At 67.2% G+C, this 55990-nt stretch carries 57 protein-coding genes; 25 read left to right on the top strand and 32 right to left on the bottom strand.

The genetic code is table 11. From position 1 onward, the window contains the following. Positions 1-209: 209 nt before the first annotated feature. From AC07NC_RS04030 to AC07NC_RS04015, 4 genes are all read left to right on the top strand, one after another. The gene (locus AC07NC_RS04030; RefSeq protein WP_008259579.1) at positions 210-1478 is read left to right on the top strand and encodes a cation:proton antiporter domain-containing protein; all 1269 of its coding nucleotides are present in this window, start codon (positions 210-212) and stop codon (positions 1476-1478) included. 43 nt (positions 1479-1521) lie between these two features. Continuing rightward, positions 1522-1719: a DUF2093 domain-containing protein gene (locus tag AC07NC_RS04025; RefSeq protein WP_008261088.1), complete on the top strand. Its 198-nt coding sequence runs from the start codon at positions 1522-1524 to the stop codon at positions 1717-1719. Continuing rightward, the gene (locus tag AC07NC_RS04020) at positions 1716-2591 is read left to right on the top strand and encodes a M23 family metallopeptidase (protein WP_494568656.1); all 876 of its coding nucleotides are present in this window, start codon (positions 1716-1718) and stop codon (positions 2589-2591) included. The genes AC07NC_RS04025 and AC07NC_RS04020 overlap by 4 nt, the downstream gene beginning before the upstream one ends. 67 nt (positions 2592-2658) lie before the next feature. After that, positions 2659-3168, top strand: coding sequence for a response regulator (locus AC07NC_RS04015; protein WP_035305571.1), 510 nt, complete (start codon positions 2659-2661; stop codon positions 3166-3168). Here AC07NC_RS04015 and AC07NC_RS04010 read toward each other — a convergent pair. Together AC07NC_RS04010 and AC07NC_RS04005 are read right to left on the bottom strand one after the other, a co-directional pair. Next, complete coding sequence (locus AC07NC_RS04010) at positions 3111-4040, bottom strand: lysophospholipid acyltransferase family protein (RefSeq protein WP_492071229.1); 930 nt, start codon at positions 4038-4040, stop codon at positions 3111-3113. The two genes, AC07NC_RS04015 and AC07NC_RS04010, sit on opposite strands and share 58 nt — an antisense overlap. Before the next feature lie 79 nt (positions 4041-4119). After that, the gene (locus AC07NC_RS04005) at positions 4120-4890 is read right to left on the bottom strand and encodes an SDR family NAD(P)-dependent oxidoreductase (protein ID WP_008260395.1); all 771 of its coding nucleotides are present in this window, start codon (positions 4888-4890) and stop codon (positions 4120-4122) included. 108 nt (positions 4891-4998) lie between these two features. On the opposite strand from AC07NC_RS04005, the gene tipF reads away from it, so the two are divergent. The 4 genes from tipF to AC07NC_RS03985 all read left to right on the top strand — a co-directional run bounded on the left by tipF (position 4999) and on the right by AC07NC_RS03985 (position 8649). Next, entirely contained in the window at positions 4999-6273 is a 1275-nt protein-coding gene (gene tipF / locus AC07NC_RS04000) for a flagella assembly cyclic-di-GMP phosphodiesterase TipF (protein ID WP_008258738.1), read from the top strand. A gap of 76 nt (positions 6274-6349) precedes the next feature. Continuing rightward, positions 6350-7219 (top strand): TIGR01459 family HAD-type hydrolase, encoded by an 870-nt coding sequence (locus AC07NC_RS03995; RefSeq protein WP_494568655.1) that lies wholly within the window; start codon positions 6350-6352, stop codon positions 7217-7219. Positions 7220-7258: 39 nt separating this feature from the next. Beyond that, on the top strand, positions 7259-7720 hold the full coding sequence (locus AC07NC_RS03990; protein WP_008263736.1) for a MaoC family dehydratase: 462 nt from the start codon (positions 7259-7261) through the stop codon (positions 7718-7720). After that, positions 7720-8649, top strand: coding sequence for a bifunctional riboflavin kinase/FAD synthetase (locus tag AC07NC_RS03985; RefSeq protein WP_494568654.1), 930 nt, complete (start codon positions 7720-7722; stop codon positions 8647-8649). The genes AC07NC_RS03990 and AC07NC_RS03985 overlap by 1 nt, the downstream gene beginning before the upstream one ends. A 37-nt stretch (positions 8650-8686) precedes the next feature. Here the strand turns inward: AC07NC_RS03985 and AC07NC_RS03980 are convergent, their stop codons facing one another. Beyond that, the gene (locus AC07NC_RS03980; protein ID WP_292147739.1) at positions 8687-9214 is read right to left on the bottom strand and encodes a gamma carbonic anhydrase family protein; all 528 of its coding nucleotides are present in this window, start codon (positions 9212-9214) and stop codon (positions 8687-8689) included. A gap of 311 nt (positions 9215-9525) precedes the next feature. Here AC07NC_RS03980 and AC07NC_RS03975 point away from each other — a divergent pair, with 311 nt between their 5' ends. From AC07NC_RS03975 to AC07NC_RS03940, 8 genes are all read left to right on the top strand, one after another. After that, positions 9526-10317 carry a PhoH family protein gene (locus AC07NC_RS03975; protein WP_154725752.1) on the top strand — a complete coding sequence of 264 codons (792 nt, stop codon included), beginning with the start codon at positions 9526-9528 and terminating at the stop codon, positions 10315-10317. 448 nt (positions 10318-10765) lie between these two features. Next, a complete protein-coding gene (locus tag AC07NC_RS03970; protein WP_494568653.1) occupies positions 10766-13054 on the top strand; it encodes a beta-glucosidase in 2289 nt (762 codons plus the stop codon). 49 nt (positions 13055-13103) lie between these two features. After that, positions 13104-16235: a TonB-dependent receptor gene (locus AC07NC_RS03965; RefSeq protein ID WP_494568652.1), complete on the top strand. Its 3132-nt coding sequence runs from the start codon at positions 13104-13106 to the stop codon at positions 16233-16235. Positions 16236-16307: 72 nt separating this feature from the next. Beyond that, positions 16308-17852, top strand: a complete 1545-nt coding sequence (locus AC07NC_RS03960) for a tryptophan halogenase family protein (RefSeq protein ID WP_494568651.1) — start codon at positions 16308-16310, stop codon at positions 17850-17852. A gap of 8 nt (positions 17853-17860) precedes the next feature. Next, positions 17861-19405: a tryptophan halogenase family protein gene (locus AC07NC_RS03955; protein WP_494568650.1), complete on the top strand. Its 1545-nt coding sequence runs from the start codon at positions 17861-17863 to the stop codon at positions 19403-19405. A gap of 66 nt (positions 19406-19471) precedes the next feature. Continuing rightward, on the top strand, positions 19472-20512 hold the full coding sequence (locus AC07NC_RS03950; RefSeq protein ID WP_494568649.1) for a LacI family DNA-binding transcriptional regulator: 1041 nt from the start codon (positions 19472-19474) through the stop codon (positions 20510-20512). Between the two features lie 191 nt (positions 20513-20703). Then, the gene (locus AC07NC_RS03945; protein WP_494568648.1) at positions 20704-23253 is read left to right on the top strand and encodes a TonB-dependent receptor; all 2550 of its coding nucleotides are present in this window, start codon (positions 20704-20706) and stop codon (positions 23251-23253) included. Between the two features lie 10 nt (positions 23254-23263). Continuing rightward, positions 23264-24958 carry an alkaline phosphatase D family protein gene (locus AC07NC_RS03940; RefSeq protein WP_494568647.1) on the top strand — a complete coding sequence of 565 codons (1695 nt, stop codon included), beginning with the start codon at positions 23264-23266 and terminating at the stop codon, positions 24956-24958. On the opposite strand, the gene AC07NC_RS03935 is transcribed toward AC07NC_RS03940, so the two are convergent. From AC07NC_RS03935 to AC07NC_RS03910, 6 genes are read right to left on the bottom strand one after another with little or no spacing between them, the layout of a single operon-like run. Further along, entirely contained in the window at positions 24942-26186 is a 1245-nt protein-coding gene (locus AC07NC_RS03935) for an MFS transporter (protein WP_494568646.1), read from the bottom strand. The two genes, AC07NC_RS03940 and AC07NC_RS03935, sit on opposite strands and share 17 nt — an antisense overlap. A gap of 10 nt (positions 26187-26196) precedes the next feature. Further along, positions 26197-28110, bottom strand: coding sequence for a 1-deoxy-D-xylulose-5-phosphate synthase (dxs, locus tag AC07NC_RS03930; RefSeq protein ID WP_494568662.1), 1914 nt, complete (start codon positions 28108-28110; stop codon positions 26197-26199). 57 nt (positions 28111-28167) lie between these two features. Then, positions 28168-29073 carry a polyprenyl synthetase family protein gene (locus tag AC07NC_RS03925; protein WP_494568661.1) on the bottom strand — a complete coding sequence of 302 codons (906 nt, stop codon included), beginning with the start codon at positions 29071-29073 and terminating at the stop codon, positions 28168-28170. A gap of 5 nt (positions 29074-29078) precedes the next feature. Further along, positions 29079-29420 carry a tRNA-binding protein gene (locus tag AC07NC_RS03920; protein ID WP_494568645.1) on the bottom strand — a complete coding sequence of 114 codons (342 nt, stop codon included), beginning with the start codon at positions 29418-29420 and terminating at the stop codon, positions 29079-29081. Continuing rightward, complete coding sequence (locus tag AC07NC_RS03915; protein ID WP_035305608.1) at positions 29417-29668, bottom strand: exodeoxyribonuclease VII small subunit; 252 nt, start codon at positions 29666-29668, stop codon at positions 29417-29419. The genes AC07NC_RS03920 and AC07NC_RS03915 overlap by 4 nt, the downstream gene beginning before the upstream one ends. A 48-nt stretch (positions 29669-29716) precedes the next feature. Beyond that, positions 29717-30379: a histidine phosphatase family protein gene (locus AC07NC_RS03910; protein WP_494568644.1), complete on the bottom strand. Its 663-nt coding sequence runs from the start codon at positions 30377-30379 to the stop codon at positions 29717-29719. A gap of 197 nt (positions 30380-30576) precedes the next feature. On the opposite strand from AC07NC_RS03910, the gene AC07NC_RS03905 reads away from it, so the two are divergent. Genes AC07NC_RS03905 through AC07NC_RS03885 form a run of 5 tightly spaced genes read left to right on the top strand, consistent with a single transcriptional unit; the run spans position 30577 to position 33459 of the window. Beyond that, positions 30577-31104 (top strand): GNAT family N-acetyltransferase, encoded by a 528-nt coding sequence (locus AC07NC_RS03905; RefSeq protein ID WP_494568643.1) that lies wholly within the window; start codon positions 30577-30579, stop codon positions 31102-31104. A gap of 14 nt (positions 31105-31118) precedes the next feature. Beyond that, positions 31119-31403 (top strand): nucleotidyltransferase family protein, encoded by a 285-nt coding sequence (locus AC07NC_RS03900; RefSeq protein ID WP_154725757.1) that lies wholly within the window; start codon positions 31119-31121, stop codon positions 31401-31403. Beyond that, complete coding sequence (locus AC07NC_RS03895) at positions 31396-31734, top strand: HepT-like ribonuclease domain-containing protein (RefSeq protein ID WP_494568642.1); 339 nt, start codon at positions 31396-31398, stop codon at positions 31732-31734. The genes AC07NC_RS03900 and AC07NC_RS03895 overlap by 8 nt, the downstream gene beginning before the upstream one ends. Beyond that, the gene (locus AC07NC_RS03890) at positions 31734-32912 is read left to right on the top strand and encodes a vWA domain-containing protein (protein ID WP_494568641.1); all 1179 of its coding nucleotides are present in this window, start codon (positions 31734-31736) and stop codon (positions 32910-32912) included. The genes AC07NC_RS03895 and AC07NC_RS03890 overlap by 1 nt, the downstream gene beginning before the upstream one ends. 46 nt (positions 32913-32958) lie before the next feature. Then, positions 32959-33459, top strand: coding sequence for a hypothetical protein (locus tag AC07NC_RS03885; RefSeq protein WP_292147760.1), 501 nt, complete (start codon positions 32959-32961; stop codon positions 33457-33459). A gap of 76 nt (positions 33460-33535) precedes the next feature. Here the strand turns inward: AC07NC_RS03885 and AC07NC_RS03880 are convergent, their stop codons facing one another. The 5 genes from AC07NC_RS03880 to AC07NC_RS03860 form a co-directional block, all read right to left on the bottom strand. After that, entirely contained in the window at positions 33536-33715 is a 180-nt protein-coding gene (locus tag AC07NC_RS03880; RefSeq protein WP_035305613.1) for a CsbD family protein, read from the bottom strand. An 85-nt stretch (positions 33716-33800) separates the two neighbouring features. Next, positions 33801-34244 (bottom strand): NUDIX domain-containing protein, encoded by a 444-nt coding sequence (locus AC07NC_RS03875; protein ID WP_008262403.1) that lies wholly within the window; start codon positions 34242-34244, stop codon positions 33801-33803. 13 nt (positions 34245-34257) lie between these two features. Beyond that, positions 34258-35298 (bottom strand): sensor histidine kinase, encoded by a 1041-nt coding sequence (locus tag AC07NC_RS03870; RefSeq protein ID WP_494568640.1) that lies wholly within the window; start codon positions 35296-35298, stop codon positions 34258-34260. Beyond that, the gene (locus tag AC07NC_RS03865; RefSeq protein ID WP_231492442.1) at positions 35295-35720 is read right to left on the bottom strand and encodes a response regulator; all 426 of its coding nucleotides are present in this window, start codon (positions 35718-35720) and stop codon (positions 35295-35297) included. The genes AC07NC_RS03870 and AC07NC_RS03865 overlap by 4 nt, the downstream gene beginning before the upstream one ends. Continuing rightward, positions 35717-37243, bottom strand: coding sequence for a sensor histidine kinase (locus AC07NC_RS03860; RefSeq protein WP_008263096.1), 1527 nt, complete (start codon positions 37241-37243; stop codon positions 35717-35719). Before AC07NC_RS03860 ends, AC07NC_RS03865 begins: the two co-directional genes overlap by 4 nt. A 131-nt stretch (positions 37244-37374) precedes the next feature. Between AC07NC_RS03860 and AC07NC_RS03855 the strand changes: the two genes are divergently transcribed. Further along, positions 37375-38091 carry a hypothetical protein gene (locus AC07NC_RS03855; protein ID WP_494568639.1) on the top strand — a complete coding sequence of 239 codons (717 nt, stop codon included), beginning with the start codon at positions 37375-37377 and terminating at the stop codon, positions 38089-38091. 18 nt (positions 38092-38109) lie between these two features. Here the strand turns inward: AC07NC_RS03855 and flhA are convergent, their stop codons facing one another. The 10 genes from flhA to AC07NC_RS03805 form a co-directional block, all read right to left on the bottom strand. Continuing rightward, complete coding sequence (gene flhA, locus AC07NC_RS03850; protein ID WP_426025421.1) at positions 38110-40206, bottom strand: flagellar biosynthesis protein FlhA; 2097 nt, start codon at positions 40204-40206, stop codon at positions 38110-38112. 7 nt (positions 40207-40213) lie between these two features. Beyond that, entirely contained in the window at positions 40214-41098 is an 885-nt protein-coding gene (gene bla, locus AC07NC_RS03845) for a class A beta-lactamase (RefSeq protein ID WP_494568638.1), read from the bottom strand. Between the two features lie 14 nt (positions 41099-41112). Further along, complete coding sequence (flbD, locus tag AC07NC_RS03840) at positions 41113-42531, bottom strand: sigma-54-dependent transcriptional regulator FlbD (RefSeq protein ID WP_035305627.1); 1419 nt, start codon at positions 42529-42531, stop codon at positions 41113-41115. Between the two features lie 69 nt (positions 42532-42600). Beyond that, positions 42601-42933 (bottom strand): flagellar motor switch protein FliN, encoded by a 333-nt coding sequence (fliN, locus tag AC07NC_RS03835; RefSeq protein ID WP_008258919.1) that lies wholly within the window; start codon positions 42931-42933, stop codon positions 42601-42603. Next, positions 42933-43580 (bottom strand): FliH/SctL family protein, encoded by a 648-nt coding sequence (locus tag AC07NC_RS03830; protein ID WP_494568637.1) that lies wholly within the window; start codon positions 43578-43580, stop codon positions 42933-42935. The genes fliN and AC07NC_RS03830 overlap by 1 nt, the downstream gene beginning before the upstream one ends. A 1-nt stretch (position 43581) precedes the next feature. Beyond that, entirely contained in the window at positions 43582-44616 is a 1035-nt protein-coding gene (gene fliG, locus AC07NC_RS03825) for a flagellar motor switch protein FliG (protein ID WP_008262778.1), read from the bottom strand. Then, positions 44616-46253: a flagellar basal-body MS-ring/collar protein FliF gene (gene fliF / locus AC07NC_RS03820; RefSeq protein WP_008259645.1), complete on the bottom strand. Its 1638-nt coding sequence runs from the start codon at positions 46251-46253 to the stop codon at positions 44616-44618. The genes fliG and fliF overlap by 1 nt, the downstream gene beginning before the upstream one ends. A gap of 96 nt (positions 46254-46349) precedes the next feature. Next, on the bottom strand, positions 46350-47393 hold the full coding sequence (locus tag AC07NC_RS03815; protein WP_494568636.1) for an alpha/beta fold hydrolase: 1044 nt from the start codon (positions 47391-47393) through the stop codon (positions 46350-46352). Beyond that, the gene (locus AC07NC_RS03810; protein WP_494568635.1) at positions 47390-47998 is read right to left on the bottom strand and encodes a uracil-DNA glycosylase family protein; all 609 of its coding nucleotides are present in this window, start codon (positions 47996-47998) and stop codon (positions 47390-47392) included. The genes AC07NC_RS03815 and AC07NC_RS03810 overlap by 4 nt, the downstream gene beginning before the upstream one ends. After that, positions 47988-48290 carry a DUF3253 domain-containing protein gene (locus AC07NC_RS03805; protein ID WP_035305639.1) on the bottom strand — a complete coding sequence of 101 codons (303 nt, stop codon included), beginning with the start codon at positions 48288-48290 and terminating at the stop codon, positions 47988-47990. The genes AC07NC_RS03810 and AC07NC_RS03805 overlap by 11 nt, the downstream gene beginning before the upstream one ends. A gap of 47 nt (positions 48291-48337) precedes the next feature. On the opposite strand from AC07NC_RS03805, the gene AC07NC_RS03800 reads away from it, so the two are divergent. Next, positions 48338-48772, top strand: a complete 435-nt coding sequence (locus AC07NC_RS03800) for a PaaI family thioesterase (protein ID WP_008262173.1) — start codon at positions 48338-48340, stop codon at positions 48770-48772. On the opposite strand, the gene AC07NC_RS03795 is transcribed toward AC07NC_RS03800, so the two are convergent. The 7 genes from AC07NC_RS03795 to AC07NC_RS03765 all read right to left on the bottom strand — a co-directional run bounded on the left by AC07NC_RS03795 (position 48756) and on the right by AC07NC_RS03765 (position 53733). Continuing rightward, positions 48756-49388, bottom strand: a complete 633-nt coding sequence (locus AC07NC_RS03795; RefSeq protein WP_008258710.1) for a YoaK family protein — start codon at positions 49386-49388, stop codon at positions 48756-48758. The two genes, AC07NC_RS03800 and AC07NC_RS03795, sit on opposite strands and share 17 nt — an antisense overlap. A 12-nt stretch (positions 49389-49400) precedes the next feature. Beyond that, complete coding sequence (locus AC07NC_RS03790; RefSeq protein ID WP_494568634.1) at positions 49401-50021, bottom strand: glutathione S-transferase family protein; 621 nt, start codon at positions 50019-50021, stop codon at positions 49401-49403. Between the two features lie 26 nt (positions 50022-50047). Next, positions 50048-51322 carry a NupC/NupG family nucleoside CNT transporter gene (locus tag AC07NC_RS03785; protein ID WP_035305644.1) on the bottom strand — a complete coding sequence of 425 codons (1275 nt, stop codon included), beginning with the start codon at positions 51320-51322 and terminating at the stop codon, positions 50048-50050. Positions 51323-51405: 83 nt separating this feature from the next. Beyond that, a complete protein-coding gene (locus tag AC07NC_RS03780; protein ID WP_494568633.1) occupies positions 51406-51834 on the bottom strand; it encodes a DoxX family protein in 429 nt (142 codons plus the stop codon). Beyond that, a complete protein-coding gene (locus tag AC07NC_RS03775) occupies positions 51831-52595 on the bottom strand; it encodes an HvfC/BufC family peptide modification chaperone (protein WP_494568632.1) in 765 nt (254 codons plus the stop codon). The genes AC07NC_RS03780 and AC07NC_RS03775 overlap by 4 nt, the downstream gene beginning before the upstream one ends. Beyond that, entirely contained in the window at positions 52592-53440 is an 849-nt protein-coding gene (gene bufB / locus AC07NC_RS03770; protein WP_494568631.1) for an MNIO family bufferin maturase, read from the bottom strand. The genes AC07NC_RS03775 and bufB overlap by 4 nt, the downstream gene beginning before the upstream one ends. Further along, complete coding sequence (locus AC07NC_RS03765) at positions 53440-53733, bottom strand: BufA1 family periplasmic bufferin-type metallophore (protein WP_183198133.1); 294 nt, start codon at positions 53731-53733, stop codon at positions 53440-53442. Before AC07NC_RS03765 ends, bufB begins: the two co-directional genes overlap by 1 nt. A gap of 152 nt (positions 53734-53885) precedes the next feature. Here AC07NC_RS03765 and AC07NC_RS03760 point away from each other — a divergent pair, with 152 nt between their 5' ends. After that, positions 53886-54428 carry a sigma-70 family RNA polymerase sigma factor gene (locus AC07NC_RS03760; protein ID WP_035305656.1) on the top strand — a complete coding sequence of 181 codons (543 nt, stop codon included), beginning with the start codon at positions 53886-53888 and terminating at the stop codon, positions 54426-54428. Next, positions 54418-55053 (top strand): NrsF family protein, encoded by a 636-nt coding sequence (locus tag AC07NC_RS03755; protein WP_494568630.1) that lies wholly within the window; start codon positions 54418-54420, stop codon positions 55051-55053. Before AC07NC_RS03760 ends, AC07NC_RS03755 begins: the two co-directional genes overlap by 11 nt. 7 nt (positions 55054-55060) lie before the next feature. Here the strand turns inward: AC07NC_RS03755 and AC07NC_RS03750 are convergent, their stop codons facing one another. Then, positions 55061-55939 (bottom strand): branched-chain amino acid aminotransferase, encoded by an 879-nt coding sequence (locus tag AC07NC_RS03750; RefSeq protein WP_008262906.1) that lies wholly within the window; start codon positions 55937-55939, stop codon positions 55061-55063. Positions 55940-55990: the final 51 nt, after the last annotated feature.

The raw sequence follows: 55990 nt of genomic DNA, 5'->3' as shown, positions 1-55990 counted from the left end.
GGGCGTCAAACCTTCGTCGAAACGGTATTTCTAGATCAAACTCCGGGCGAAGGCCCGGCGCCCCGCCCAGCCCTCCGAACTTCGCAGCAAAAGCGCGAAGACGACGCCAATTCAACCCGACGCGACACTGCGTCATCTTGTCAGACGGGGCAAAGCGCCCCACCTGAACCTATCCAAAAATCACCCCTTCGCCCGCGACAGGAGCCTTGATGCCGCATGCCGACAGCCTGATTCTCACCCTGGTCGGAGGATTCGTCCTCGCCTTCGTGTTCGGCATGTTGGCCAATCGGCTGAAGCTGTCGCCCCTGGTCGGCTATCTGGTCGCGGGCGTCGCCGTCGGCCCCTATACGGGCGGTTTCGTCGCCGACACCGAACTGGCGCCGCAACTGGCCGAGATCGGCGTCATCCTGCTGATGTTCGGGGTCGGGCTGCACTTCTCGCCCCGGGATCTGATGCAAGTGCGCCAGGTCGCCGTGCCCGGCGCCCTGGTCCAGATCGCCGTCGCCACCGTCCTGGGCTGGGCCCTGGGCCGGGTGGTGCTGGGCCTGGGGGATGTCGAGGCCCTGCTGATGGGCTTCGCCCTGTCGGTCGCCTCCACCGTGGTCCTGCTGCGCGCCCTGGAAGAGCGCAAACAGGTCAAGGGCGAGGTCGGCCGCATCGCCGTGGGCTGGCTGATCGTCGAGGACATGGTCATCGTCATCGCCCTGGTCATGCTGCCCATGATCATCGTGCCCGCCGGAACCCAGACCGACCTCGCCGCCCTGGGCATGGGCATCGGCTGGACCCTGCTGAAGGTCGGCCTGTTCGTCGCCGGCATGCTGGTCGTCGGCGGCAAACTGATCCCCTGGCTGCTGGTCCGCATCGCCCACACCCGGTCGCGCGAGCTCTTCACCCTGGGCGTCCTGGCCATCGCCCTCGGCATCGCCTGGCTGGCCTATTATCTGTTCCATTCGTTCGCGCTCGGCGCCTTCCTGGCCGGCCTGGTGATGAACGCCTCGCCGCTGGGCCACAACGCCGCCGAACGGTCCCTGCCCCTGCGCGACGCCTTCGCCGTGCTGTTCTTCGTCTCGGTCGGCATGTTGTTCGACCCCATGATCCTGGTGCGCCAGCCCTGGGCCGTTCTGGGCGTCCTCGGCATCGTCATCATCGGCAAGTCGCTGGCCGCCCTGGCCATCGCCCGCGTCTTCAGGCTGGACCGCTCCACCGGCCTGACCGTCGCCGCCTCCCTGGCCCAGATCGGCGAGTTCTCCTTCATCCTGGCCGCCCTGGGCGTCAGCCTGGGCGCCATGAGCCGCGAGACCCACGACCTGATCCTGGCCGCCGCCCTGCTGTCGATCTCGCTGAACCCCTTCGTCTTCCTGTTCACCGACCGGATGGGCGGCCGGCCCCGCCCGCCGGTCTCGGGTTCGCCCGAGGCCAAACAGGCCGCCATCGATCACAAGGCCGAAATGGCCGGCCCCAACCCGGCGACGGCGTGAAACTGTCCTTGGCCTCGAACCCCGATCATCGTTAACTGACCCCATGGACGCGACGAACACGACACAGGCCGCCCTCCACTATGGCGACGGCGAATTCGCGGTGTTGAAGCCGGGACGGTTCGTGCGCTGCGCCGTCACGGAAAAGCCGATCCCGCTGGAGGTGCTGCGCTACTGGAGCCCGACCCGGCAGGAGGCCTATTTCGGCCCGGCCGAATTCATCGCCCGGATGACCGCCCCTTGATCGGCCGCCGCCCGCTGCTGCTCGGCTTCGGCGCGGCCCTGGCGACTCCGCGGATGCTGGGCGCCTCGGCCCTGCCCCAGGGCGCGGCTCAGGGCGCGGTCGATCTGGTCCTGAACGGCGCCTGGCGTCAGGGCGGCTACGCCCTGGGCCGCACCGAGCCGCGCGCCCTGATCCTCGTGGACGGCGAGGCCCTGTCCACCGCCTCGACCGACGGCCTCTTCATCGTCGGCTTCGACCGCGACGCCCCCGCCCTGGCCGAGATCGAGGCCCGATCCGGCGCCCGATCCACCCGCCGCGTCCTGGACGTCGCGCCCTACGCCTTCCCCTCGACCCGCGTGGACGGCCTACCCCCCGCCACGGTCGAACCCAGCGATCCGGCGCTTCTGGACCGCATCCGCCAGGAGGTCGCCCTCAAGACCGAGGCCTTCGCCAGCCGGGCCGACGCCGACGACTTCCGCGACGGCTTCATCTGGCCGCTCGAGACCTACCGCATCTCCAGCGAATGGGGCGCCCAGCGTATCCTGAACGGCACCCCGGCGCGGCCCCACTACGGCGTCGATCTGGCCGCCCCGGCCGGGACCGTGATCCGCGCCCCGGCCGACGGCCGCATCGTCTTCACCCGCCCGAACATGCATTTCGAGGGCGGTCTGACCCTGATCGACCACGGCCAGGGCCTGATCAGCGCCTATCTGCACCAGTCGCAACTGGACGTGACCCCGAACCAGCCCGTCCGGCGCGGCGATCCCCTGGGCCGCGTCGGCATGACGGGCCGCGCCACCGGCCCCCATCTGTGCTGGCGCCTGAAATGGCGCGACCGCAATCTGGACCCGTCCCTGCTGGTCGGCGCCCGCGCGCCCCGGCGTCTGGCCTGATTTTATGGCTCAGCTTGCGAGAGTAAGGATAAACACGTAGTTTCCCCGCCTCGCTTCGGGGGCTCCGATGTCATCGCTTCAATCGCTGGCCGTTCTGCTGGTGGACGACAATCAGCATATGCGCGCCATCACCTCGGCCGTGCTGAATTCCGCCGGCATCCACAAGGTTCACGAAGCGCCCGACGGCGCCGTGGCCCTGGACATTCTCAGCCACCAGCCCGTCGATCTGGCCATCGTCGATTACAACATGTTCCCGCTGGACGGCGTCGAGTTCACGCGGCTGGTCCGCACCGGCCCGGACAGCGCCAACATCTACCTGCCCATCATCATGATGAGCGGCCATGCCGAAAAGAGCCGCATCTATGCGGCCCGCGACGCCGGCGTCACCGAATTCCTGGTCAAGCCGATCACCGCCAAGGCCATCCTCGACCGGATAAACGCGGTCATCCTCAAGCCCCGCGCCTTCATCAAGACGAGCGCCTACTGCGGTCCCTGCCGCCGACGTCGCGACGTCGAGGCCTATGCCGGGCCGTTCCGCCGCGCGGCCGATTCCAGGCGATCGCCCAGGGCCGCATAGACCCTGTCCGGCCAGCGCCGGTGAACCCAGAACCAGTCCTCCGGAACCTCACGAACCCGATCCTCGACAAAGCGGTTCACCGCCTGGACGCCCGCCAGCACGTCAGCCGCCTTGTCCGCGGTCTCGGGGATCATGATCGGCTCATGCGCCGTCACCCGGAACCGCACGCCGGGCAGACGCACCACCGACAGGGGCTGAATCACCGCCCCGAACTTCAGCGCCAGCCGCGCCGCCCCCGGCGAGGCGTTGACCGGCTGACCAAAGAACTCGACCTCCGGCCCCTGATTGTATTTCTGATCGACCAGAAGCGCGATGGAATCGCCCCGCTTCATCCCCGCCATCAGCTCGCGCGTCCCGTCGCCCTTGGGCGCGAACAGGCGGATGCCGTAGCGCTCGCGGCTCTGGCGGATCAGGGCGTCCACATAGGGATTGTTCGCCGCCCGATAGGTCACCTGGCACGGCAGGCCCGAGGCCATGATCACCGCCGCCATGACTTCGAAATTCGCCAGATGGCCCGAGATCAGCACAGCCGCCTTGCCGCTGTCACGCAGGGCGTGCAGCCGCTCCATCCCGACCACCTCGACCCGCCCGCCCTCGGGCGTCAGCTGATCCATGACCGCCAGTTCGGCGAAGGTCCGCCCCGTCCGGTCCCACTGTTCCAGCGCCAGGGCCTCGCGCTGGGCGTCCGCCATGTCGGGGAAGGCGATCCGCAGATTGCGCATCACCGTCTTCTGGGTGCCCGTCTTCGGTCCCAGCGTCCGCAACAGCCAGCCGCCCAGGCCCGAGGCGCGCTCGACCCCGAGCAGGCGCAGGAACGAAAACAGCGCCTGGAAGGCGACGGCCTGCAGGCGCCAGATCAGATCCTGCCGCACGCTTGTGGCGCTGCCGCCCCTCGGGCTGTTTGAGCGCGCCTCTGAGGCGCGCTCAAACTTCGGCTCTTCTCGCGTGTTTTCACCAGGCAATCGTCAATCCACCGTCCACCACAAGGGTCTGCCCCGTCACATAGGCCGAGGCGGGGCTGCACAGATAGACCGCCGTGCCGGCGATTTCATCCGGCTGGCCGATCCTTTTCAGCGGCGCGGGCTCCGTCACCGTCTTCAGCAGCTCGGGATTCTCCCACAGATATTTGGCGAAATCGGTCTGGACCAGGCCCGGGGCGATACAGTTGACCCGCACGTTCGACGGGCCCCACTCCACCGCCAGGTTCCGCACCAGCTGCATGTCGGCCGCCTTGGAGATATTGTAGGCGCCGATCAGGGCGTTGCCGCGCAGGCCGCCGATGGACGAGATCACCAGGATCGCCCCGTCCTTGCGCTCCACCATCTGCGGCGCGACCATCTGGATCAGCCAATGGTTCGAGATGACGTTATTCTGCAGGATCTTCTCGAACTGATCGTCGGCGATCCCGCCCATCGGCCCGGCGTAGGGATTGGTCGCGGCGTTGCAGACCAGGATGTCGATCTGACCGAAGGCGGCGTTCGTCTCGTCCACCAGCCGCTGCAAATCCTCCTTGGAGGCGATATTGGCGGGAACCGCGATGGCGCGCCCCTCGCCGTACTTGCCGTTGATCTCGGCGGCGACCTCGTCGCACGGCCCGGCCTTGCGCGAGGAGATGACCACCTTGGCCCCGTGTTCGGCCAGCCGCTCGGCGATCGCCTTGCCTATGCCGCGCGACGAGCCGGTGATGATGGCGACCTTGCCGGTGAGATCGAACAGTTCCATTGGGTTTCCCTTGAGTTCCGCCGGGTTATTTGCGCCCCGGCTCTAGCCGAACGACATTGATAGCCTGATACTCAGGCGATTCCATCCGGGAGTGGCCACCGCCAGCCGATGCGTAACCTGACCACGGGCTTTCTGTACTTCGCCTATCTGTTCCTCGGCATGACCGTGGGGGCCTTCCTGTGGCGTGCGGGCCTGGGCGCCGGCGCGGGCGTGGCGGGCGCGCTCGGGGCGCTGGGTCTGCTGGGCGCCTTCCACGGCATCGTCACGGGCGTCGCCGCCCGTCGCGCCCTGAAGAAGGAGATCGACCAGGTCCGCGAGGCCCACCGCCTGCTGGCCGATGCGATGGAGTCGACCCAGGGCGCCCTGACCGAACTGGCCCACGCCATCGAGAGCGGCGCCCTGTCCGACACCGACGCCCTGACCGGCGAAGTCCGAATGCTGGAGACCCTGGTCCAGCAGATGAGCGAGAGCATCGACCACCGGCTGTCGGCCGCCCCCAGCATCGGGGTCGAGACCTTCGAAGGCCGGCGCCAGGCCCAGTCGAACGTCCTGCTGCGCACCATCCACGAGGCGCTCAGCGAGGGTCGGGTGGACCTCTATCTTCAGCCCGTCGTATCCCTGCCCCAGCGCCGCACGATCTTTTACGAGAGCTTCACCCGCCTGCGCGACGCGACCGACCGGGTCATGATGCCGGCAGAATATCTGTCGCTGGCCGAGGGCGAGGGCCTGGTGCCCGCCATCGACAATCTGCTGCTGTTCCGCTGCGCCCAGATCGTGCGCCGGCTGGCGCGCCAGGACCGCAAGGTCGGGGTCTTCTGCAACGTGGCCCTGACCTCGCTGGGCGACGAGACCTTCTTCCCGCGTTTCCTGGAGTTCCTCAGCGAGAACCGCGATCTGAACCAGGCCCTGATCTTCGAGCTGGGCCAGGCCAATTTCGACGCGCGCGGCGCCGTGGAGGCGCGCAACATGGCGCGGCTGGCCGACATGGGCTTCCGCTTCTCGCTGGACAAGGTCCAGACGCTGGACCTCGACTTCGCCGACCTGCAGCGGGCGGACGTCAAGTTCATCAAGGTGTCGGCCGACCTGCTGATCGAACAGCTTCTGGATCTCGACGGCGGAGCGCCGCTGCGCTCCATGCCCGACATCCAGGCCGCCGACTTCGCCGCCCTGACCCGCCGCTACGGCGTCGAGGTCATCGCCGAAAAGGTCGAGAACGAGCGTCAGGTCGTCGACATCCTCGAGCTGGACGTCGCGATGGGCCAGGGCCACCTGTTCGGCGAACCCCGCGCCATCAAGGAACAGGTGCTGGCCGAGACCGACCCGCCCGCCGACTTCCTGCGCTCCACCCTGCGCAGCGCCGAACAAAGGCGTCGGTTCAGCTGAACCGGCCTGTCTGCCTCCTCCCCATTTCATGGGGAGGAGACTTTCGTCATGGCGTCCGAGCGGTTACTCAGACGCCATGACCCTCCCCCACGCCCTGCCCCACCTCGGCGCCGTCGCCGGCGATTATGACATCCTGCTCTGCGACGTCTGGGGGGTGATCCACAACGGGCGCGAAAGCTGGGCGACCCCGTGCGAGGCTCTGATGCGGTTCAACCGCGAGGGCGGGCATGTGGTGCTGATCTCCAACTCGCCCCGGCCGGCCTCGGACGTGATCGCCCAGCTGGACGGCCTGGGCGTGCCGCGCGAGGCCTGGAAGGCCTTCGTCACCTCCGGGGACGCCACGCGCGCCGAACTGGCCAAGCGGGCGCCCGGCCCGGCCTGGATCGTCGGGCCAGAGCGTGACGCCCCCCTCTACGCCGGGCTGGGGCTGGACCGCGCCGCCGGCGCGGAGGACGCCGCCTTCATCTCCGTCACCGGCCCCGTGGACGACACGACCGAGACGCCCGAGGACTATCGCGAGCGGTTCGCGGTCGGCGCGGCGCGCGATCTGGAGCTGATCTGCGCCAACCCCGATCGGGTGGTTCAGCGCGGCGACAAGCTGATCTACTGCGGCGGGGCGCTGGCCGACCTGTACGAGTCGCTGGGCGGCCGGGTCGTCATGGCGGGCAAGCCCTATGCCCCGATCTATGATCTGGCGATCAAGGAGGCGCAGACGCTGCTGGGCCGGCCGGTCGATCGGTCGCGCGTCCTGTGCATCGGCGACGGCGTCGTCACCGACATCATGGGGGCCAACGCCCAGGCCCTGGACTGCCTGTTCATCGCCCAGGGCATCCACGGCGACCAGGCCCGGGGCGAGGACGGGACGCTGGATCCCGCCCGCGCCGGCGATCTGCTGAAGGCTGAAACAACATATGCGCGATACGCCGCGCTCGAACTCGCCTGGTAAGGCTCGCCATTTTGTCGCACCGCAGCTAAAGCCTGCAGCATGGTCGAATTGGTACAGCAGCATCCGTCCGGTGGTTACATCCTGGACGAACTTCACGTCGGCATGGCCGCCGAGAAAATCGTGGTCGCCACGGAGGACCGGATTCGGCTGTTCGCCGAGGCGTCCGACGACTTCAACCCTGTCCACCTGGACGAGGCCTTTGCGTCCAAGACCGCCTATCGCGGCCGGATCGCGCATGGCCTGCTGAGCGCCTCGTTCGGATCGGCCGTGGTCGGCACCATCCTGCCGGGCGCCGGGTCGATCTACATCTCCCAGACCCTGGCCTTTCATCAGCCGGTGCGGATCGACGACGTCGTCCGCATCCTGATTACGGTGATCGAGGTCGAGGCCGAAAGCGCGCGGGTCAAGCTGAGCTGCGAAGGCTTTGTCGGCGAGACCATGATCATGGACGGCGTCGCCGTCGTCCGCGTTCCGCGCCGGCGCAAGCCCTCCCAGCGCTGATGCAGATCATCCGCGACTGGCGCGACCTGCCGAACGCCCTGAGGGGCGCGGCAGTCGCGGTCGGCGCCTTCGACGGCGTGCACCGGGGGCATCAGGCGGTCATTGCGGGCGCAAAGGCCGCCGCCGAACGGCTGGGCGCGCCGCTCGGCGTGGTCAGTTTCGATCCCCATCCGCGCCGCTGGTTCCAACCCGAGGCGGCGCCCTTTCGCCTGATGACGGCGGACCAGATGGCCCAGGCCCTGGCGCCCCTGGGGGTCGACATCCTGTATCTGCTGCCGTTCGACGGCGAGATGGCCGGCATGAGCGATGCGGACTTCGCCGAAAAGGTGCTGGCGCGGGGGCTTGGCGTGCGCCATGCCGCCGTCGGCTTCGACTTCACCTTCGGCAAGGGGCGGTCCGGCTCGCCCGAAGCCTTGAAGACCTATGGCGAGCGGCTGGGCTTCACGGTTTCGGTGGCCGAACGCCTGGATGACGCCGACGGGCTGAAACTGTCATCCAGCGCCGTGCGGGAAGCCCTGAAGGCCGGGGACATGGACCGGGCCGCCGCCATCCTGGGCCGCCCCTTCGCTCTTCAGGGCGAGGTGATCCACGGCGACAAGCGCGGCCGCACCATCGGCGTGCCGACCGCCAACATCGCGCTGGGCGATTACATGCGCCCCGCCTACGGCGTCTATGCGACCCGCAGCCGTCTGGCGGACGGGCGGGTCGTCAACGGCGTCGCCAGCCTGGGCGTGCGGCCCATGTATGCGCTGGAGACCCCGCTGCTCGAGGTCTGGCTGTTCGATTTCGACGGCGACCTGTACGGCCAGGTCATCGAGACGGAACTGGTCGCCTGGCTGCGTGGCGAGGAAAGCTTCGACGGGCTGGACGCCCTGAAGGCCCAGATCGACAAGGACGCCGACGCGGCGCGAAGGATTCTAGCCTCCTGATCCCGCGCATCCCGGCGCTAGCCGGGTTGAGCGGAGACTAGAGGGCGCGCAGATCCGCCGCGAACCGTTTCCAGTTCTGCACGTAATGTTCGGCCGACATCTGCAGGACGGCGATCTGGTCGGGATCGCGCTCTCGCACCACCTTGCCCGGCTGGCCCACGACCAGACTGTTGTCGGGAATGATCTTGCCCTCGGTCAGCAGGGCGTTCGCGCCGATGATGCAGTTGCGGCCGATCTTCACACCGTTCAGCACCACCGCCCCGATGCCGATCAGGCTGTAGTCGCCGACCTCGCAGCCGTGCAGCATGGCCTGGTGGCCGACGGTGACGCCCCGGCCCAGGGTCAGGGGCGAGCCCATGTCGGTGTGCAGGACGCTGCCGTCCTGGATGTTGCTGTCGGGCCCCACAATGATCGGTTCGTTGTCGCCGCGCAGCACCGCGCCGAACCAGACGCTGGCGTTGGGGTGCAGAATCACGTTCCCAATCACCGATGCGCTCGGCGCGACCCAGTATTCGCCGGGCGCGGGAAACTGCGGTTTGCTGTCGCCCAATGTGTAAATGGTCATCAGAACGCCGCCTAATCTTCTAAAAACGAGGGCTTTAACAGATTTCTAACCACGTTAGCATCAGAGTGTTGATGCGATTCGTGGGTCGCCATTTCGGCCCCGGATCCGAAGCCGGATCAAGCCCGATCCGGTCATTAGTCGGGGCTTCGCGTGGCGCGTTGGGATCCGGGTTCGGTTGTTGGGCGGCGGGTCAGTCCCGTTTCTGACGGCCAAGCTGTCGATCCGGGCGGCCGTCACGACACGGGCCACGGCCTTTTCCTCCCCAAGACCAGCCAAGGCGGAACCCGTATGGGTCCGCCTTTTTTCATGCCCTGGAGACGTCCATGACAAAGCGTGCGGCAATGAAGCGTCAGTCCCGTGAAAACGGAATCCTGGATTCGCGGGAGTTCATGGAGGAGTCGAAGGTGCGTCGGCTCCACGCCCCCCATAACGAACGGTCGGGATGGTCGCCCCATTCCTCGAACGACGACCGCGAGCAGGGCTATCTGAAGACGCTGAAGCCGAAGTCGGAGGGCCAGACGGAAATGATGGCGGCCATCGACGCGCATAATCTGGTCATGGCGCTGGGCCCGGCAGGCACGGGCAAGACCTATCTGGCCGTGGCCAAGGCGGTCGAGGCGCTGGAGGCCGGCAAGGTCGGCCGCATCGTGCTGAGCCGCCCCGCCGTCGAGGCCGGGGAGTCGATCGGCTTCCTGCCCGGCGACATGGAGGACAAGCTGGCCCCCTATCTGCGCCCGCTTTACGACGCCCTTTCGGACCGGCTGAGCATGAAGCGGGTCAAGGCCCTGATGGCGGAGGGCCTGATCGAGATCGCGCCCATCGGCTATATGCGCGGCCGCACCCTGAACAACGCCTTCATCGTCGTCGACGAGGCCCAGAACTGCACCTATGTGCAGCTGAAGATGCTGCTGACGCGGCTAGGCTGGCATTCGACCATGGTGGTCACGGGCGACCCCCAGCAGTCCGACTTGCTGCCGGGCATTTCCGGCCTGGCCGATATTTCGGCCCGTCTGGAGGCCATCGACGAGATCGCCGTAGTGCGCCTCGCCGAACGCGACATCGTGCGCCACCCGCTGGTGGCCTCGATGATCGGGGTGATCTGAGCCCGAACCACCCTGCATCCAAGCTTCTCTATGTCGTCAGACGGACCGGCGAACCCAGGCGCAGTGCGCGCCTGGGTTTTACGCTTGGGTGCGCCCGGGCGGACTTGCGCTGCGGCGTTTGACTGGACCTCTGACTGAAACGACTTGTGATCCGGCCATCAGGCATAACGTCGTTCCATTACATCCATTTCGTATTGTGAACGCTCTCAATCCGTGCTTTCCTTTGCCTGCGAGGGGACGAAGATCCTCCGTGCAGGGAGCGGAACGATCATCGGCCATTCGGGCCGGCGAACCACGGCGCGACAAACGCCATCCGCAAACATGATCGAAAAGCTCGCCTCGGCGAGCAACGATGTCGGCTGCCCGCCGTCATCCCCGATGGTGTGCGCCGCGTCCCAACTTCTGTTCTGACGGCCGTCGCCGTCCCTGGATGAGTTTGGGAGCCGGTATGAATTTCCTCTCGTTGTCGCTGATCAGTCGTCTCGCCCTGGCGACGGCCATCGGCATGACGCCTGTCGCGGTCTTCGCCCAGACGGACGGCCGGCCAGTCTCGAGCGAACCCGCCTCGGCCACCCCCGTCGCAACCGAAGTCGCCGCCCGGGCCGACGCCTTGCTGGCCCGGATGACGCGTGACGAGAAGCTGCAGCTGATCCACGGATATTTCCCGCCGATGGCCGCGCAGACGCCCGGCGCCCCCGTCGCCGACATGATTCCTTCGGCCGGCCATATCCCCGGCATACCCCGCCTGGGCATACCGACCCTGCGCGAAAGCGACGCCAGCCTGGGCGTCGCCAACCAGGTCGAACAGCGCAAGGGCGACGTCGCCACCGCCCTGCCCTCCAGCCTGGCGACGGCCGCCACCTTCGATCCCGAGATCGCCTATGCCGGCGGGGCCATGATCGGGTCCGAGGCGCGGGCCAAGACCTTCAACATCCTGCTGGCCGGCGGGGTGAACCTCACCCGCGATCCGTGGAACGGAAGGAATTTCGAATATCTGGGCGAGGATCCGCTGCTGGCCGGGGTCATGGCCGGGGACCATATCCGCGGCGTCCAGTCGAACAAGATCGTCTCGACGATCAAGCATTTCGCCTTCAACTCGCAAGAGACCGGGCGGATGATCATGGACGCGCGCCTGGACGAGGCGTCCCTGCGCGAAAGCGACCTGCTGGCCTTCCAGATCGCCATCGAGCGGGGAAATCCCGGCTCGGTCATGTGCGCCTACAACAAGGTCAACGGCGACTGGGCCTGCGAGAACGACTTCCTGCTGAACCAGGTGCTGAAGCGCGACTGGAAGTACGACGGCTGGGTCATGTCCGACTGGGGCGCGGTCCATTCGACCGAAAAGGCGGCCCTGGCGGGGCTGGACCAGGCCTCGGGCCAGGAGCTGGACCGGGCCCTGTATTTCGACGCCCCCTTCCGTGAAGCCCTGGACGCCGGGCGGATTCCCGAGGCGCGGCTGGACGACATGGTGCGTCGCCTGCTGGTCGGCCTGATCGAGACCGGGGTGCTGGACGCGCCCGTGGTGACGACCGAACAGCCGATCGACTACGCCCGGAACGCCGAGGTCGCCCAGCGCGCGGCCGAGGCGGGCATCGTGCTGCTGAAGAACCAGGGCGGGGTCCTGCCCCTGGCCAAGACGGCGAAGCGGATCGTGCTCATCGGCGGCCATGCCGATGTCGGCATCCTGTCGGGCGGCGGGTCGTCCCAGGTGCGGTCGGTGGGCGGGGCGCCGGTCGAGATCCCATTGACCTCGGGCGCGGCGGCCTCGTTCGCGCGGATGACCTGGCATGCGTCCTCGCCGCTGAACGCGATCCGCGCCGTCGCGCCGGCCGCGACCGTGACCTATGTCGATGGCAGGGATGCTGCGGCGGCGGCTGCGGCGGCGCGCGCGGCGGACATCGCGGTCGTCTTCGCCACCCAGTGGACCACAGAGGCCCAGGACGTCGAGAGCCTGTCGCTGCCGGACGACCAGGACGGACTGATCGAGGCCGTGGCCGCCGCCAACGCCAGGACGGTGGTGGTGCTGGAGACCGGCGGGCCGGTGCTGATGCCCTGGCTGGAAAAGACCCCGGCGGTGATCCAGGCTTGGTACCCCGGCCAGCGGGGGGGCGAGGCCATCGCCCGCATCCTGTTTGGCGAGGTCAATCCGTCCGGTCGGCTGCCGATCACCTTCCCCGCCTCGGCCGACCAGGCGCCGCGCCCGACCGTGCCAGGCCTAGCCGAGATGAAGGCCGTGGACGCCGCCGCCGCCTCCAACCCCGGGGCGCCGCAGGGGGCCGTGCTGCAGCCCTTCGCCGTCGATTATGTCGAGGGATCGGACGTCGGTTACCGCTGGTACGAACGCGAGGGACGCAAACCCCTGTTCCCGTTCGGTTACGGCCTCAGCTACACAAGCTTCGCCTATTCCAACCTGGCGGTCTCGAACACCCAGGGTCTGAGCGTCGCCGTCGATGTGACCAACAGCGGCGACCGGGCTGGGAGCGAGGTGGCCCAGCTGTATGTCGCCTCGGCCGACCAGCCCAGGCGTCTGGCCGCCTTTGCGCGGATGACGCTGTCGCCGGGCGAGACGCGTCGCATCGTGCTGAAGGCCGAGCCGCGCATCCTGGCCGAATATGACACCGCATTGCCCGGCTGGCGCATCGCGCCGGGCGATTACCGCATCACCGTCGCCCGCGACGCCGCCGAGACGGGGTTGAGCGCGAACGTCACGCTTTCAGGGTCGATCATCAAGCCTTGAGCCAATGCCGCACAACAAAAACGCGGCGCCAATGAGGAGGGAAAACGAGATGAGAATCCACAAGAGGCCCATGCTGGCGGCCTTGATGGCGAGTTCGGCGCTTGTCGCGCCGGCCTATGCCCAGACCGCGGAACAGGCGCCGATCCCGGCGCCCCAAGACCCGACCGAGGTCGGCGAAATCGTCGTCACCGGCATCCGGGCGTCGCAGACCCAGTCGATCAACGTCAAGCGCAACGAGACGGCGCTGGTTGATGCGATCTCGGCCGAAGACATCGGCAAACTGCCCGACGTCACCGTGGCCGACGCCCTGCAACGCATCGCCGGCATCCAGATCCGACGCACCGCCGGCGAAGGCTCGACCGTCAACATCCGCGGCCTGCCGCAGGTCGTGACACTGCTGAACGGCGAACAATATCTGAGCCCCGGTAACCTGGGGAGAGCCGAACCGAACCTGAACGACGTGCCGTCGCAGCTGATGAACTCGATCGTCGTGTTCAAGTCGCAGGACGTGACGAACGCTCAGTCCGGGATTTCGGGTACGATCGACCTGCGCACGCGTCGCCCGATGGACTTCAGCTACGGCACGACCGTCACGGGCGCGGCCGAATACCAGACGGGCGAACGCACTCGTCAGGACGACTATCTGATCAACGGCCTGCTGAACTGGCGGGGCGACCGGATGGGCGTGATGGTCTCCGGCGTCATGAGCGAGTCTAACCTGGGCAATAACTACGCCGGGGTCGCGGGCAGCCTGTTCGGCAGTAATGACTGGGGCGGCACGGGCAATGCCTGGCTTGCGCCGCACGGCTATGAAATGTTCAACCGTGTGGTCGAGCGTGAGCGGGTCGGCCTGAACGCCGCTTTCCAGTTCGATATCGAGGACGGCATCCGTCTAACGGCAGAAGCCTTTTACACCAAGCAGGACGAGTACAACCGCGCCGCCGGTCTGAACGTCTCCAACCGCTGGAGCGGCTTGGGCTGGCTGACGCCGACCGAGTCGACCGACACCGGCCTGGGCTGGCTGGACGTCGAGGAATACGACGTCGACGCCTGGTGGGTGAACTCCTTCACCGTCAACCGTGTCACAAACAACGAGTCCAAGAACTTCAACCTGGAGCTGGACTACGACAAGGGCGGCCCCTTCACCTTCAACGCGCGGGCCGTCAAGGCCGACGCCTCGCTGCTGAGCATGAACGGCCAGGTGCAGGGTGACCTGTCGAATTGGCAGTACGGAGCTGACAGGGCCTTTACCCTATTCCGTCAGGGCGCGGACCGCACGCGCGGCACCTTCTACCCCGCCTCCATCGCCGCCATGTACCCGGCCTCACAATACTCAAACGGTGTCGTGGGCAGCCAGGGCGGACGCTACATCAACCCCAACCCGCTAGGCTATGGAGCGGACCCCCAACTGCATATCGACACCGGCGGCTCGAAGCTGGCCTGGAGCGGCTTCGAGAACAACATTGTCGGGGGTTTAGGCAACGTCCCGCTAAGCCAATATATGTCGAACTTGGACTCCTATACAGTCGGGGCCTATTCGTCGGAAGGCAACCAGCGCAACAACTCGGACCTGACTGTGGTCCGGTTCGACGGGTCGTACGAGTTCCAGGAGGCGCCGGCGTTCGGCTTCCTGACCCGCGTCGACGCCGGCGTCCGCCACAGCGGCCGCGAGGTCGAGGTCACAAACTTCCACCTGTTCTCGGACTTCTACGCCGGACAGGGCGCAGGCAACCAGGCGGGTTGTTCGGCGCAGTGGAAAGCCATCGACGTCGTCATGGACAATCCGCAGTGCCAGGCCGGGGAGTTCGTCTCCAACCCCGGCTTCAACGCGGCCCTCGCCGTCGACCCCACCCCCAGCAGTTGCACCGCCGGCACGGTCGCCAACACCCCGACCTGCTTCCAGGGCTATACGGTCAATCGGCCCACGCTGCTGCGCGAGAACAACAACACCTACTTCCTGACCGACTTCGGTTCGGTCGCCTCGGGCATTCCCGGGGTGTGGGTGGCGGATCCGCGCGACTTCGACGATCCCCGCGCCTTCCAGCAGCGGGTGTTCGGCAACGCCTATGACGTGATCATCCCCGGCAACTCGTATGACGTCGACCTCTATGAGGACAGCGCCTATGTGAACGGGGCGATCGAGTTCGGCCAACTGCACGGCGACGTCGGCGTGCGTATGGTCCGCACCGAACTCCGCGTCCGCCAGAACCAAACCGGCGACGTCCGAGCCTATGGCGACACGAATAACGACATCGGCGACACGATCGCGAGCCGCAGCTACACGGACTGGTTGCCGTCGGTGAACCTGGCCTATGACTTCAGCGACAAGCTTCGTCTACGAGCCGCCTACGCCAAGACGATGATCCCGTTGGACCTGGGAAGTTACGGCGGCGGCGTCACCATTTCGACCGCCGATTCCAACGGCCCGACGCCATTGGATCCGACGGCTCCGCCACGCGGCATCCGTCGCGTGACCGGCGCCACCTTGGCCGGCAGCCCGGATCTAGATCCATGGCGCTCGAGCAACTTCGATCTGGCGCTGGAGTACTATTACGGCCCCGCGACGATGTTCAACATTGCGGCATTCCGCCTGAACATCGACAGCTTCGTCCGTCGCGGCACCGTGACTTGCGGCGCTGAATACCCGGACGGCGACGGCGTTATCCGTCGTTGTGTGGACGTCAACCGTCCCCTCCAGGGCGAAGGCGGTGAATTGCAGGGCATCGAGCTAGGCGCGAAGATCGGCCTGTCCGACTTCATCGACACGCCGATCTGGTCTGACTTCGGCTTCGACGGCAGCTACACCTTCTCCGATAGCTCTTCTAACGACGTAGCGTTGAACGGAGATCTTCTGCCCTTCCAAGACAACTCCGAGCAGTCTCTGAACGCCGCCGTTTGGTATCAGGGCGACAAGCTTCAGGCCCGCGTGGCCTGGAACTATCGCACGCCGCGCCTGAGCAGCACCTTCGGAAACATCCCGATCTATCAGGACACCTCTCAGTACGTAGACGTCAACGTCACCTATGACGTCAACGACATGGTCACGGTCTACGCCAACGGCTCCAACGTCCTGGGCGAAATCGAGGAATACTACCTCGAGTTCAAGGACGGCGCGAAGCAGTTCCACAGCCGCAACGAGTTCGAGCCGCGTTACACCATCGGCGTTCGCGCTCGGTTCTGATCTCTTCCTGAGCAGACTGGCCGGCGACATTCGTGTCGCCGGCCTCTTTTTTTCGCGTATTGGTATTCGGCCATGGATGAGATCGACGATCCTCGCATCCGTTCTGTCGTCATCGTCGGCGGCGGCACCGCCGGCTGGATGACGGCTGCGGCCCTGGTTCAGCATTTCCGCACTGCGCCGCTGAAGATCACCGTGGTGGAGTCTTCCGACATCGGCACGATCGGCGTGGGCGAGGCGACCATTCCCACCCTCCGTCGGTTCTATGCGCAGCTGGGCCTGCGCGACGACGATGTGATGCGCGCCACCCAGGCGACCTGCAAGCTGGGTATTCGTTTCATCGACTGGTCCGGGCCCGGCTCGGACTTCATCCATCCCTTCGGCCTGTATGGTCAGGACGTCAAAGGGATCGGGTTTCATCATTACTGGCTGAAACAGCACCGCGCGGGCGACGCCGCGCCGCTGGCGGCCTATTCGCTGGGGGCGTCGCTGGCCGCCGGCGGCAAATTCACCCTGCCCTCCCCCAATCCGCCGTCGCAGCTGTCGGTGTTCGACTGGGCCCTGCATCTGGACGCTGGCCTGTTCGCCCAGCACCTGCGCGCCTATGCCGAGGCTGGGGGCTGCGCCCGGATCGACGCCCGGATCCGCTCGGTCGAGCTGCGGCCCGAGGACGGTTTCGTGCGCGCCCTGACCCTGGACGACGGACGCGAGGTCGAGGGCGATCTGTTCGTCGACTGTTCGGGTTTCAAGGGCCTGGTGATCGGCGAGGCCCTGGGCGTCGGGTTCGAGGACTGGGGCCGCTGGCTGCCCTGCGACGCGGCCTATGCGGTGCAGAGCGCCAACCGACCCGGCGACGCCCCCGCCCCCTTCACCCGCGTCACCGCCCGGTCGGCCGGATGGCAGTGGGGCATTCCGCTGCGCCACCGCGCCGGCAACGGTCTGGTGTTTTCCAGCGCCCATCTGAGCGACGATCAGGCCCTGGCCGAGCTGATGCCTCATCTGCTGGGCGATCCGCTGACGGAGCCGCGGCGCATTCCGTTCCGCCCCGGTCGGCGCACCCAGGCCTGGGCCAGGAACTGCGTCGCCATCGGCCTGTCTGCGGGTTTCCTGGAGCCGCTGGAAAGCACCAGTATCGCCCTGATCGAGACCGGGATCGAGCGGCTGAAGGCCCTGTTCCCCGACCGCCGCTTCGCCCAGCCGATCCTGGATGAGTTCAACGACCAGACCGCGCGCGAGATGGAGCGGGTCCGGGACTTCATCATCCTGCACTACAAGCTGAACCGGCGCACCGACACCGACTTCTGGCGCGACTGCCGCGAGATGGCGATCCCCGAGACGCTGGAGCGCAAGATCGCCCTGTGGACCGCGCGGGGTCAGTTCGTCCGTTATCGGTGGGAGATGTTCCACCCGGCCAGCTGGCTGGCCATCTATGACGGCTTCGGCCTGTATCCCGACGGCTACGACCCCGCCGTGGACGCCATGGACCCCGCCTATCTGAGCCGCAGCCTGGCCGAGATGCGCGCCAATATCGCCGACCTGGTCGCCCGCACCCCCGACCACGCCCATTTCCTGGCGGGGCTCGATCCCGCCGCCTCCGCCGCCCCCGCCTCAGCCGCATGAGACCCGACATGGACCAGCCCCGCCGCCCCCTGAAGAAGATCTGCATCGTCGGCGGAGGCACCGCCGGCTGGGTCGCCGCCGCCCTGATGGCCGAACATTTCAAGGGGCGGATGGCCGAGATCGAACTGGTCGAATCCGACGACATCGGCACGATCGGCGTCGGCGAATCCACCGTGCCGCCCTTCCTGGAAATGCTGAAGCGGCTGGGTATCGACGAGCGCGACTTCATCCAGAAGACCCAGGCCAGTTTCAAGCTGGGCATCCAGTTCGAGGACTGGACGCAGAAGGGCGAGAGCTATTTCCACCCGTTCGGCGCCATCGGGGCGCCCGTGGATGTCAGCGACTTCTATCCCGTCTGGCTGAAGGCGCGGATGAACGGCTATGATCGGCCGCTGATGGACTTCGCCGCAGCGGCGCGGATGGCGGACCAGGGGCGGTTCATGCTGCCGTTCAAGGCCCAGCGCACCCCGATCGGGGGCGCGTCCTACGCCGTTCACGTCGATGCGAAACGGGTGGCGCGCTATCTGCGCGACTTCGCCGAGGCGCGGGGGGTGAAGCGCACCGAGGGAATCGTCGAGGATGTGGCGACACGGCCCGACGGCTTCGTCAGCAGCCTGAAGCTGAAGTCGGGCCAGACGGTCCAGGCGGACTTCTTCATCGACTGCACCGGCTTCCGCGCCCTTCTGATCGGCAAGACCCTGGGCGTCGGCTATACGGACTGGTCCGAATGGCTGATGTGCGACCGGGCCATTGCGGTCCAGACCGAGAATGTCGGCCCGCCCAAGCCCTATACCCTGGCCCAGGCCCAAGACTGCGGCTGGCGCTGGCGCATCCCGTTGCAGCACCGGACCGGGAACGGCCACGTCTTCTGCAGCCGCTACCTGTCCGACGACGAGGCGACGGCGCGCCTATTGGAGCAGGTCGAAGGCCGGCCGGTGGTCAATCCGATGGTGGTGCCGTTCAAGACCGGGGTGCGCGAGAAGATCTGGGACAAGAACGTCTTGTCCCTGGGCCTGGCCAGCGGTTTCATCGAACCGCTGGAATCGACGGCCATCCACCTGATCTATCGCGGCATGGACTTCCTGTTCCGGCTGATGCCGGACCTGGATTGCGATCCGAATCTGATCGCCGAGTACAATCGGCGGATGACCGTGGATTACGAGGAGATCCGCGACTTCATCATCCTGCACTACGCCCTGACGCGACGCGACGACACGGCCTTCTGGCGCGCCTGCCGCGACATGGTCCTGCCTGAGGGGCTGCAGCACAAGCTGGAGGTCTTCCGCGCCAACGGCAGCCTGGTCGAGGCGCTGGACCCGCTGTTCCGCAATGTCAGCTGGTATGCGGTGATGGACGGGATGGGCGTGCGGCCCCGGTCCTACCCGCCGCTGGTGGACCGGATCGACTTCAACGGCCTGACCGACGAGATGGACCGCGCCGCCAATATTCTGAACGCCTTCGTCGCCGATCTGCCGACGCATCAGGCCTTCATCGACACCCACTGTCAGGCCCCGCCCGTGGAGGCGCCCGCGCCTTTGGTCATGCCGGCCTGATACCGGCGTGCTTGCCTTGGCGCGGTCAAGGCTGACACAATGGCTCAGGGGATAAGGGATCAGAGTTTGCGTCGCGCCGTCACCATCAAACACGTCGCCGCCGAGGCGGGCGTTTCGCTGCAGACCGTGTCGCGGGTCATCAACAACGAGCCGAATGTACGTCCGGTGGTGCAGGAGCGGGTGCGCGCCGCCGTGGCCAAGCTGGGCTATGTCCCCAGTCTGGCGGCGCGGCGGATGGGCGGCTCGCGCTCCTATCTGCTGATGGCGCTGAACGACCGGGACCGGACCATCGAGGGCTGGAAGTCCGGCGAGGGCACCGACTGGGTCGACCAGATGCTGATGGGCGGCATGCTGAAGTGCGAGGCCCACGGCTATCGGATGATCTTCGAACTGGTCGACACCCATTCGGACCACGTCGATGCGGCGGTGCGCGGGGCCATCGCCGCCCTGCACCCCGACGGCGTCATCCTGACCCCGCCCCACTCTGAGAACCCGGCCATCACCGGCCTGCTGAGCCAACTGGGCCTGCCCTTCGCCCGGATCGCCTCGATCGCAGAAGGGGACGGATTCGCGGTGTCGATGGACGACGCCAAGGCGGCCGCCTTTGCGACCGACCATTTGCTGGGCCTGGGCCATGCCCGCATCGGCTTCATCACCGGCAGCGAGGAATATGCGGTTAGCGGCGCGCGGCTCGACGGGTATCGCCGCGCCATGTCCGCCTCGGCGCCCGGCCTGGACGAGACGCTGGTCGCGCGCGGCGATTTTTCCTACGAGTCCGGCGTCGCCGCCATGGAGACCCTGCTGGCCCTGCCGTCGCGGCCCACCGCCGTTCTGGCCAGCAACGACCGCATGGCCCACGCGGCCCTGCGCACGGCCAGACGGAACGGCCTGGCGGTCCCTGCCGACCTGTCGGTCATCAGCTTCGACAACACGCCCCTGGCCCGGTTCGCCGACATGACCGCCGTCATTCAGCCTATCGCCGAAATGAGCGCGGTCGCCGCCGAACTGCTGATCCGCTCCACGGCCGGCGACGCCGACCTGCCCCGGCAGAGCATGGTCGATTTCGGCTTCGCCCCCAGAGGCTCCACGGCGCCGCCGAAGTCCTGATCCGTCGTCCGAACCCGCTCGGCCACACGCCCGACGCCGCTGCGTCGCGGCCCGGGCGTTTAATACAACGTACACGGCTTAAATGTCTTTCATCCGCCGCCTCAACGTCATGCATCGGCATTTGCAGTGTCGCCTCAGCGACATCGCCGCCGGTTACTGATCGCCGTTCAGGCCAAGCTTGGGGAAAAACGATGGCGAATGAATTCAAGACGCGGCTTATGGCTGCGGCGGCGCTGACCGGCGTGATGGCGGCGGCGCACGGGGCCCATGCCCAGGCCCAGTCGGCGGAGCCGGCGACGCTGGACGAGATCATCGTCACGGCCCAATTGCGCGCACAGAAGACCATTGAGGTCCCGTTCGCCCTGACCGCCTATTCCGGCCAGTTCCTCGAGGACCTGGGCATCCAGGAATTCGAACAGCTGTCGGCCTTCGTGCCCGGCTTCCTGGTGCAGAACCAGTCGCCGAACAACCCCGGCTTCGTGATGCGCGGCATCACCTCGGACTCGGGCGCCGCCACGGCCGAGCCGCGCGTGTCGGTGTTCCAGGACGGCGTGTCGATCTCCAAATCGCGCGGCTCCTATGTCGAACTGTTCGACCTGGAGCGGGTTGAGATCGCCAAGGGTCCGCAGTCGACCCTGTACGGGCGCGGCGCCCTGATCGGCGCCGTCAACCTGGTCCAGAACCGCGCCCAGCCGGGTGAGACCGAAGCCTACGCCAATATCGAGGCCGGCAACGAAGACTATCGGATGGTCGAGGGCGCGCTGAACCTGCCCGTCGGCGAGACGGGCGGCCTGCGCCTCGCCACCCGCCTGAAGACGCGCGGCGGTTCGGTCGAGAACCTGCTGGGCGGCGAAGACTATAACGCCATCGAGACCAAGGCCGTGCGTCTGTCGGGCGCCTGGGCGCCGTCGGACGCCATGCGGTTCGACGTGATCGGCAACTATCAGAACGACCACGCCTCGGGCACCTCGTTCAAGTCGATCGCCTACGAACCGGCCGATCCGAACACCGGCGTCGTCCTGGGCGGCAAGGAACCCTGGGAGGGCGCGGCCCTGACGCCGGGCGGCGATTTCGACGGCGGCAAGACGCTGGGCCTGAGCCGCGAAGTCTGGGGCGTGACGGGTCTGGCCCGGATCAACCTGAATTCGGCCTGGACCCTGAACTCGACCACCGCCTATCGCGAGTTCGACAACTACGAGACCTTCGACGCGGACGGCGTCTCCTTGCCCATCCTGACGGCGGCGGAAGAGACCCATGGCGAACAATGGAGCCAGGACCTGCGCCTGGGCTTCGACAACGGCGGTCGCCTGACGGGCTTCGTCGGCGCCGGCTGGTTCCACGAGGAAGGCTACCAGCGCACGCCCGCACAGTTCGACGAGCGCCTGGTCCTGGCGCAGCTGGCCGGGTTGCTGGACGGTTCACCGCTGGGCGTCGGTGACAACACCCTGCCGCTGGCGGTTTATCCGACCGTGGCGACGGGCGCGCTGGGCGCGCTGTTGGGCTCACTGTTGCCGTCTGCTGCTCAGCCGCTGGTGCCGACCCTGACGGCCGGCATCGCCTCGAACCTGCAGTCGGCCTATATCGAAACGCCGATCAACAGCTCCGAGCTGGATTCCTACGACGTCTTCGCCGACGCCACCTACGCCTTCACCGACCGCTTCGAAGTGTCGGCAGGCGTTCGCTATACCCGTGATGAAAAGACCACCGGCTATGCAGCCAGCATCGACTCCGGCCGTTCGGCGCTGGGCACGCTTCTGGCGATCCAGGCGGGCGCGGTGCCGAGCTCATTCATCGTCAGTTCGACGGGCGTGCCCGGCTTCCTGGTTCAGCCGAACTATTCGACGCGCCCCGGCTTGCCGCTGCTCGGCTTGACGTCGCAGCCGACCGCCAACAACGGAGACTTCTCGTATTACGACTCGGAAGACGACGGCGTGACCTGGAGGGTCACGGCCCGCTACGAACTGACCGACGACACGAATGTCTACGCCAACTATGCACGCGGCCGTCGTCCGGAAGTGATCAGCGCCTCGGGTCCGTCCGCCCCCGGGGGCGCGCCGCGCTTCAGCTCGGTCGATGCCGAAACCGTCGACAGCTACGAAGTCGGCGCCAAGTCAGCCCTGTTGGACAGCCGACTGCGGATCGACGGCGCGGTCTTCATGTACAACTACGAAAACTTCCAGACGACCATCCAGCAAGGCACGACCTTCATCACCACCAACGCCGGCGAGGCCAAGTCCTACGGCTTCGAGGGCCAGGCCAACTTCGCCGTGGCGTCCAACTTCGACCTGTTCGCGACCTACGCCTACAACCACTCGCGCTTCGAGAACGGCATCTACGACGGCAACAAGTTCCGGCTGTCGCCGGACAACGCCGCGTCGATCGGCGCGACCTGGCGCCTGCCGGTGACCGGCGGCGAGATCGAGGTCCAGCCGACCTACACTTGGCAGTCCAAGGTCTTCTTCGAGGACGACAACGACCGCCCCGACCTGCAAACTGTGGCGAGCGGAGCCTTCGTCGCAGACCTGATCCAGGACGAATATCAGGACGCCTACGGTCTGTTGAACCTGCGTATCCGCTACACCCCGGACTCGACCAACTGGGGCGTTGAAGCCTTCGGCGAGAACATTCTCGACGAGGAATACATCAAGGACGCCGGCAACACCGGCGACGCTCTGGGCATGCCGACCTTCATCGCCGGTCGCCCGGCGGCGTACGGCCTGGTGTTCAAACTGAAACTCTGAGGATCGAACGATGAATCTGGATCGCCGCAGCCTTCTGGGACTGATCGGCGCGGGGGCGGCGACGCCCGCCGTCGCCCAGACCGCCCATGCCGGTCAGGTCGCCTTCCTTCACGGGGTGGCCAGCGGCGATCCGGATCAGCATTCCGCGGTCTTCTGGACCCGCGTCACCCCGACCGATCCGTCGGTCGGGGTGATTGCGGTGGTTCTTGAAGTGGCCAGGGACGCCGACTTCACCGACATGGTGCGTCGCTTCACCGACCTGACCGCCCGGGCCGAGCGCGACTTCACCGTCAAGCACGACCTGCACGGTCGCGGCCTGGAGCCGGGTCGGGAGTATTTCTATCGCTTCATCGCCAATGGCGTGACCTCGCCCGCGGGTCGGGTCCGCACCCTGCCCCAGGGCGCGACGCCGCAGGTGAACCTGGCCGTGGTGTCCTGCCAGCTCTATCCGGGCGGCCTATTCAACGCCTATGAGGCCATCTCGCAGCTGGACCGGTTGGACGCGGTCGTTCACCTGGGCGACTACATCTACGAATACGGCGCGGCGCCGGGCGACTACGGCATGGCGACCGGCGCGCCGCTGAACCGGGCGCCCCTGCCGCCCCACGAAATCGTCAGCCTGACCGACTATCGGACGCGCCACGCTCAATACAAGACCGATCCCGATCTGCAGGCCGCCCACGCCCGCGCCGCCTTCATCTGCGTCTGGGACGACCATGAGGTCGCCAACGACGTCTGGATGATGGGGGCCGAGAACCATCAGCCGGCGACCGAAGGCGACTTCGCCACGCGCAAGGCGGCGGCCCTGCGCGCCTATTACGAATGGATGCCGATCCGCGAGGCCAAGGCCGGCGCCATGAAGGAAGCGATCAACCGCAGCTTCCACTTCGGCGATCTGGCCAGCCTGCACATGGTCGAAACCCGTCTGACGGCCCGCGCCGAACAGATGGACTTCGCCAACATCCCCAAGACCGCCGACGGCCGCCCGGACGTCGCCGCCTTCGAGGCCCAGCGTCAGGAGCCGTCGCGCGACCTGCTGGGCGAGGGTCAACGCCGCTGGCTGGGCGAGGCCATGAGCCAGTCCAAGGCCGCCGGTCGTCCGTGGCAGATCCTGGGCAACCAGGTCGTCATGGCCCGGGTCAAGGGCCCGAACATCGAACAGATGCTGCCGCCCGCCCAGGTGGCGCAGATGATCGCCAGCCTGCCCGCCGATATCCAGCCCCAGGTCGAGGCCGCGATCCAGCTGTTCAAGCTGGGCCTGCCGTTCAACCTGGACAGCTGGGACGGCTATCCCGCCGGTCGCGAGCGTCTGTACGAGACGATGAAACAGGCGGGCGTCGAGCCGATCGTCCTGGCCGGCGACAGCCACGCCTTCTGGGTCAACGAACTGTATGACAACGGCGGCCAGCGTCGCGCGGTCGAGTTCGGGACCTCGGCCATCTCCAGTCCGTCTCCCGGCGACATGGTCGGCGGCCTGCCGCTGGGCCTGGCGCTGGAAGCCGCCAATCCCGAGGTCAAGTTCTGCGACCAAGCGTCCAAGGGCTATGTCCTGCTGACCCTGGACCGGGATCAGGCGGTGGGCGAACTGCGCGCCGTCTCGACCATCCTGGCCAAGCCGTATCAGAACAAGACGGTGAAACGCTATCGGTTGGCTCAGACCGCGACCGGTCTGGGTCCGCTGGAAGACGTCACCGAACCCGCCTGATCGAGGCCACCGCCAGGGTCGCCCCGCCGAAACAGGCGGCGGCGGCCAGGAACAGGCTGCGGAAGTCCAGACCCAGGTTCTCCAGCAGGACCAGGGCGATCAGGGGCGCGATCGCCTGGGGCAGGGTCACGGCCAGATTGATCAGGCCCAGGTCCTTGCCCCGGTCCTCGACCGAGGGCAGGACGTCGGTCATCAGGGCGATGTCGATCGCGCCATAGCAGCCCTGGCCCACGCCATAGAGGGCGAAGGCGACGACCACGGTGGTCCAGTCCTGGGTGGTCGCCAGCACAGCCGCCGCGATGGCCAGCAGCACCCCGCCGGCGATGGCGAGCGGCTTGCGCCGCGTGATCCGCGAGCCGCCCATGGCGACGACGGTGCTGACCCCGACCACGCCCACGACGGCGATGGCGGTCAGCAGCGAATGGCCGGCCTCGGCCGAGCGGCCGGGAAACAGGATCGGAAAGCCGATGGCGTCGGCGATGTAGAAGAGCAGATAGAAGGCCACCAGCGAATAGCCGGTCACCACCAGGAACCGATAGGTCCAGGCCAGGGTGAAGTCGCGAACGGCGAAGGGGTGCAGCAGGCTGTGCAGAGAAAACCCTGACAAGGGCGCCCGCACCCGGTCGGCGGGCGCCGGATCCTCGCGCGACAGCAGGGCGAAGGGCACGGTCGCCGCCAGAACAACGGCGGCCAGGGTCGCGAACCGCGCGACCTCGCCCTGCGGCCCCCAGGCCATCACGACCGAACCGATCATGGCGGCCAGAGGATAGCCCATGCCCATGACCGCGGACATGGCGCTGCGCCGGTTCTCGGGCACCCGGTCCGCGAACAGGGCGATCAGAGGGGCCAGCAGGATATTGAAGGTCAGCTGGAAAGCGACCAGGCCCAGCACCAGGCCCAGCGGGGTCGAGGACTGCTGGATGGCGGCGTAGCTGCCGACCGTCAGCACCGCGCCGACCACGATCCACGGCCGCCGCCGGCCGTGCCGCGACCGGGTCCGGTCGCTAAGGGCGCCGCCGACGATATTGCCGAGCCCGGCGGCCATACAGCCCCAGAACAGGGCCTGGCTGAGCAACGGCCCCTTGGCCTGACCGTCGATCATCTCGGCGTGGAGGGGCGCGAGCACCTGAAGCAGGGGCGCCACGCCGATGAAGGCGCCGATATAGGCGACGGCGTAACCGATCAGGAAGGCCGACCCGACCGGCCGGGGAGACACGCCGGCGGTCATGCTGCGGGTCTCAGGCCCGGGCGGCCCGCGCCGTCTCGACGCCCAGCGCGCGCAAGGCGGCGGCGGCGATATGGTCCGCGTTGAGCCCCGCCAGAGCATACATGGCGGCCGGGGCGTCCTGATCCTGGAAGACGTCGGGCAGGTTCAGGGTGCGGACCTTGAGGCCGCGATCCAGCGCGCCCTTCTCGGCGAGCAGTTGCAGCACGAAGGCGCCGAAGCCGCCCATGGCCCCCTCCTCCACCGTGATCAGGGCCTCATGCTCCCGCGCCAGGCGCAGGATCAGGGCGGCGTCCAGCGGCTTGGCGAAGCGGGCGTCGGCGACGGTGGCGGACACGCCCCGGGCGGCCAGCAGATCGGCGGCCTTCAGCGATTCCTGCAAGCGGGTGCCCAGGGACAGGATGGCGACCGAGGTCCCCTCGCGCACGATCCGGCCCCGGCCGATCTCGAACGGGGCGGCCAGTTCCGGGATATCGACCCCGACGCCGTCGCCGCGCGGATAGCGGAAGGCGCTGGGGCGGTCGTCGATGGCCAGGCTGGTCGAGATCATGCCCGCCAGTTCGGCCTCATCGGCGGCGGCCATCAGCACCATGCCGGGCAAGGCGCCCATGAAGCCGATGTCGAACGACCCGGCGTGGGTCGCGCCGTCTGCGCCCACCAGACCGGCCCGGTCCATGGCGAACCGCACCGGCAGCGACTGGATGGCCACGTCATGGACCACCTGGTCATAGCCGCGCTGAAGGAAGGTGGAATAGATGGCGCAGACCGGCTTCATCCCGTCAGCGGCCAGGCCGGCGGCGAAGGTGACGGCGTGCTGTTCGGCGATGCCGACGTCATAGGTGCGGTCGGGGAAGGCCTGGCCGAACAGGTCCAACCCCGTGCCCGAGGGCATGGCGGCGGTGATGGCCACGATCGAGGGATCCAGGGCGGCGTGCTTGATCAGCTCGGTCCCGAACACCTTGGTGTAGCTGGGCGCGTTCGACACGGACTTGGCCTGTTTGCCCGAGACCACGTCGAACTTGACCACCGCATGGAGCTTGTCGGCGCTGCTCTCGGCCGGGGCGTAGCCCTTGCCCTTCTGCGTGACGACATGGACCAGGACCGGCCGGTCCTCGATGGCCGCCGCCTTCTTCAGGATCGGGACCAGATTCTCCATGTCGTGCCCGTCGATGGGGCCGACGTAGTAGAAGCCCAGTTCCTCGAACAGGGTGCCGCCGGTGACCATGCCGCGGGCGTATTCCTCGGCCTTCTTGGCCGCGTTGCGGAAGGGGCGCGGCAGGTGCTGGGCGACCGAACGGCCCAGGCGGCGGACGTTCTGATAGGCGCCGCCCGACACCAGACCGGCCAGATAGGCGCTCATGCCCCCGACCGGCGGGGCGATGGACATGTCGTTGTCGTTCAGGATGACCATCAGCTGGCCATTGGTCGCCTCGGCGGCGTTGTTCATCGCCTCATAGGCCATGCCGGCCGACATGGAGCCGTCGCCGATGACCGCCACGACCTTGTTCTTCTCGCCCTTCTGGTCGCGTGCAGCGGCGAAGCCGAGGGCGGCGCTGATCGAGGTCGAGGCGTGGGCGGCGCCGAAGGGGTCGTATTCGCTCTCGCTGCGCTTGGTGAAGCCCGACAGGCCGCCGGGCTGACGCAGGGTGCGGATGCGGTCGCGACGGCCGGTCAGGATCTTGTGCGGATAGCACTGGTGGCCGACGTCCCAGATCAGGATGTCCTTGGGCGTCTCGAACACATGATGCAGCGCCGTAGTCAGCTCGACCACGCCCAGACCCGCGCCCAGGTGGCCGCCCGTCACCGACACCGCGTCGATGGTCTCGGCCCGCACTTCTTGCGCCAGCTGTTTCAGCTGGGCGATGTCGAAGCCCCGCATGTCGGCGGGAAACTTGACGGTGTCGAGAAGCGGGGTGTCGGGCATCAGCCGGGAAAACCTTGAAAGTCTGATCAATCAACCCCTGGGGGAGATCAATGTTTCGTATCAGGACCGGCGCTTTAGCACAAAGTCCACGCTCGCCTTGAGGATTTCCGCCTCGTGCCCGAACGACTCCAGGTGAGCCCTGGCCTGGTCAGACAGGTGCGCGACCCTCTGTCGCGCCGCCTCGAGCCCCAGCAGGGTGACGAAATTGGTCTTGCCCAGGGCGGCGTCCTTGCCGCCGGCGGCCTTGCCCATTTCTTCGGCCGAACCTTCCGCATCCAGAAGATCATCGACGATCTGATAGGCCAGGCCGACATCGTGAGCGAAGCTGATCAGGGCGTGCTGGTGCTGGGCCGAGGCCTCGGCGATGATCAGCGGAATCTCGAAAGCGTAGGCGAACAGGGCGCCGGTCTTCAGCCGCTGCATCCGGGCGACGCCGCCCAGATCGTCGCGCACGCCCAGCAGGTCGATCATCTGACCGCCGGCCATGCCCCGCGCGCCCGAGGCCATCGACAGCCGCGCCGCCAGTTCGCACCGCACGACCGCGTCCTCGTGGGTGTCCTCGTGCAGGATGATGTCGAAGGCCGCCGTCTGAAGCGCGTCGCCGGCCAGGACCGCCGTGGCCTCGTCATAGGCGCGGTGGACGGTGGGGCGGCCGCGCCGCATGTCATCGTCGTCCATGCACGGCAGGTCGTCGTGCACCAGGCTGTAGGCGTGAACACATTCCAGGGCGCAGGCGGCGCGCAGCACCGACCGTTCGTCGATATTGAACAGGCGCGCGGCCTCAAGCGCGAAGAAGGGGCGCAGCCGTTTGCCGGGGCCCAGGGCCGCGTAACGCATGGCCTCGGTCAGGCGGGCTTCCGGTCCGTCGGCGCGCGGCAACAACTGGTCCAGCGCGACCGTGACCAGATCGGCGACCTCGGCCACCCGGTCGATCACGGCCTGTTCGGGCGAATTGGCGGCGAGCATAGGGGTCAAAACAGTCGCCCGCCCAGCGGCAGGTCGCGGTCCACCCCGACCAGCACCACCTCGCCGTCCGCATCGGGAAAGCCGAGTGTCAGCACCTCGGACTTCACCGGCCCGATCTGGCGCGGCGGAAAGTTGACGACGGCGGCGACCTTGCGGCCTTCCAGTTCTTCCAGCGTGAAGTGGCGGGTGATCTGGGCCGAGGATTTCTTGACGCCGATCTCGGGACCGAAATCGATCTGGAGCTTGAACGCCGGCTTGCGCGCCTCAGGAAACGGCTCGGCCTTGACGATCCGGCCGACGCGAATATCGACCTTCATGAAGTCGTCGAAGGCGATGGTCGGGGTCATTCGAACGACGCCGCCTCGACGCCCTTGGCCTGGCCGTCGGGTCCGACGACGATCTTCTCGACGCGCAGTTGGGCCGCCTTCAGACGGGCCTCGCAATGGGCCTTCAGCCGAGCGCCCTCTTCGTACAGGGCGATGGATTCCTCCAACGGCGCCTGGCCTGATTCCAGGCGTGACACGATGGTCTCCAGGCGCTGCAGGGCGTCTTCGAAGCTGAGGTCGGCGGGGATGGCGGCGGCGGTATCGGTCATGGCGCGGACCCTAGAGGGGGTCGAAGCCTGCATCAACGGTGGATGCGGCTATCGCTTCTCGTATCGGCGCTGGGACCAGTATTTGAAGCCCTGGTTATGCACCAGTTTCCAGCCGTCGGCCTTCAGACGGGCGCCGACCATGTGATTGAAATAGCCGTGGGCGAAGACCAGCACGTCCTGGCCGGTTTCGGCGCGGGCGATCAGCTTGCGCGCCGCCTGTTCGGCGCGGGCCTCGGCCTCGGCGCGGGTTTCCTGGCCGCCGTGGTGGTCGAAGGCGTGCCACCAGAAGCGCGACACCACGCCCCACCATTTCGGCGACAGCTTGATCCAGTCGGGAATTGGCGGCGGCGGCAGGGGCGCCTCGATGAACAGGACGTCCGACATGACCTCACGCCCCGCGGCGGCGGCGGCGGCGGTCTCCTGGGCGCGCTGGCGGGTCGAGGCGTAGATGGCGCCGGCGCCCTGGGCCGTGGCGACCAGCTCGGGCGGCGGAGTCTGGCCGGCCAGCAGGCCGCCGATCTCGTATTTGGCCCACCAGTCGCCGTACTGACGCGCGGTGATCAGGCATTTGCGCGACAGGGCCGGCTCGCCGTGGCGCGTCAGGGTGATGGCGCCCGGCCGCATGCCGGCCAAGGCGCGGGACGCAGATCCGCCGGCCGGCTGGGCGACAGAGTCTTCGGTCGAATCGAGGGACAGGGCGGGGGATGACATGGCGATCGGACGGGCCTTAAGTTTCAAGGCGTTATACGTCCTATTCCTCCCCGAGCGCGGCGACATGTGCGACCGCAGAGCGGCCTAGTCCTTCAAGGTCGTAACCGCCCTCGAGCGCGGACACAACCTTGCCCGAACATGTCTGCGCGCCGCCTGTCGGCGGTGACGCGCGCCTCGCCCCATTGTAGAGCCGGATCATGACCGAGACTCTGATCCGCCCTGCCCGCCTCGAAGACGCCGAACCCCTGGGCGCCCTAGGTCGCCGGACCTTCATCGACACCTTCGTGACCGGATTCGCCATCCCCTATCCAGAGATGGACCTGAAGGCCTTCCTGGACGCCAGTTTCGACCCCGAGCCGACGCGAAAGAAGCTGACCGAACCCGGCTGCGCCTGGTGGGTGGCCGAGCGGGACGGCGCCCTGCTGGCCTTCGCCAACGCGGGTCCCAACGGCCTGCCCCACCCCGAGGCGCGCCCGGAGCACATGGAGTTGCGCCGCCTCTATGTGTCGAAGGCCGCACAAGGCCTGGGCCTGGGCACGAAACTGCTGACCCTGTCGCTGGACTGGATGGAGGCCCATAACCAGGGGCCGCTTTGGATCGGCGTCTGGAGCGGAAATGAAAAGGCCCAGCGTCTGTACGCCGCCTATGGGTTCGAGAAGGCGGGCGAATACGAATACCCGGTCGGCGCCTGGCGCGACCACGAGTTCATCTTGCGACGCGGATAGACTATGGTGCGGGCATGACCCGCGCCGAACTGCTGGAAAAGCTGCGTGAGCTGAAGCCCTGGCTCGAGGAGCAGGGCATCGTGAACCTGCGCCTGTTCGGCAGCTACGCCCGCGACGAGGCGGGACCCGACAGCGACGTGGACCTGCTGGTGGATACTTCCAGGCCCATGGGCATCGAGTTTCTGACCACGGAACGCCTGCTGGCGGAAAGACTGGAGACGCCGGTCGAGTTCTGTTCCTGGGAAGTCATGCGGCCCTATGTCAGAACGAAGGTCGAGAAAGACCTGATCCTTGTCTGACGAAGCCGACGCGAACCTGATCGCGGAAATCCTGGACGCCGCCGGTCGTGTAAATTTCTACATCGCGTCTGAAGGCCGGGAGGGCTTCATGCGTCAGACGCTGGTTTATGACGCCGTCTGCATGAACCTGTTGCGGACGGGAGAATGCGCACGCTTCCTGAGCGACGGCATAAAGACGCGCCTCCCAGACATTCCGTGGCCCGACATCGTCAATCTGCGGAATCGTGTGGCGCACAGTTATGAGACGCTGAAGCCGGACGTTCTATGGCTGATCGCCAGCGTAAGCTTGCCAGAACTGGACCCGGCGCTTCGCAGCCTGAGCGACATCTGATGCTCCTGCCCTTCTTCACCGCCCTGCGCGACGCCAAGGTTCCGGTGTCGATGAAGGAATGGCTCCATCTGATGGAGGCCATGGATCGCGATCTGGCGGGGCGCGAGATCGAGGCCTTCTATCACCTGTCGCGCGCGGTGCTGGTCAAGGACGAGAAACACTATGACCGGTTCGACCAGGTGTTCGGGACCGTGTTCAAGGGCGTGGAATCGGTCGGCGCGGGCGAGGATCTGACCACCGACATCCCCGAGGACTGGCTGCGGCTGCTGAACGCGAAATACCTGACCGACGAGGAGAAGGCGCAGATCGAGGCGCTGGGTGGGTTCGACAAGCTGATGGAGACGCTGAAACAGCGGCTGGAGGAGCAGAAGGAACGCCATTCCGGCGGCTCGAAATGGATCGGCACAGGCGGGACCAGCCCCTTTGGTCACGGCGGCTATAATCCTGAGGGGGTGCGGATCGGCGGGCCGGGCAAGCATGGCCGGGCGGTCAAGGTGTGGGAGAAGCGCGAATTCCGGAACCTTGACGACACGGTCGAACTGGGCACCCGCAACATCAAGGTGGCCTTGCGCCGCCTGCGCCGGTTCGCGCGCGAGGGTGCGGCGGAAGAACTGGACATCGACGGCACCATCGACGGCACGGCACGCCAGGGCTGGCTGGACATCCAGATGCGGCCCGAGCGGCGCAACACGATCAAGGTCCTGCTGTTCCTCGACATCGGCGGCTCGATGGACGGCCACATAAAGATGGTCGAGGAACTGTTCTCGGCGGCCAAGACCGAGTTCAAGAACCTGGAGTTCTTCTACTTCCACAACTGCCTCTACGAAGGCGTCTGGAAGGACAACCGGCGGCGTCACACCGAGCGGATTGCGACCTGGGACCTGCTGAACAAATATCCTGGGGACTGGCGGGCCATCTTTGTCGGCGACGCGACCATGTCGCCCTATGAGATCACCATGCCGGGCGGCTCGGTCGAGCACTGGAACGAGGAGGCCGGCGCGGTCTGGATGAAACGCGCCCGTCAACAGTGGGAAAAGTCGATCTGGCTGAACCCGGTGCAGGAACGATACTGGAGCTACACCGCCTCGGTCGGCCTGCTGCGCGAGGTGATGGACGAGCGGATGTTCCCCCTGACGCTGGAAGGCCTCGACAAGGCGATGCGGGCGCTGACAAGGTAGATTTCGCGTTCGAAGCGAACGCGCCCCATTACGAAGGGCCTGACCGATGATCGCCGCCGCCTTCGCCCTGCTGTTGCTGCAACAGACCGCCCCCTCCGTCGTGTGGGAAGCGCCCGCCGCCGAGACCGCTGCGGAGACGCCGGTCGCGGCGCCCCGACATACGGTGCCGGAATGGGGCCTGGCGGATCCCTTCGGCTATGAGCGGGCGCGCTGCAGCCCCCAACTGCGCGGCGCCAGGACGCTGGAGGACTGTCAGGCCGAGGTGCGTGGACAACTCGCCTTGGCCCTGGGTGAGGATTTGCCGGATGCGTTGCGACCCGTCGGCATGGCGGGCGATTGCCAGATGACGCAGGCGACGGAGCGCGGATCGCCCTATGGCCTGCAATGCGGGCCGCAGTCGCGGACGCCCGCTGCGTCGTCCACCCCGCAGGAAATGGATTGTCGCCCCCGTCCCGTCGAAGGCGGTTTCAGCTCCGAGTGCCGGCCGGTCGATGAGGCCAAAAACAAGGGTCTGTCGCTACGTCTTTGGGGCGGCAAGGACGACTGAAAACAGGGTCCGCCCAAACCGAAACGCCGCCCGCTTTCGCGGACGGCGTTCGGGCGGTGACGGATCGGGGTAAGGCTTACTTGTCGTCTTTCAAGCTGTCCTTCACGCCGCCGACGGCGTTCTGGACCTTGCCCTCGACCTGATCGGCCTTGCCTTCGGCCTGCAGCTTGGAATCGCCGGTCAGCTTGCCCGCGCCTTCCTTGATCTTGCCGCCCATGTTCTTGGCGGAGCCTTCGATACGGTCTTGATCAGCCATGAGAATTCTCCTTTTCGAGCGGCGCTGTCATAGCGCCGCGACGTGCAGGAAGAACGGGATGGCCGCGAGGCTTGTTCCGTAAGGCTCAGCTTGCGCGACGCAGCCAGACCGCCACCGCCCAGGCGTGAGCGTCGTGCCGCAGGCGCGACAGGGCGACGGTCGGGTCCAGCCAGACCAGAGTGTGATCGTCCTCGCATTTGGCGTCAGGATTTTCGCCCGTGACCACGCCGGTCCAGAAACCGCCGATGTTGCACAGCGGCTCGCCATTGCTTTTCAGGTGATACTGGCCCGCCTCGGCGATGCGGTTCAGCGGCTTGACGTCCAGGCCGGTCTCCTCGACGAATTCTCGCACCAGGGCCTGAACCTCGCTCTCGTCCCCGTCCACGGCCCCGCCGGGCAGGTCGAAATAGGCTCCGGTCGTCCGCTCGACCCGCACGCAGGCGATCAGGCCGTCGCGTTCGACGACGCCGAACGCCGTCGCCCGGTGGCGGTAGTCGATTGCAGGATTGCGAACGCCGAACTGAAGCATGACTAAACTGACCCTAGAGGTCGAAGGCCAGCCGGGCGCGCACGCCCTTGTGGGCGGCGTCGAACTCGACGGCCGAACGCAGTCCCGAGGCCATGGCCGAGATGATCTTGCCGCCCAGGCCCGTGCCCTTGGGCGCGCCGTCGCCCAGGCCCGGACCGTCGTCCTCGACCGTCAATATGGCGCGATGTTCGCCCTCGGGCTGCAGCTTGATGCGGATTTCGCCGCCCTGGCCCGGCAGATAGGCGTATTTCACGGCGTTGGTGACCAGTTCGGCGACGACGACGCCCAGGGACACGGCCTGATCCGTCGTCACCCACATCGGCGCGGCGTCCACGACCAGGCGCGGCGAGCCTTCGCCCGGACCGACGGACTTGGACAGTTCGTGCATCAGGCCTTCGAGATATTCGTCCATGGCCACCCGGCTCATGTCGCCCGAGGTGTAGAGGCGGCGATGGACGTGGGCCACGGCCTCGATCCGCGCCTGGCATTCCCGCAAGGCCTCGCGCGCGCCCTCGTCGGTGATCTGGCGCATCTGCAGGGACATGAAGCTGGACACCAGTTGCAGCGAATTGCCGACCCGGTGATTGACCTCGCGCAACATGGCCTCGGCACGGTCACGGGCCAGACGGACTTCCTCCTGCGCGATGTCGTTCTCACGCTGCAGCCGGCGACGCAGAACGGCGTCTTCCAGGGCCGACCGCAACAGGGAGGTGAAGTCTTCCGACACGTCCTTGATGACATAATCCGCAGCGCCCGCACGCAGGGCGGCCACAGCGATCCGGCCCTCCTGGGCGCCGGTCACGTAAACGACCGGAGGCGGCGCGTTCAGGGTCAGGATGTCCGGCAGAACGTCCAGCCCGTCGCGACTGGGCATATAGTGGTCCAGGGCGCAGACGTCGTATTCATGGGCCGCAAGCAGCGCCAGCCCGGCGTCACCATCGGGCGCGCAGGTGACGGCGAAGCCGTGGCGGCTCAACTCCTTCTCGACCAGCCGCGACAGCCCGCGGTCATCGTCGATATAGAGCAGTCGAATGGCGCCGGAGATTGCGATCACTCGATCTCCGGGGCCTGCATCACCGACAGGAACAGACCCAGTTGGCGGATCGCGCCGGCGAAGGATTCATAATCGACCGGCTTGGTGATGTAGACGTTGCAGCCCAGATCGTAGCAGCGCTGGATTTCGACCTTATCGTCCGTGGTCGTCAGAACCACGACGGGCGCGCGCTTCAGCCGGTCGTCGGATTTCACCTTCTCCAGAATGTCGGTACCCGACATATCCGGCAGGTTCAGGTCCAGCAGGATCAGCAGCGGGCCGTTGGCCAGGATTTCCGCACTGAACAGATAGTCGAGCGCCGCGCCGCCTTCGTCGAAATGCTTGATCTCGTTGCTAATATTCGCACGGCGAATATTCTTCTCGATCAGTTTGGCATGACCGTGGTCGTCTTCGACCATGATGATTTTGACGGGTTGCGTCACAGCACGCCTCCGGGTTCCGACAGGATCAGTCGTTTGGGGAATTTCAGAAGGAAAGTCGAGCCCTTGCCAAGCTCGGACTCCAGATCGATGACCCCGCCGATCCTGCGCACGCTGTTGCGCACGAAGGCCAGGCCCAGCCCCTCCCCGGCGCGGTCCTGCTTGCCCGAACGACGGAACAGTTCGAAGATTCGTTCATGGTCCCTGGGCGCGACGCCGCGTCCATTGTCGGCGACCCGATAGACGATCCAGCCGCCGGGGACCTCTTCCCCCGAGACGACGATCTCGCCCGGCCGGCCGGCGTCCAGATATTTGACGGCGTTGTCGATCAGATTGCCCAGGATCTGTTCCATCGACAGACGGTCGCTCTCGATCGGCGGCAGGCTTTCGACGACGATCCGTGCGCCGGAGGCCTCGGTCTGATGGTGGACGCTGTCGGCGATGTTCTGGGCCATGGCGGTCATGTCCAGCGGCTCCGGCGCCAGATTGCGCCGCCCCTCGCGCGACAGTTTCAGGATGGCGTTGATCAGCCGGTCCATCTTTTCCGTGGAGGCCCGGATGAAGCCGAGGGCCTCCGGCATGTCCTCGCGCACGGCCGTGACGACGTCGGCGCTGACAGGGCCTTCGGCCTCCGCCTCGCGGATCGCCGCATCGATCACCTTGCCCGCCTGCTCCAGTTCGGAGGTGTAACCCATGACATTGACCAGGGGCGCGCGCAGATCGTGGCTGACGATATAGGCGAACCGCTGGATCTCGTCGTTGGCGCGGGTCAGGGCGGCGGTGCGGTCGCGGACCGTGTCCTCCAGGCCGGCGTTCACCGCATCCAGTTCCTCGCGCGCCCTCTGGATCTCGCCGACGTAGCGACGCACCATCCAGGCCGACAGCAGGGCCAGAATCAGCACCAGAAGGCCGGTCATGGCGTTCATCAACACCGTGACGAAGGCGGATCGCTCGGAGGCATGGGTGCGGTCGGCGATGCGGGCGGACTTGAGGGCGTCGAAGTCGTCGATGGCCACGCGCAGCTCGTCCATGTAGCGCTTGCCTTCGCCGGAGCGCACGGACTGGATCGCCTGCCCTATGCGACCCGCGCGCGCCAGGGCCAGCGTGCCCTCCATTTCTTGAAGCTTGGCGTCCGCCAGGCGTCGTATGCGCGCCACCGGCTCCTCCAGGACAGGGTCGCCGACCACGCCTTGCTCCAGAAAGCTCAGGGCAGGCTCCCGCTCCGCCCTTGCGGCCTCGAAGGGCTGCAGGAAGTCGCTCCGTCCGGTCAGCAGAAAGCCGCGCTGCGCCGTCTCGGCGTCCAGCATAGAGATCAGGACGGTGCGCGACGCCCGCCGCATCTGCTGTGCATGTTCGATCGTGTCGTTCACCGTCGCGGTGCGCCGGATCATGACGAAGGTCGAGATATTCACCGTAAGCAGCAGGACGAAGGCCAGGATCAGCAAACCCGAGACGGATCGCACAAGCGACGGCGTCCGCAGGAAGGTGCTGAAACGCGACCAGTTCTGGCTTTGTCGAGGTGTCATGCCACGAGCATTAGCGGCGCCGGGGCGTGCGTCAAACGCCTGTTGCACGAAACCTGCGGGATTTTCGCGGCTTGTGGTTAATATGGCCCGGCATGACCTTGCGGGGGCGGGGCTTAATCGGGGACGGGACGATGATCGGGTGGTGGTGGATTTTGCCGACGGCGGTGGCGCTGATCGGGCTGGTTCTGTTGATCCGGGGCTTGCGGGCTCTGTTCGGCGGCAAGCCTCTGAGCGGGGGCCTGGGCGCAGTCTTCGGCGGGGCCATTCTCTGGGCCGCCTGCCTGGTCGCCCTGTTCGGCATGAATATTCAGACCTACGCCCGCCTCACCTACGAGCGTCCGGTCGCAACCCTGACCCTGCGCCAGATCGGGCCGCAGTATTACGAGATCAACCTCGTCCAGCCCCCGCGCGAGGGCCAGGCCGCCGCTGCGGGCGCCCTGTATCCGGTTCACGGCGACGACTGGCGGATCGAGGCCCAGGTCCTGAAGTGGAAGCCTTGGGCCAATGTTCTGGGGCTGGATGCGCAATACCGGCTGGACCGGCTGTCCGGCCGGTATCGAGCCATCGAACAGGAGTTGCACGGCGAACGCAGCGCCTATGACCTGGCGGCGGCCGAGGCCAACGCCCGCAACGGCGCCGTCCCCTTCAAGGTCGAGGCCTGGGACGCCATCCGCCGCTACCGGCGCTATGTTGATGCTGCGGACACCCTGTACGGCTCGGCCGCCTACATGCCGATGGCCGACGGCGCCCGTTACGAGGTCTGGATCACCCAGTCGGGTCTGGTCGCCCGCCCCGTCAACGACGTCGCACGCAACGCCTCGGCCGGCGGCTGGACGGTGGCGAACTAGGCCGCGATTCCGTCCGGTCTAAACCTGCCCCAGGGTGCGCAGCTTGGCGCGCGGGTGGATCTCGTTCTGACTCATCACCACCGTCTGCCCGCGGAAGCGCTCGATGATCGAGCGGACATAGGGGCGGGTCTGGGGCCCGGTCAGCAGGACGGGATTTTCGCCTGACATGGCGATCCGTTCGAAGGTCTCGCGCACGGATCGGATGAAGTCCTGAAGCCGTGACGGCGCCATGGCCAGTTGCTTGTCCTCGCCGCCGCCGACCAGGCTCTCGGCGAAGGCGCTCTCCCACTCCGGCGACAGGGTGACGATGGGCAGGGCGCCGTCGCCGCCCTGGTGCTGCCAGCACAGCTGGCGAGCCAGGCGGGCGCGGACGTGTTCGACCAGGGTGGTGACGCTCGTGCTGTGGGGCGCCGCCTCGGCCAGGCCCTCCAGGATCGCCGGCAGGTCGCGGATCGAGACCTTTTCGCGCAGCAGGGCCTGCAGCACGCGCTGCAGGGTGGTGACGGTGACGACGCTGGGGATCAGTTCCTCGACCAGCTTCTTCTCCTCGACCCCCAGTTCCTTCAGCAGCTTCTGCACCTCGCTGTAGGACAGCAGGTCGGCCATGTTTTCCTTCAGGATCTCCGTCAGGTGGGTCGTCAGCACCGTCGAGGGATCGACCAGGGTGTAGCCGTGGAAGGTGGCTTCCTCGCGCAGGTTCTCGTTGATCCAGGTGGCCGGCAGGCCGAAGGCGGGTTCGCGCATGTGTTCGCCCGGCAGTTCCACCTGGCGGCCGGCGGGGTCCATCGCCATCAGATGGCCCAGACGCACTTCGCCTGCGCCGGCGTCCATCTCCTTGATGCGGATGGCGTAGCCCTGGGTCGGCAGGCGCATATTGTCGAGGATGCGCACCTGCGGGATGACGAAGCCGTATTCCTGGGCCAGCGACCGGCGCAGGGCCTTGATCTGGTCGGTCAGGCGACGCCCCTCCAGATCATTGATCAGGCTGAGCAACGAATAGCCCAGCTCGATCTTCACCTCGTCGATGGTCAGGATGCTGGAGATCGGCTCTTCGACCTCCTCCTTGGGCTTGGCCGCTGCGGCGGCGATCTCGGCCTCCGTCGGCTGCGGCTTCAGCCGGCTGCGTCCCAGTTTCCAGGCCATGAAGCCCGAACCGATGGCCAGGGCGGCGAAGGGGATCAGCGGCATGCCGGGAATCAGGCCGATCAGGCCGGCGGCGCCGGACACAACGCCCAGCGACACCGGGTTGGTGGCCAGCTGGGTCACCATGGCCTTGTCCGCCGTCCCCTCGACGCCCGCCTTGGACACCAGGAAGCCGGCGGCGATCGAGATGATGATAGCCGGCACCTGCGTCACCAGACCGTCGCCGATGGTCAGTTGCACATAGGTGTTGGCGGCCTCCATCGCCGGCATGCCGTGCGTCAGTGTTCCGATCAGGACGCCGCCGATGGCGTTGATGAAGGTGATGATCAGACCGGCCACGGCGTCGCCGCGCACGAACTTGGACGCGCCGTCCATGGCGCCGAAGAAGGTCGATTCCTGCTCCAGCTCCTTGCGGCGCAGCTTAGCCTGATCCTCGGTGATCAGGCCCGACGACAGATCGGCGTCGATCGCCATCTGCTTGCCCGGCATGGAGTCCAGGGTGAAGCGGGCCGAGACCTCGGCGATCCGGGTCGAACCCTTGGTGATGACGACGAAGTTCACCACCAGGATAATGGCGAAGATGATCACCCCGATGATGAAATTGCCGCCCATCATCAGCTGGCCGAAGGCGTTGATGACCTGACCCGCCGCGTCGTGGCCTTCCTGGCCGTGGGTCAGGATCAGGCGCGTCGAAGCCAGGTTCAGGCCCAGGCGGAACAGGGTCGAGACCAGCAGCACGGTCGGGAAGATGGCGAAGTCCAGCGGCCGCTTCATCATCACGGCCGTCATCAGGATCAGCACGCTGGACACCAGCGAGATCGCAAGCAGCAGGTCCAGAAGCATCTTCGGGACCGGCAGGATCAGCAGCATGATCACGCCGATCACGCCGACGGCCATCAGCACTTCGCCGCGGTTGACCCAGCCCAGGACGTCGCGCCCGGTGGGGCGCGCCATGCCGTCCTTCATCATCATGGGCGTATCAGTCACGGCCCAGCGCCTTCAGGGCGCGGCGGGTCGCCTCGGCGATCACGGCGTCGCGCTGATCGTCGGTCGCCTCGGTCGCGCCGGTGAAATAGGCGGCGACGATGACCGGCGAACCGCTCAGCGGCGTCAGCATGGCGATGTCGTTGGCCGTGCCGTTGGCGCCGGTCCCGGTCTTGTGGGCCACGGTCCAGCCTTCGGGCGCAGCGGCCTTGATCCGGTTCGGGCCGGTTGGCGAGGCCGTCAGCCAGCCGTGCAGCAGGGCGTCGTTCTCCGGCGTCAGCCGCTCGCTGAAGGCCATCTCGCGGATATTGGCCAGCGTCTGCTCGGGCAGGCAGGTGTCGCGCGGGTCGTTGGGCAGGGCGGTGTTCAGGTCCGGCTCCAGGCGCGAAATCACGGTGGTGGTGTCGCCGAACGTCGGCCACCACGAACGCCATACGGCGATTCCGCCCATTTCGCGGATCAGGATGTTGGCGGCCGGATTGTCGCTGACCTCCACCGTCGCCTGCATCAGTTCACGGATCGTCAGCGTGCGGCCCACGGCCTTTTCGGTCACAGGCGCATGGGGGACGATATCGGCGCGGGTGACGGCGACGGCGCGATCCAGGCTCTCCTCGTCGCGCTGCACCCGTTCCAGGGTGGCGGCGGCCAGAAAGGCCTTGAACGTCGAGCAGAAGGCGAACCGCTCCTGGCCGCGCCACAGCACGCGTCGGCCGCTGGCGACGTCCAGGGCCGCGACGCCGAGCCGGCCGCCGTAACGCGCTTCAAGATCGCTCAGGAAGAAGTCCGGCGCCTTTTCGGCCGGGATCTCGTCCTGTGTGCGCGGCGTGCAGGCGGCAAGGCCCAGCGCACCGGCGCCGGCGATCAGCTTTCGTCTGTCCACACCGCGCCCCATGCTCAGGCTGCGTAGCCCGAGGCGGAGACGCCCGACTGGGGCGCCGGGATGGTCGTGCCCTCGTCGGCGTATTCGTTCAGCTTGTTGCGCAGGGTGCGGATCGAGATGCCCAGGATGTTGGCCGCATGGGTCCGGTTGCCCAGGCAGTGGGTCAGGGTGTCCAGGATCAGGGTCTTTTCCATCGCCGCCACCGTCTGACCGACGAAGCTGCGCGTCACCGCATCGGCCGCCTGGGCCGCCCGCGCCGCGACGCCGCCGCCGTAGGGGTTTTCCTGCCCCGTCGAGGCCGCGCCCATCATGCCCGAAGCCGGGGTCAGGGGCTGACCGTCCGGCAGGCGGATGGCGTCGACGTCGATCTCCGGCCCGGTCGCCAGCAGCACCGCCCGATGCATGGCGTTTTCCAGCTCACGGACGTTGCCGGGCCAGCGGTGGGCGCTGATGGCTTGGCGTGCGCGCGCCGAGATCGGCCGAACCGGCACGCCGTTGGCGGCGGCGTATTTCTTGATGAAATGCTCGGCCAGAACCCCGATGTCGCCCGGCCGCTCGCGCAGGGCCGGCAGGCGCAGATTGACGACGTTCAGCCGGTACAGCAGGTCTTCGCGGAACGTGCCTTCCGACACGGCGCGGGCCAGGTCGCGGTTGGACGTGGCGATGATGCGGATATTGACCGACACAGGCTTGGAGCCGCCGACGCGGTCGATGACCCGTTCCTGGATCGCGCGCAGCAGCTTTGCCTGCAGCCGGGCGTCCATTTCGCTGATTTCGTCCAGCAGCAGGGTGCCGCCGTCGGCCTCTTCGAACTTGCCGATCCGGCGCGCGACGGCGCCGGTGAAGGCGCCCTTCTCGTGCCCGAACAGTTCGGATTCCAGCAGATTGTCGGGAATGGCGGCGCAGTTGACGCTGATGAAGGGGCGTTCCGACCGGCGCGAATTGTCATGCATGTAGCGCGCCATCACCTCCTTGCCGACGCCGCTTTCGCCGGTGATCAGGATCGAGGCTTCCGAGCGCGCCACCTGGTCGGCCAGTTGCAGCACCGCCTTCATCGACGGGTCGGCCGAGATCATCGGCTTCTCGTCGTCGGCGACAGCGGCCAGGACGGCGGCGATCAGTTCCGCGTCGGGCGGCAGGGGGATGAACTCCTTGGCCCCGGCCTTGATCGCCGCCGCGGCCTCACGCGCATCGGCGTCGACGCCGAAGGCCACCACCGGCACCGTGATCCGCTCGGCCTCGTTCGCGGCGATCAGGGCCGCGATGTCGAGCTGGTAATCGACCATCAGCAGGTCGGCGCCCTGCCCTCGTCGCAACTGCTCCGTCGCCTGGTCCGCGCGCTCGACGTGGCTGACCTTGGCGCCGTGCGCCATGGCCATCTTCACCGCCGAAGCGAGCTGTCCGCTCAGTCTGCCTACCACCAGAAGACGCATTGTTCTTCTCCTCTAAACTTTCATCCGGGTCGCCGTCGTTCAGCCGCGCAGAGCCTGCGCGGCGTCGCTTCAGCCCCCCGAGTCCTCGGTCTTGATGATTTCCGTCATGGTCACGCCCAGCCGGTCGTCGACGACGACGACCTCGCCGCGCGCGATCAGACGGTTGTTGACGAAGATGTCGATGGCCTCGCCGACCTTGCGGTCCAGCTCCAGCACAGACCCCTTGTTCAGTTTCAGCAGCTGGGCCACCGACATGTGCGACTTGCCCAGCACGGCCGAGATGTTCACCGGCACCTCGAAGACCGTGGCCAGGTCGGCGGCGGTCTTGTCGCCATGATCATCGACCACGGCCAGGGCGGTGGAGTCCGGGAACTCCTCGAGCGAAAGATCGTCGGAGGCCATCAGAAATCACTCCGGTCAGTATTGATAGGGGGTTCGGCGTGCCCGGCCTCGGCGGCCAGGGCGGCGGTCAGAGCTTCGGCCACGCGTTGGGCCGAGCCTTCCGGATCGTGGTCGGCGCGACCATCGGCCCATTCCAGCTGGAAGGCCGCAAAACCCATGCCCGGCTCGTCCCGGAAGGCGACGACGCCGGTGAAACCGCTGTCGGCGCAGGCCCGCTCGATCTGGGCGCGGCCCTCGTCGTCCAGACCGGCTGCACGCACGACCAGACGCGGCGAAGCGTCGATCTCCTGGGCCAGCGCCTCAAGGGCGGCGCGCAAGGGGGCCTGGGGGAAACGCTCCAGCGCCGCGCCGCCGATGGCCCGGGCGGCCGCCAGGGCCAGGTCGGCCGACTGTTCACGATGCGTCTGGGCCACGTTCCTCAGCGAGGGCAAGGCCGCAGCCACGCCCTGGGCGATATTGGTCAGAGCCATGGCCCGGATGTTCTCGATCTCGTTCAGCGCCTGCTGGCGCGCCTCCAGCTGCGCATGGGCGACCAGGGCGTCCACCTCGGCCGGCAGATAGCTGCGCTTGGTCGGCTTCCAGGCGCTTTCGCGCACCACCGAACCGTCGGCGTCGAACTCGGTATCGAAGGCGAAGGGAGTGCTCATGTCAGTAGATCAACTCGTCGTCGGTGCCCTGGCCGGCCAGCATGATCTCGCCGCGGGCGGCCAGATCCTTGGCCACCTGCACCATGGCCATCTGAGCGGTGTCGACGTCCTTCAGCCGGACCGGCCCCATGGATTCCATGTCCTCGCGCATGATCTTGGAGGCGCGTTCGGACATGTTGGAGAAGAACATCTCGCGCAGGGGCTCCGACGCGCCCTTCAGGGCCAGGCCCAGGGAGTCCTTGTCCACCGCCCGCAGCAGCGTCTGCACGCCGCCGGGGTCCAGCTTGGACAGATCCTCGAACACGAACATCAGGGCGCGGATCCGTTCGGCGGATTCGCGGCTGCGCTCTTCCAGAGCGCCGATGAAGCGCGCCTCGGTCTGGCGATCGAAACTGTTGAAGATGTCGGCCATCATCTCGTGGCTGTCGCGCTTGGAGGTGCGCGCCAGGTTCGACATGAATTCGGTCCGCAGCGTCGCCTCGATCTTGTCCAGGATCTCGCGCTGGACCGGCTCCATCCGCAGCATCCGCTGCACGCATTCCAGGGCGAAATCTTCCGGCAGTGCGGTCAGCACGCGGGCGGCGTGGTCCGAACGCACCTTGGACAGGATGACGGCGACGGTCTGCGGGTATTCGTTCTTCAGATAGTTGGCGAGAACCGCCTCGTTCACATTGCCCAGCTTGTCCCACATGGTCCGGCCGGCCGGACCTCGGATCTCCTCCATCAGGCCATCGACGCGGTCCTTGGGCAGGAAGGCGGCCAGCAGCCTCTGGGTCTGTTCATAACTGCCCATGACCGAGCCCGAGCCGGCCAGGCCCGAGACGAATTCGATCATCAGGGCCTCGACCGCCTCGGCGGTGACATTGCCCAGGGTGGCCATGGCCTGGGAGATCTCCTTGACCTCCTCGTCGTCCAGCCGTTCCCACAGGGCGGTGTGCTCCTCGCCCAGAGCCAGCAGGATGACGGCCGCCTTTTCAGGCCCCGTCAGCTTGTTGGGATCGTCGATCGACAGCTTCTTGGTCACGAGCTTGGCCATCAGCCTTCGGCCACCCAGTTGCGCAGGATCCCGGCGGCCTCATCCGGGTGCGCCTGGACGAAATCCGCGACCTTCTTGACCGAAGACGCCTTCACCTGACCCTCGATACGGGCGATGTCGATCTTCTGATCCATCTCGTTCGGGGCCGGCAATTGCACCAGCTGGGGCTGACCGTCGGCGCCGATGACGGTCGTCGTCACCGTGGCCACGGGCAGGCCGGCGGGGGCTGCGGCCACAGCCCCAGGCGCCGCGCCGCCCGCCGTCTTCAGAAGCGGACGCAGCACGAAGAAGATCAGCAGCAACGCCACGACGGCCAGGATGCCCAGTTCGATCAGACGCATCACGTCGGTGCGGGAGAAGTCCAGCAGCGACGACTTGCCTTCCAGACCGCCGGCGATGCCGGTGTCGTGGTTGAAGCGGACGTTGATCACCTCGATCTTGTCGCCCCGCGCCTCGTCGATGCCTGCGGCGGCGGCGACCAGGGACTTGATCTGGGCGATCTCCTCGGCGGTCCTCGGCGCATAGGTCGGCTCGCCCTTGCCGTCTGCGGCCGGGGTCCACTTGCCGTCGACGGCGACGGCGACGGCGAGTTTCTTGACCTCGCCCGGCTCCTTGGTCGTCGTGGTCGTGGTGTTCGAGATCTCGTAATTTGTCGTCTCGGCGTTTTCCGCACTGGTCGCGCCGGCCGGCGTGGTGGCAGGCGGCGCGCCGCCGGGGATGTTGTTGGCGGCCGTCACGCCGCCGTCGTTCTGGCCCGTGGTGTCCGAGGATTGCGAGCCGTTGGCGGTGGTCGAGCGCACGACCTGACCGTCGGGATCGAACTTCTGCTCCTGGGTGGTGGAACGGCTCTGATCGATGTCGGCCGTGACCTGGACGCGCGCAGCGCCGATGCCGACCACGCCTTCGACGATATCCTTGATCCGCGACTGCAGCTGGGCCTCGGTATTGCCCTTGGTCTCGGCGGCGGAGGCGGACGAGAAGGTTCCGTCATCGGACCCGGCCGCCAGGGTGCGGTTGTTTTGATCGGCGACGGTGACGCGGTCAGGCTTCAGGTTCGGCACGGACGAGGCCACCAGGTTGCGGATCGCCCGCACCTGGTCAGGCGTCAGATCCCGACCGCCCAGCCCGACCAGAACGGCCGCTGTGGGATCTCCGGCCGCAGCGGTGAACATCTCGCGACGCGGCATGGTGATGTGGACGCGAGCGGCGGTGATGCCGCGCATGGACATGATGGTGCGCGACAGTTCGCCCTGCAGGGCGCGCTGCTCGTTCAGCTGTTGCTGGAACTCCGTCTGGCCCAGCACCGACTGGTTGTCGAAGATTTCGTAGCCGACCGACCCAGAGGTCACGAGGCCCTTTCCTGCAATCAGCATCCGCGCGGTGCCGACGTCGTCCCGGTTCACCATCACGGTCGAACCGTCGCCCTTGGAGGTGTATTTGATGCCGGCCTGTTGCAGGGCCGTGGTGATCTCGCCGGCCTCGCGCAGATCCAGATTGGAATACAGCAGGGCGTCCGGCGCCTGACCCATGCGCAGCATGACGGCCACCAGCACGGCGGTCACGCCTGCGGCGACGCCGAGGACTGCCGCCAGACGGCCGATCCCGAACTTCTGCAACGCCGCTGTAAAGCCGCCCACGCGTTCCCGCCCCAAACTCGCGGGAGACACTGACGCCCCGCTAGGCAGAAAATGCCGCCTGGATGGTAAACGTCACGTTAAGAGACGTTTACGGGGTCACCGCCGGCTCGCCGCTCGGCCATCGGGAGCGGCCGGCTTCTCCAGCTCCGGCAGCACCGCGGGCGCGCCCGACGGCAACGCCGCGTCGGGATTCCTGAGCCAGGCGGCGACGTCGCGGTAAACGATCTCGGCGTCCAGATCGCGGTTCAGCAGATGCCAGCCGTTCGGATACCAGGCCGTCTTCAGGGCGCCGCCGTCAGCCAGCGCCCGCTCCAGGGCCAGACGCATCGGCCCCCGCTTCACGATCTCGTCGTGCGCGCCATACATCAGCACGGCGTCGCCCCGGATGCGGCCCAGGCTGCGCGACGCCGTCTCCATCAGATCGACCAGGCCGTAGACCGTGTCGAACCGGGTCGCGAGAATGTTCATCGGATCACGCCCGTTGCGGATCAGCTCCAGCGTATTGCTGGAGGCGTGGATGTCGCGGGTGATGAACTCGGGCGGCTCCAGCGCCACATCGCCGAGCGCGCGCGCCGCGATGTTCAGGGCCACGCTGTTCAGCGGCCCTTGGGTCGACCACCCCCAGACCCCCGGCGCCAGCAGCACCAGCCGGTCGGCGTCCGGCGGATTGTCTGAACCGAAGGCGGCCGCCGCCACCGATCCGCCCATGCTCTCGCCCACCACGGCGATGACGGCGTCGGGATAGCGGGCGCGGGCCAGGGCCGTGACCTCGCGCAGGTCGTCGGTCATCCGCTGCTGTCCAGCCCACACGCCCCGTCCCGGCGCCGCGCCGAAGCCGCGTTGGTCATAGGCCCAGGTCTCGATCCCCTGCTCGGCCCACCACGGCCCCGCCAGACGGAAGCTGGCGTCGTGGTCGTTCATGCCGTGCAGGGCCACGATCACCGCCCAGGGCGCCCGATCGGTCGGCCCCCAGCGCAGATAGGGCAGCCGCGCCCCGTCCGACATGACCAGGGCGCGATCCTCGACGTGAGCGCCGGCGAAGTCCGGCGGCGGCGTCAGCGGCGGCTGGATGTGGGGCGCGGCGCAGGCGGACGCTCCCAAGGTCAGAGCGATGGCGGCGGCGGGGAAGGCGGCTTTCATGCGCGCATCCTTGCGGGGGGCGTCAAAATCGAACGCACCCGTTCCCGCAGATAGGGGGCCACCTCGTCCTCGAACCAGGGGTTCTTCCTCAGCCAGGCCGTGTTGCGCCAGGATGGATGCGGCAGGGCCAGAATGTCCGGCGCATAGTCCCGCCAGGCCCGTACGGTCTCCGTCATGTTCCGCTTCGCCCGCTCGCTCAGCGCCCAGGCCTGGGCGTAGCCGCCGACCAGCAGGGTCAGCTCCATCTGCGGCAGGGCCTCCAACAAGGACGGCCGCCACAGGTCGGCGCACCGGCTCGGCGGCGGATGGTCGCCCCCTTTCGGGGCCGTGCCCGGATAGCAGAAGGCCTGGGCCGCCACGCCGATGCGGCGGTCGGCGTAGAAGGTGTCGTAGTCCACGCCCATCCAGTCGCGCAGCCGGTCGCCCGACGGGTCGGTGAACGGCAGGCCGCTTTCATGCACCCGCCGCCCCGGCGCCTGGCCGCAGATCAGCAGCCGCGTCTCGGAAAAGACCCGCACCACCGGGCGCGGCGTATGCGGCAGCATGCCCGCGCAGGCGCGGCAGGCGCGGATGTCGCTCAGGACTGCGTCGAGATCAGTCGTCATCATCCTCGACGACCGGCGGACGGCGGCTCAGCGCCAGGGCCGTCTCTTCCTCGGTCGGCTGGCGCAGACGCGTCACCCCTCGGAAATTGTCCGGATCGACCGGCTTGCCCTTCTTGGTGATGGTCAGCTTGCCCTGGCGCATCAGGCTCAGGGCGAGGGCGCGCACCTTGGGCAGCATGCGCTGCCACTGCTCGGGCTGTAGCTCTTTGGCCACTTCAGCCGGCTCGATGCTCTTGCCGGGCTCCAGCCCGGCGATTTTGTTCAGGATTGCGGTTTCGATCGGATCGCTCATTGCGCCTATATGCTGCACAGCGAGACCAGAAGTAAGGCCGAGTCGTCATGCCGAAGAAAATCACCGTCACCGAGGGCGAATTCGCCGGCTGGCAGACCTATGACCTCCACGACACCTTCGACGTCGTGGTGGGGCCCTTCTACGGCAAGCTCGATCCTGACGGTCACATGCGCTGCGCCTTCCGCGCCGAGCAGAAGCACATGAACGCCGGCGGGCGGATGCATGGCGGATGCCTGATGACCTTCGCCGACATCGCCATGTTCCAGATCGCCTATCAGGAGATGGAGGGCGCCTCGGGCGTCACGGTCCAGTTGGACTCCACCTTCATCGACGGCGCCTATGTCGGCGAACTGATCGAGGCGACCGGCCAGGTCACCAAGGCGGGCAAGAGCCTGATCTTCGTGCGCGGCCAGATCAACACGGGGGAGCGGCTGCTGATGACCTTCTCGGGCGTGATCCGCAAGTTCACGCCGCGCGGTTGAGCCGCACGATCAGGGCCATAAGCACGGCGAAACCGGCGGCGGGCCACAGGGCCGCCAGTCCCAGACGGCCGAAGGTCAGGGCGCCCAGCACCGCCCCGAAGCTCAGCCCTGCCCACAGGGTCAGATAGGCCTTGTAGGCGTATCGGTCTCCGCCCTTCACAGCGCCGGCCAAGGCCTGCCCCAGCTTGACCAGGGTTCCGGTCATATAGGTCAGGCTGACCCCGACCTCTCCGTTTCTCAGGAAGACCGAGTTCTCGGCGCCCATGGCCATGACCATCAGACCGACGGCGGCAGGCGTCAGCCCCGCGCCCGCCGCAGCGGCGGCCAGCGCCAGCAGCAAGGCCTCAAACATCAGCACCCGACTACGCGAGCGTACGTCCTCGCCGCCCGCGACCAGGGCGCCGGCGAAGGATCCCAGAACGAACAGGCCGAGTATGGCGGCCAGATGCGCCGCCGCCGGCCACTGTCCCTCGGCCACGCTGGCGGCGAACCGGGTGGAGTTCCCGCTCATGAAGGAGACGAAGACGCCGCCCAGATGCAGAAAGCCCAGACTGTCCACATAGCCCGCCAACCCCGCCAGCAGCAGGGCCAGCCAACGATCCGAAGGCGTCAGCAACCGCAAGGCCGTTCAGACCCCGGCCTTGGCCGCCGGTCGGTCTCGGCAGGCGTCGAACCAGCGGTGAAGGTGCTCGAACTCGGCCGGGGGGCGATAGCGAACCATCCGCGCGAAATCCAGGCCGACCACCGCGACGATGTCGGCGATGGTGAACCGGTCCAGGGCGATGAACTCCCGCTCGGCCAGATGCCGGTCCAGGGTCTTCATGAACCGCTCCGCCGACAGCCGGTTGTAGTCGGCCACCTGGGGAATCTGCACCGCCTCCAGCGCCGCCAGGGCCGGATGCGAGTGGCGCACGTTCAGCATGATCGGGTTGGACAGATAGAATTCGCACCGGCGGGTCCACATCTCGACCACCGCCTGTTCGCGCGCATCGCGACCGAACAGATTGGGTTCCGGATACAGGGCCTCCAGGTAGCGGCCGATGGCCACGGATTCCGAAATGGTCGTGCCGTCGTCCAGCTCCAGCGCCGGCAGGTGGGGCACCCCGACCTTGTCGCGATATTCCGGCTTCTTGTGATCACCCGTCAGAATGTCGATCTCGACCAGTTCGACGTCCTCGACGCCCTTCTCGGCCATGACCCAGCGGACCCGGCGCGGATTGGGCGCGCGGTGCGAGGTGTAGAGCTTCATCGGACGCCTCCGTTCTTTTGAAAAACCTACTGCCCGAACACCGCCGCTGGCAAGGCGCCGACGACGGCCGCGCTCATCAGGGTGGCCATGAAGCCGGCGAACAGGGCCTTCCAGATCAGGCTCAGCACCTCGTGCCGGCGTTCAGGCATCAGCACCGACAGACCGGTCACGGTGATGCCGACCGAGCCGATATTGGCGAAGCCGCACAGGGCGTAGGTCATCAGCATCCGCGTCCGCTCGCTCATCGCCTCGGCCGGCAGCTTGCCCAGATTGATGAAGGCCACGAACTCGGTCAGGGTCAGTTTGACGCCCAGCAGCCAGCCGCCCAGGGCCGCCTCGCGCGCCTCGATCCCGATCAGCCAGGCGAAGGGGGTGAACAGGACGCCCAGGATCCGCTCGACCGTCAGCGGCTCGCCGAAGATGATGATGCCGCCCAGCATCAGGTTGACCAGGGCCACCAGGGCCACGAAAACGATCAGCACGGCCGAGATGTTCAGCACCACCATCAGGCCGTCCGACGTGCCCTTGGAGATGGCGTCGATGGCACTGTCATACTTCAGGGCCGAGTCATAGCTGATCGACTGGATGGCCTCCTTGTCCGGCTCGGGCACGATGATCCGCGCCAGCAGCACCCCGGCCGGGGCCGAAACGATGGAGGCGACCAGGACGTGGCCGGCGGCGTTGGGCAGGGTCTGGGACAGGATGCTGGCGTAGGCGACCATGGTCGAACCGGCCACGGTCGCCAGACCCACGGTCATCATCAGGAAGATCTCGGACCGGCTCAGCTTGTCCAGATAGGCCTTGATGACGATGGGGCTCTCGATCGTGCCCAGGAAGATGTTGGCCGCCACCGCCAGGGCCGAGGCGCCGCCCAGGCCCATGGTGCGCTGGAACAGCAGGCCGAAGCCGCGGATCAACCACTTCAGGATCTTCCAGTGCCACAACAGGGCCGACAGGGCCGAGATCACCATGATCAGCGGCAGGACGTTGAAGGCGAAGGTGAACAGCGCCCCCTCGTTCTGAACCGCATAGGGCTGGTCCCCGCCGGCCAGATAGCCGAACACGAACCGCGTCCCCTGGGCCGTCGCAACCGCCAGCCCGTCGATGGCGCCCGTCACCGCCGCCAGCACCGTGCGCGACCCCGGAATGCCGAACAGCGCCAGCACCAGCCCGGCCTGAACCGCCACGGCGCCCAGGGCCAGCTTCCAGGGAAAGACACGGCGGTTCTCTGAAATCGCCCAGCACAGGGTGATGATGACGACCAGGCCGAACAGGCTCTGGAGGTTCAGAAGGCTGAACATGAAAGATGGATCCCTGACCGGCCCGCGCCGGCTTCATCCGCTTCAAGGACAAAGTGACGCGGCTGACAAGGGGCGTGCGCGTATCAGTCGATCTTCAGCACACGGTCCAGACTGATCGCACCCGGCCCGCGCGCGATCAGATAGGCCAGCGGTCCGGCCCAAAGCAGGTGGACAGGCCAGCCGCCCGGCTCGACGAAGACCTGGATCACCAGGGTCATGAACAGCAGGCCCGCCGCCGCCGGCCGCGTCGCCAGACCCAGCACGATCAGGATCGGCGCCAGATGTTCGGCATAGGTCGCCAGATGCGCCGCCAGGTCAGCGGGCAGCAGGGGCAGGCGGTATTCCTCGGCGAACAGGTAGCGCGTCGAGGGCGTGATCGTCAGCAGTCCCTCGACCTTGGTCCGCCCCGACAGGAAGAAGGGCGTGGCGATCCCGACGCGCAGCAGCAGGGCCAGACCGGCCTCGGGCACGGCGGCGGTGATGCGTCGGTGAATATTCGCGATACGGTTCATGATCGGTCCTTCGGGATCGAGGGTGAAGTGAAGACGCCGAGCGCGATGAGGCCGGCGAAGAGGGCGGACAAATCCAGACCGGGCGAGGCGGCCTGGGCCGCAGCCGCAGCGACGCCGAACGGCCGGTTGAGGCGGCAGGCGTCCAGAAAGACCCATTCCGCGCGACTCAACCGCCGCGCCTGCACCTCGGCGCCCGAGCGGTGCACCAGCAGACCTTCAGCCTCGGCCCGCCATTCAAGAGACGCGTCCGGGGACGGATAGCGATGCGCGAGCCAGAGCGAGGGCGCCGTCCACTCGAACCAGAACAGCCGGACCGATGGGTGCAGAGCCGCCGTCGCCCCCGCCAGGGCGGGTCCGAGCGCGGCGGCCTCCTGCGCCTCTAACGGCGCCGCATCCTCCGCGAGATGGGCCTGGGTCCAGGCCCGGTCCAGCCGGGCGCAGGGCGCCAGATAGGTCATGTCCCGCGCCGGCTCGAAGCGGGCCAGCCAGTCGGGAAAGCCTGCGCCGTAGTCAGCCATGACCGGCCTATCGCCCGGCTGTTCTGCGACGAAGGCGGCGGCGGCGGCGCGGAACCAGTCCTCGCCGACCATCTGCAACACGGTGGGATAATTGGCCTCCAGGGCGTCGATCCGCCCCTTGATCGTCGTGTTGCGATAGACGGCCAGAGCCCCCAGCGTCCGGTCGCCCGGCTCCAGGTGCGGCCATAAAGGCTCCAGATCGCCGGTCAGCGCCCTGTCGAAAGCAGCGTGAAACCCGGTCACGCCAAGGCCTCCACGGCGGTCATCGCTGCGGCGGCGCGCGCCTGTTCGGCCAGAAGGACCGGAAATTCGGGAATATCGCCGTCACGCTCCACCAGGGTCGGCCGAGGGCCGATGCGCGCGATCAGACGGTCATAGAGCGTCCAGACGGTCTCGGACACGGGGGCGTCGTGGCTGTCGATCAGCAGGGCCTCGCTCCAGACCGGATCGGGGCGATGGCCCGCAAGATGGATTTCGCCCACCAGCTCGCCGGGCACGGCGTCCAGCCAGGCCTCGGCGGAGAAGCCCATGTTCGAGGCGCTGACATGAACGTTGTTGACGTCGATCAGCAGGCCGCACCCGGTCCGTCGGGCGATCTCGACCAGAAACTCGACCTCGTCCCACTCATGACCGGCCAGGGCCAGATAGGCGGACGGGTTCTCGATCAGCAGCCGCCGCCCCAGGACGCGCTGCGCCTCGTCGACATGGTCGCACACCAGGTTCAGCATCTCGCGGCTGCGCGGGACAGGCAGGAGATCGGGATGATAGACGCCGACGCGCCGCGACCAGGCCAGGTGTTCGGACACCACAAAGGGCTCGAACCGGTCGATCAGGGCGCGGAAACGGGCCAGATGGTCGCGGTCCGGGCGTTCATCTCCAGCCAGGGACAGGCCGACCCCGTGCAGAGACAGCGGGCGAACGGCGCGCACCGCCTCCAGCCAGCTCAGGCGGGGGCCGCCCGCGACCATGTAGTTCTCGGGATGAACCTCGAACCACAGGCCGCGCTGGGCTCCGGCCGCCGGACAGGCCGCGGCCTCCGAATAGTGCTGGGGCTTCAGGCCCAGCCCGGCGGTCGGAGCGGCGGACATCAGCGGTTCGCGATCGGGGTCAGCGAGCCATGGCCCTTGGGCGTCTGGATCGAGGCGCAGGTGCCCTTGGCGACCAGTTTCCAGGCATTGCCCTGATAGTCGCGCACCGAGGTGCCGGCGCAGGTGGTGCCGGGCCCGGCGGCGCAGTCGTTCTGGCCGGCCTTGGCCACGCCATAGCATTTCTCCATGGCGTTTTCCTGCTGGGCCGTAGGCCGGTTCTGCGCGGCGGCGGCGTTGGCGCCCAGGGCCAGCAAGGCGCCGGCGCCGACCAGGATCTTGGCGGAGATATTCATGGGACGATTTCCTGTGTGACAGCCGTCCGGGGCGGAGCGGCCTGACAGCAGAGGTTTCGGTCCCGGCGCGGCGAAGGTTACGAGAAATATTTCGTCGTCGTCCGCCGCCGGGCGTGTAACCTTCGCCCCGTCCGGCGCGAATGGGATGCTGCGTGGTCGACAAGGAAGCCGAGCTCAAACGTCTGATGTTGCGGGGTCTCGACGGCGACCCCGTGGCCTGGCGCGCCCTGCTGACCGAAATGCGCGGCGCCCTGACCCCCTTCTTCAAACGTCGCCTGACCGGCTGCGAGGCCGATGCGGAGGATCTCGTGCAGGACTGCCTGATCGCCATTCACGCCAAGCGCGCGACCTATGACCGGTCGCTGCCCTTCACGGCCTGGGCCTATGCGATCGCGCGTTACAAGCTGATCGATCATTTCCGCCGCCAGGGCCGCCGTCACGACGTGCCGCTGGAGGAGGCGTCGGTCCTGCTGGCAGATCACACGGTCGAGGACGGCGTCGTCCGCCGGGATCTGAAGAAGGTCCTGTCCATCCTGCCGCTGCGCCAGCGCCGCCTCATCGAGGATGTCCGCGTCGGCGGATTCAGCCTGGCCGAGGCCGCCCAACGCAACGGCTTTACCGAGGGCGCGGCCAAGGTCAGCGTCCACCGCTCCATGAAGACGCTGGTCGCCAGCGTGAACCCAAATGAAGACTGAAGACCTGATCGACGCCCTGGCCGCCGGTATAGAGCCCGTGCGCCCCGCCCGACTGGACCCGGCGCTGCTGGCCTGGGCCGGCGGCGCGGCTGCGGTGGCGGTCATCTTGTTGCTAGGGGCGCGGTCCGACCTGACCCAGGCGCTGCAGGCGCCCACGCCTTGGGTGAAGGCGATCTATACGGCCGCCCTGGCCCAGACGGCGATCTGGCTGGCGACGCGGCTGGGACGGCCCGGCCTGGACCCGCGGCCGGCCCTGTTCGCCCTGCTGGCTGTGGTCGGGATCGCCGTGGCGTGGGGCGGGATCGAGATGGTTCTAACGCCGCCGGACCAACGGATGGCCGGCTGGCTGGGCCAGACCTGGGACATCTGCGGCCGCAACATCGTGCTGGTCTCGGCCTTCGCCGCGCCGCTGGTCTTCCTGTCGGCGCGACGGCTGGCGCCGACACGGCCGACGACGGCCGGTCTGGCGCTGGGCCTGGCGACGGGCGGCATCGCCGCCACCGCCTATGGTCTGCTGCACTGTGGCGAGGCGACCGCCGCCTTCGTCGCCACCTGGTATACGCTGGGGGTCGCGGCCGCCGGCCTGATCGGCGCCGCCGTCGGCCGCTTCGCCCTGCGTTGGTGACGCCGCCTCAGGCCTGGCGGCGCACCAGCCGGCCGTAGGTCTCCATCAGGTCCAGCGACAGGGCGCCCGGCGTGAAGCGATAGTCGCCCACCTCGGCCACCGGCGTCACCTCGACGGCGGTGCCGGTCAGGAAGCACTCCGAGAAGTCCGACAGTTCTTCCGGCAGGATGTCGCGCACCACGACCTCGATCCCCTTGGCCTGGGCGATCTCGATCACCGTCTGGCGGGTGATGCCGTCCAGGATGTGCTCGACCTTGGGCGTGTGCAGCACGCCGTCCTTGACGAAGAAGACGTTGGCGCCGGTGGCCTCGGCCACATAGCCGCGCCAGTCCAGCATCAGGGCGTCGGCGAAGCCGTTCCGCTCGGCTGTGTTCTTGGACATGGTGCAGATCATGTACAGGCCGGCCGCCTTGGCGGTCGTCGGCGCCGTCCTCGGATCGGGGCGGCGCCACTTGGACCATTCCAGACGCAGGCCGCGCGCCTTGACCTCAGGGTCGAAATAGCTGGGCCAGTCCCAGACGGCCACCGCCAGATGGACCTTGTTGTTCAGGGCCGAAACACTGGTCTGTTCCGGGCCGAGATAGGCGACCGGGCGCACGTAGCAGTCCTGCAAGCCGTTTTTGGCGCAGGTTTCGTTACAGATGGCGTCGATTTCAGCGACGCTGTAAGGTATCTCGAAATCGAGCAGGTTCGCGGACCGCTTCAGGCGCTCCGAATGCGGCGTCAGCTTGAAGATTTCGCCGCCGTACATACGCTCACCCTCGAATACCGACGAGCCATAGTGGAGGGCATGGGTCAGAATATGCGTCTTCGTTTCCCGCCAGGGCACGAAATCGCCGTCAAACCAGATCCATCCATCACGATCGTCGAAAGGAACGAAGGCCATTGAAACACGTCTCCTGCAGAAGTCTGTCTGTTAGAGCTCCCCGAATCGCTC

The organism is Brevundimonas sp. GW821-FHT10A07, assembly GCF_059415785.1.
The sequence above is the reverse complement of the archived record's forward strand: the minus strand, read 5'-3'. Positions and strand labels throughout refer to the sequence as shown.

What these genes read in the sequence shown, in the direction of transcription:
- AC07NC_RS03905 (WP_494568643.1), top strand. Translation starts at nt 30,577, where the DNA reads ATGACCGAGACTCTGATCCGCCCTGCCCGCCTCGAAGACGCCGAACCC.
- AC07NC_RS03970 (WP_494568653.1), top strand. Translation starts at nt 10,766, where the DNA reads ATGAATTTCCTCTCGTTGTCGCTGATCAGTCGTCTCGCCCTGGCGACG.
- AC07NC_RS03985 (WP_494568654.1), top strand. Translation starts at nt 7,720, where the DNA reads ATGCAGATCATCCGCGACTGGCGCGACCTGCCGAACGCCCTGAGGGGC.
- AC07NC_RS03830 (WP_494568637.1), bottom strand. Translation starts at nt 43,580, where the DNA reads ATGAGCACTCCCTTCGCCTTCGATACCGAGTTCGACGCCGACGGTTCG.
- AC07NC_RS03945 (WP_494568648.1), top strand. Translation starts at nt 20,704, where the DNA reads ATGGCGAATGAATTCAAGACGCGGCTTATGGCTGCGGCGGCGCTGACC.
- AC07NC_RS03995 (WP_494568655.1), top strand. Translation starts at nt 6,350, where the DNA reads ATGACCCTCCCCCACGCCCTGCCCCACCTCGGCGCCGTCGCCGGCGAT.
- AC07NC_RS03785 (WP_035305644.1), bottom strand. Translation starts at nt 51,322, where the DNA reads ATGTTCAGCCTTCTGAACCTCCAGAGCCTGTTCGGCCTGGTCGTCATC.
- flhA (WP_426025421.1), bottom strand. Translation starts at nt 40,206, where the DNA reads ATGATGATGAAGGACGGCATGGCGCGCCCCACCGGGCGCGACGTCCTG.
- AC07NC_RS03800 (WP_008262173.1), top strand. Translation starts at nt 48,338, where the DNA reads ATGCCGAAGAAAATCACCGTCACCGAGGGCGAATTCGCCGGCTGGCAG.
- AC07NC_RS03815 (WP_494568636.1), bottom strand. Translation starts at nt 47,393, where the DNA reads ATGAAAGCCGCCTTCCCCGCCGCCGCCATCGCTCTGACCTTGGGAGCG.
- bufB (WP_494568631.1), bottom strand. Translation starts at nt 53,440, where the DNA reads ATGTCCGCCGCTCCGACCGCCGGGCTGGGCCTGAAGCCCCAGCACTAT.
- AC07NC_RS03940 (WP_494568647.1), top strand. Translation starts at nt 23,264, where the DNA reads ATGAATCTGGATCGCCGCAGCCTTCTGGGACTGATCGGCGCGGGGGCG.
- AC07NC_RS03965 (WP_494568652.1), top strand. Translation starts at nt 13,104, where the DNA reads ATGAGAATCCACAAGAGGCCCATGCTGGCGGCCTTGATGGCGAGTTCG.
- AC07NC_RS04030 (WP_008259579.1), top strand. Translation starts at nt 210, where the DNA reads ATGCCGCATGCCGACAGCCTGATTCTCACCCTGGTCGGAGGATTCGTC.
- AC07NC_RS03925 (WP_494568661.1), bottom strand. Translation starts at nt 29,073, where the DNA reads ATGCTCGCCGCCAATTCGCCCGAACAGGCCGTGATCGACCGGGTGGCC.
- AC07NC_RS03875 (WP_008262403.1), bottom strand. Translation starts at nt 34,244, where the DNA reads ATGCTTCAGTTCGGCGTTCGCAATCCTGCAATCGACTACCGCCACCGG.
- AC07NC_RS03990 (WP_008263736.1), top strand. Translation starts at nt 7,259, where the DNA reads ATGGTCGAATTGGTACAGCAGCATCCGTCCGGTGGTTACATCCTGGAC.
- AC07NC_RS03765 (WP_183198133.1), bottom strand. Translation starts at nt 53,733, where the DNA reads ATGAATATCTCCGCCAAGATCCTGGTCGGCGCCGGCGCCTTGCTGGCC.
- AC07NC_RS04025 (WP_008261088.1), top strand. Translation starts at nt 1,522, where the DNA reads ATGGACGCGACGAACACGACACAGGCCGCCCTCCACTATGGCGACGGC.
- AC07NC_RS03885 (WP_292147760.1), top strand. Translation starts at nt 32,959, where the DNA reads ATGATCGCCGCCGCCTTCGCCCTGCTGTTGCTGCAACAGACCGCCCCC.
- AC07NC_RS03920 (WP_494568645.1), bottom strand. Translation starts at nt 29,420, where the DNA reads ATGACCCCGACCATCGCCTTCGACGACTTCATGAAGGTCGATATTCGC.
- AC07NC_RS03780 (WP_494568633.1), bottom strand. Translation starts at nt 51,834, where the DNA reads ATGAACCGTATCGCGAATATTCACCGACGCATCACCGCCGCCGTGCCC.
- flbD (WP_035305627.1), bottom strand. Translation starts at nt 42,531, where the DNA reads ATGCGTCTTCTGGTGGTAGGCAGACTGAGCGGACAGCTCGCTTCGGCG.
- AC07NC_RS03790 (WP_494568634.1), bottom strand. Translation starts at nt 50,021, where the DNA reads ATGAAGCTCTACACCTCGCACCGCGCGCCCAATCCGCGCCGGGTCCGC.
- AC07NC_RS03805 (WP_035305639.1), bottom strand. Translation starts at nt 48,290, where the DNA reads ATGAGCGATCCGATCGAAACCGCAATCCTGAACAAAATCGCCGGGCTG.
- AC07NC_RS03915 (WP_035305608.1), bottom strand. Translation starts at nt 29,668, where the DNA reads ATGACCGATACCGCCGCCGCCATCCCCGCCGACCTCAGCTTCGAAGAC.
- AC07NC_RS03890 (WP_494568641.1), top strand. Translation starts at nt 31,734, where the DNA reads ATGCTCCTGCCCTTCTTCACCGCCCTGCGCGACGCCAAGGTTCCGGTG.
- tipF (WP_008258738.1), top strand. Translation starts at nt 4,999, where the DNA reads ATGCGTAACCTGACCACGGGCTTTCTGTACTTCGCCTATCTGTTCCTC.
- AC07NC_RS03900 (WP_154725757.1), top strand. Translation starts at nt 31,119, where the DNA reads ATGACCCGCGCCGAACTGCTGGAAAAGCTGCGTGAGCTGAAGCCCTGG.
- AC07NC_RS03910 (WP_494568644.1), bottom strand. Translation starts at nt 30,379, where the DNA reads ATGTCATCCCCCGCCCTGTCCCTCGATTCGACCGAAGACTCTGTCGCC.
- AC07NC_RS03980 (WP_292147739.1), bottom strand. Translation starts at nt 9,214, where the DNA reads ATGACCATTTACACATTGGGCGACAGCAAACCGCAGTTTCCCGCGCCC.
- AC07NC_RS03880 (WP_035305613.1), bottom strand. Translation starts at nt 33,715, where the DNA reads ATGGCTGATCAAGACCGTATCGAAGGCTCCGCCAAGAACATGGGCGGC.
- AC07NC_RS03810 (WP_494568635.1), bottom strand. Translation starts at nt 47,998, where the DNA reads ATGACGACTGATCTCGACGCAGTCCTGAGCGACATCCGCGCCTGCCGC.
- AC07NC_RS04015 (WP_035305571.1), top strand. Translation starts at nt 2,659, where the DNA reads ATGTCATCGCTTCAATCGCTGGCCGTTCTGCTGGTGGACGACAATCAG.
- fliG (WP_008262778.1), bottom strand. Translation starts at nt 44,616, where the DNA reads ATGGCCAAGCTCGTGACCAAGAAGCTGTCGATCGACGATCCCAACAAG.
- AC07NC_RS03860 (WP_008263096.1), bottom strand. Translation starts at nt 37,243, where the DNA reads ATGACACCTCGACAAAGCCAGAACTGGTCGCGTTTCAGCACCTTCCTG.
- AC07NC_RS03935 (WP_494568646.1), bottom strand. Translation starts at nt 26,186, where the DNA reads ATGACCGCCGGCGTGTCTCCCCGGCCGGTCGGGTCGGCCTTCCTGATC.
- fliN (WP_008258919.1), bottom strand. Translation starts at nt 42,933, where the DNA reads ATGGCCTCCGACGATCTTTCGCTCGAGGAGTTCCCGGACTCCACCGCC.
- AC07NC_RS03955 (WP_494568650.1), top strand. Translation starts at nt 17,861, where the DNA reads ATGGACCAGCCCCGCCGCCCCCTGAAGAAGATCTGCATCGTCGGCGGA.
- AC07NC_RS03755 (WP_494568630.1), top strand. Translation starts at nt 54,418, where the DNA reads ATGAAGACTGAAGACCTGATCGACGCCCTGGCCGCCGGTATAGAGCCC.
- AC07NC_RS03855 (WP_494568639.1), top strand. Translation starts at nt 37,375, where the DNA reads ATGATCGGGTGGTGGTGGATTTTGCCGACGGCGGTGGCGCTGATCGGG.
- AC07NC_RS03750 (WP_008262906.1), bottom strand. Translation starts at nt 55,939, where the DNA reads ATGGCCTTCGTTCCTTTCGACGATCGTGATGGATGGATCTGGTTTGAC.
- AC07NC_RS04005 (WP_008260395.1), bottom strand. Translation starts at nt 4,890, where the DNA reads ATGGAACTGTTCGATCTCACCGGCAAGGTCGCCATCATCACCGGCTCG.
- AC07NC_RS03960 (WP_494568651.1), top strand. Translation starts at nt 16,308, where the DNA reads ATGGATGAGATCGACGATCCTCGCATCCGTTCTGTCGTCATCGTCGGC.